At 67.6% G+C, this 54,835-nt stretch carries 53 protein-coding genes, 1 tRNA gene and 2 pseudogenes (1 of these 56 only partly in view); 24 read left to right on the top strand and 32 right to left on the bottom strand.

All coding sequences use genetic code 11. The features are described from left to right. Positions 1–674: the 3' portion of a DNA-processing protein DprA gene (gene dprA, locus EIK80_RS22905; protein ID WP_125159325.1), read on the top strand. It extends 424 nt beyond the left edge of the window; the window shows 674 of its 1,098 coding nt (coding positions 425–1,098); its start codon lies off the left edge, out of view; the stop codon is at positions 672–674. A gap of 61 nt (positions 675–735) precedes the next feature. Beyond that, positions 736–1,929: a class I SAM-dependent methyltransferase gene (locus tag EIK80_RS22910; protein ID WP_125159326.1), complete on the top strand. Its 1,194-nt coding sequence runs from the start codon at positions 736–738 to the stop codon at positions 1,927–1,929. A gap of 8 nt (positions 1,930–1,937) precedes the next feature. On the opposite strand, the gene EIK80_RS22915 is transcribed toward EIK80_RS22910, so the two are convergent. After that, entirely contained in the window at positions 1,938–2,732 is a 795-nt protein-coding gene (locus tag EIK80_RS22915) for a hypothetical protein (RefSeq protein ID WP_125159327.1), read from the bottom strand. Between the two features lie 100 nt (positions 2,733–2,832). Continuing rightward, a complete protein-coding gene (locus EIK80_RS22920; RefSeq protein ID WP_125159373.1) occupies positions 2,833–3,003 on the bottom strand; it encodes a hypothetical protein in 171 nt (56 codons plus the stop codon). A 179-nt stretch (positions 3,004–3,182) separates the two neighbouring features. Here EIK80_RS22920 and topA point away from each other — a divergent pair, with 179 nt between their 5' ends. The 3 genes from topA (at position 3,183) to rnr (ending at position 8,646) form a co-directional block, all read left to right on the top strand. Then, complete coding sequence (gene topA / locus EIK80_RS22925) at positions 3,183–5,876, top strand: type I DNA topoisomerase (protein ID WP_125159328.1); 2,694 nt, start codon at positions 3,183–3,185, stop codon at positions 5,874–5,876. Between the two features lie 37 nt (positions 5,877–5,913). Beyond that, on the top strand, positions 5,914–6,285 hold the full coding sequence (locus tag EIK80_RS22930; protein ID WP_125159329.1) for a hypothetical protein: 372 nt from the start codon (positions 5,914–5,916) through the stop codon (positions 6,283–6,285). Between the two features lie 78 nt (positions 6,286–6,363). Further along, complete coding sequence (rnr, locus tag EIK80_RS22935; RefSeq protein WP_125159330.1) at positions 6,364–8,646, top strand: ribonuclease R; 2,283 nt, start codon at positions 6,364–6,366, stop codon at positions 8,644–8,646. Here the strand turns inward: rnr and EIK80_RS22940 are convergent. After that, positions 8,643–9,674: an SGNH/GDSL hydrolase family protein gene (locus tag EIK80_RS22940; protein WP_125159331.1), complete on the bottom strand. Its 1,032-nt coding sequence runs from the start codon at positions 9,672–9,674 to the stop codon at positions 8,643–8,645. The two genes, rnr and EIK80_RS22940, sit on opposite strands and share 4 nt — an antisense overlap. 53 nt (positions 9,675–9,727) lie before the next feature. Between EIK80_RS22940 and EIK80_RS22945 the strand changes: the two genes are divergently transcribed. Continuing rightward, positions 9,728–10,888: a pyridoxal phosphate-dependent aminotransferase gene (locus EIK80_RS22945; RefSeq protein WP_125159332.1), complete on the top strand. Its 1,161-nt coding sequence runs from the start codon at positions 9,728–9,730 to the stop codon at positions 10,886–10,888. Here the strand turns inward: EIK80_RS22945 and EIK80_RS22950 are convergent. Next, positions 10,821–11,279: an ion channel gene (locus EIK80_RS22950; protein WP_125159333.1), complete on the bottom strand. Its 459-nt coding sequence runs from the start codon at positions 11,277–11,279 to the stop codon at positions 10,821–10,823. The genes EIK80_RS22945 and EIK80_RS22950 overlap by 68 nt on opposite strands. 102 nt (positions 11,280–11,381) lie before the next feature. After that, entirely contained in the window at positions 11,382–12,680 is a 1,299-nt protein-coding gene (locus tag EIK80_RS22955; protein WP_125159334.1) for an amidohydrolase, read from the bottom strand. Between the two features lie 122 nt (positions 12,681–12,802). Here EIK80_RS22955 and EIK80_RS22960 point away from each other — a divergent pair, with 122 nt between their 5' ends. The 3 genes from EIK80_RS22960 to rpmG all read left to right on the top strand — a co-directional run bounded on the left by EIK80_RS22960 (position 12,803) and on the right by rpmG (position 14,269). Then, on the top strand, positions 12,803–13,531 hold the full coding sequence (locus EIK80_RS22960; protein WP_125159335.1) for an NUDIX hydrolase: 729 nt from the start codon (positions 12,803–12,805) through the stop codon (positions 13,529–13,531). A 21-nt stretch (positions 13,532–13,552) separates the two neighbouring features. Next, positions 13,553–14,020, top strand: coding sequence for a DUF6265 family protein (locus tag EIK80_RS22965; RefSeq protein ID WP_125159336.1), 468 nt, complete (start codon positions 13,553–13,555; stop codon positions 14,018–14,020). An 81-nt stretch (positions 14,021–14,101) separates the two neighbouring features. Further along, positions 14,102–14,269, top strand: coding sequence for a 50S ribosomal protein L33 (rpmG, locus tag EIK80_RS22970; protein WP_010920317.1), 168 nt, complete (start codon positions 14,102–14,104; stop codon positions 14,267–14,269). 94 nt (positions 14,270–14,363) lie between these two features. Here rpmG and EIK80_RS22975 read toward each other — a convergent pair whose 3' ends face one another. The 4 genes from EIK80_RS22975 to divK form a co-directional block, all read right to left on the bottom strand. Beyond that, positions 14,364–14,606: a hypothetical protein gene (locus EIK80_RS22975; RefSeq protein ID WP_125159337.1), complete on the bottom strand. Its 243-nt coding sequence runs from the start codon at positions 14,604–14,606 to the stop codon at positions 14,364–14,366. A gap of 152 nt (positions 14,607–14,758) precedes the next feature. After that, positions 14,759–16,144 (bottom strand): glycoside hydrolase family 28 protein, encoded by a 1,386-nt coding sequence (locus tag EIK80_RS22980; protein ID WP_125159338.1) that lies wholly within the window; start codon positions 16,142–16,144, stop codon positions 14,759–14,761. A 105-nt stretch (positions 16,145–16,249) separates the two neighbouring features. Then, on the bottom strand, positions 16,250–17,614 hold the full coding sequence (locus tag EIK80_RS22985) for a PleD family two-component system response regulator (protein WP_125159339.1): 1,365 nt from the start codon (positions 17,612–17,614) through the stop codon (positions 16,250–16,252). Continuing rightward, positions 17,611–17,991 (bottom strand): cell-cycle response regulator DivK, encoded by a 381-nt coding sequence (gene divK / locus EIK80_RS22990; RefSeq protein ID WP_125159340.1) that lies wholly within the window; start codon positions 17,989–17,991, stop codon positions 17,611–17,613. Before divK ends, EIK80_RS22985 begins: the two co-directional genes overlap by 4 nt. 115 nt (positions 17,992–18,106) lie before the next feature. Between divK and EIK80_RS22995 the strand changes: the two genes are divergently transcribed. The 6 genes and pseudogenes from EIK80_RS22995 to clpA all read left to right on the top strand — a co-directional run bounded on the left by EIK80_RS22995 (position 18,107) and on the right by clpA (position 23,907). After that, complete coding sequence (locus EIK80_RS22995) at positions 18,107–18,754, top strand: hypothetical protein (RefSeq protein WP_125159341.1); 648 nt, start codon at positions 18,107–18,109, stop codon at positions 18,752–18,754. Next, positions 18,751–19,641 (top strand): ROK family protein, encoded by an 891-nt coding sequence (locus EIK80_RS23000; protein ID WP_125159342.1) that lies wholly within the window; start codon positions 18,751–18,753, stop codon positions 19,639–19,641. Before EIK80_RS22995 ends, EIK80_RS23000 begins: the two co-directional genes overlap by 4 nt. A gap of 10 nt (positions 19,642–19,651) precedes the next feature. Then, the gene (locus tag EIK80_RS23005) at positions 19,652–20,908 is read left to right on the top strand and encodes a DNA polymerase IV (RefSeq protein ID WP_125159343.1); all 1,257 of its coding nucleotides are present in this window, start codon (positions 19,652–19,654) and stop codon (positions 20,906–20,908) included. 164 nt (positions 20,909–21,072) lie between these two features. Beyond that, positions 21,073–21,210 (top strand): annotated as a pseudogene (locus EIK80_RS23010) (hypothetical protein); the annotation flags it as partial. Positions 21,211–21,236: 26 nt separating this feature from the next. Beyond that, complete coding sequence (gene clpS, locus EIK80_RS23015) at positions 21,237–21,566, top strand: ATP-dependent Clp protease adapter ClpS (RefSeq protein WP_013079900.1); 330 nt, start codon at positions 21,237–21,239, stop codon at positions 21,564–21,566. A gap of 10 nt (positions 21,567–21,576) precedes the next feature. Further along, positions 21,577–23,907 carry an ATP-dependent Clp protease ATP-binding subunit ClpA gene (clpA, locus tag EIK80_RS23020; protein ID WP_125159344.1) on the top strand — a complete coding sequence of 777 codons (2,331 nt, stop codon included), beginning with the start codon at positions 21,577–21,579 and terminating at the stop codon, positions 23,905–23,907. Between the two features lie 90 nt (positions 23,908–23,997). Here clpA and EIK80_RS23025 read toward each other — a convergent pair whose 3' ends face one another. Both EIK80_RS23025 and EIK80_RS23030 read right to left on the bottom strand, forming a co-directional pair. After that, positions 23,998–24,441: a BLUF domain-containing protein gene (locus EIK80_RS23025; RefSeq protein ID WP_125159345.1), complete on the bottom strand. Its 444-nt coding sequence runs from the start codon at positions 24,439–24,441 to the stop codon at positions 23,998–24,000. 90 nt (positions 24,442–24,531) lie between these two features. Continuing rightward, on the bottom strand, positions 24,532–24,966 hold the full coding sequence (locus EIK80_RS23030) for an HIT family protein (RefSeq protein WP_125159346.1): 435 nt from the start codon (positions 24,964–24,966) through the stop codon (positions 24,532–24,534). A gap of 54 nt (positions 24,967–25,020) precedes the next feature. Between EIK80_RS23030 and EIK80_RS23035 the strand changes: the two genes are divergently transcribed. Together EIK80_RS23035 and EIK80_RS23040 are read left to right on the top strand one after the other, a co-directional pair. Then, complete coding sequence (locus EIK80_RS23035) at positions 25,021–25,602, top strand: DUF4287 domain-containing protein (protein ID WP_125159347.1); 582 nt, start codon at positions 25,021–25,023, stop codon at positions 25,600–25,602. A 62-nt stretch (positions 25,603–25,664) separates the two neighbouring features. Then, positions 25,665–26,153 carry a pyridoxamine 5'-phosphate oxidase family protein gene (locus EIK80_RS23040; protein WP_125159348.1) on the top strand — a complete coding sequence of 163 codons (489 nt, stop codon included), beginning with the start codon at positions 25,665–25,667 and terminating at the stop codon, positions 26,151–26,153. Positions 26,154–26,226: 73 nt separating this feature from the next. On the opposite strand, the gene EIK80_RS23045 is transcribed toward EIK80_RS23040, so the two are convergent. The 4 genes from EIK80_RS23045 to EIK80_RS23060 all read right to left on the bottom strand — a co-directional run bounded on the left by EIK80_RS23045 (position 26,227) and on the right by EIK80_RS23060 (position 29,194). Next, positions 26,227–27,399 (bottom strand): GNAT family N-acetyltransferase, encoded by a 1,173-nt coding sequence (locus EIK80_RS23045; RefSeq protein WP_125159349.1) that lies wholly within the window; start codon positions 27,397–27,399, stop codon positions 26,227–26,229. After that, on the bottom strand, positions 27,396–28,169 hold the full coding sequence (locus tag EIK80_RS23050; RefSeq protein WP_125159350.1) for a glycerophosphodiester phosphodiesterase: 774 nt from the start codon (positions 28,167–28,169) through the stop codon (positions 27,396–27,398). Before EIK80_RS23050 ends, EIK80_RS23045 begins: the two co-directional genes overlap by 4 nt. After that, positions 28,169–28,630, bottom strand: a complete 462-nt coding sequence (locus EIK80_RS23055; RefSeq protein WP_125159351.1) for a RidA family protein — start codon at positions 28,628–28,630, stop codon at positions 28,169–28,171. The genes EIK80_RS23050 and EIK80_RS23055 overlap by 1 nt, the downstream gene beginning before the upstream one ends. A gap of 129 nt (positions 28,631–28,759) precedes the next feature. Further along, positions 28,760–29,194, bottom strand: a complete 435-nt coding sequence (locus EIK80_RS23060; protein ID WP_125159352.1) for a phasin family protein — start codon at positions 29,192–29,194, stop codon at positions 28,760–28,762. 321 nt (positions 29,195–29,515) lie between these two features. Between EIK80_RS23060 and EIK80_RS23065 the strand changes: the two genes are divergently transcribed. Beyond that, entirely contained in the window at positions 29,516–30,832 is a 1,317-nt protein-coding gene (locus EIK80_RS23065) for a D-alanyl-D-alanine carboxypeptidase family protein (RefSeq protein ID WP_125159353.1), read from the top strand. Between the two features lie 59 nt (positions 30,833–30,891). Here EIK80_RS23065 and EIK80_RS23070 read toward each other — a convergent pair whose 3' ends face one another. From EIK80_RS23070 to EIK80_RS23080, 3 genes are all read right to left on the bottom strand, one after another. Next, positions 30,892–32,121, bottom strand: a complete 1,230-nt coding sequence (locus tag EIK80_RS23070) for a PLP-dependent aminotransferase family protein (RefSeq protein ID WP_125159354.1) — start codon at positions 32,119–32,121, stop codon at positions 30,892–30,894. Positions 32,122–32,291: 170 nt separating this feature from the next. After that, a complete protein-coding gene (locus EIK80_RS23075; protein WP_125159355.1) occupies positions 32,292–32,726 on the bottom strand; it encodes a DnaJ domain-containing protein in 435 nt (144 codons plus the stop codon). Positions 32,727–32,882: 156 nt separating this feature from the next. Then, positions 32,883–33,719 carry a division plane positioning ATPase MipZ gene (locus EIK80_RS23080; RefSeq protein ID WP_125159356.1) on the bottom strand — a complete coding sequence of 279 codons (837 nt, stop codon included), beginning with the start codon at positions 33,717–33,719 and terminating at the stop codon, positions 32,883–32,885. 195 nt (positions 33,720–33,914) lie between these two features. On the opposite strand from EIK80_RS23080, the gene panC reads away from it, so the two are divergent. After that, a complete protein-coding gene (gene panC, locus EIK80_RS23085; protein ID WP_125159357.1) occupies positions 33,915–34,766 on the top strand; it encodes a pantoate--beta-alanine ligase in 852 nt (283 codons plus the stop codon). A gap of 10 nt (positions 34,767–34,776) precedes the next feature. Here the strand turns inward: panC and EIK80_RS23090 are convergent, their stop codons facing one another. Both EIK80_RS23090 and EIK80_RS23095 read right to left on the bottom strand, forming a co-directional pair. After that, positions 34,777–34,863, bottom strand: a complete 87-nt coding sequence (locus EIK80_RS23090) for a hypothetical protein (protein WP_125159375.1) — start codon at positions 34,861–34,863, stop codon at positions 34,777–34,779. Between the two features lie 91 nt (positions 34,864–34,954). Continuing rightward, the gene (locus tag EIK80_RS23095) at positions 34,955–35,356 is read right to left on the bottom strand and encodes a DUF1489 family protein (RefSeq protein WP_125159358.1); all 402 of its coding nucleotides are present in this window, start codon (positions 35,354–35,356) and stop codon (positions 34,955–34,957) included. A gap of 548 nt (positions 35,357–35,904) precedes the next feature. Between EIK80_RS23095 and EIK80_RS23100 the strand changes: the two genes are divergently transcribed. Further along, complete coding sequence (locus EIK80_RS23100) at positions 35,905–36,840, top strand: TraB/GumN family protein (RefSeq protein ID WP_158624750.1); 936 nt, start codon at positions 35,905–35,907, stop codon at positions 36,838–36,840. 492 nt (positions 36,841–37,332) lie between these two features. Here the strand turns inward: EIK80_RS23100 and EIK80_RS23105 are convergent, their stop codons facing one another. The 5 genes from EIK80_RS23105 to EIK80_RS23125 form a co-directional block, all read right to left on the bottom strand. Continuing rightward, positions 37,333–38,631, bottom strand: a complete 1,299-nt coding sequence (locus tag EIK80_RS23105) for a DUF418 domain-containing protein (RefSeq protein ID WP_125159360.1) — start codon at positions 38,629–38,631, stop codon at positions 37,333–37,335. A 782-nt stretch (positions 38,632–39,413) separates the two neighbouring features. Continuing rightward, positions 39,414–41,378 carry an acetyl/propionyl/methylcrotonyl-CoA carboxylase subunit alpha gene (locus EIK80_RS23110; protein ID WP_125159361.1) on the bottom strand — a complete coding sequence of 655 codons (1,965 nt, stop codon included), beginning with the start codon at positions 41,376–41,378 and terminating at the stop codon, positions 39,414–39,416. A gap of 9 nt (positions 41,379–41,387) precedes the next feature. Beyond that, the gene (locus tag EIK80_RS23115; RefSeq protein WP_233586920.1) at positions 41,388–42,674 is read right to left on the bottom strand and encodes a DUF3667 domain-containing protein; all 1,287 of its coding nucleotides are present in this window, start codon (positions 42,672–42,674) and stop codon (positions 41,388–41,390) included. Between the two features lie 36 nt (positions 42,675–42,710). Further along, the gene (locus EIK80_RS23120; RefSeq protein WP_125159362.1) at positions 42,711–43,550 is read right to left on the bottom strand and encodes an enoyl-CoA hydratase-related protein; all 840 of its coding nucleotides are present in this window, start codon (positions 43,548–43,550) and stop codon (positions 42,711–42,713) included. Positions 43,551–43,572: 22 nt separating this feature from the next. Further along, on the bottom strand, positions 43,573–45,165 hold the full coding sequence (locus EIK80_RS23125) for a carboxyl transferase domain-containing protein (RefSeq protein WP_125159363.1): 1,593 nt from the start codon (positions 45,163–45,165) through the stop codon (positions 43,573–43,575). Positions 45,166–45,335: 170 nt separating this feature from the next. On the opposite strand from EIK80_RS23125, the gene EIK80_RS23130 reads away from it, so the two are divergent. Further along, positions 45,336–47,111, top strand: a complete 1,776-nt coding sequence (locus EIK80_RS23130) for a patatin-like phospholipase family protein (protein ID WP_199743598.1) — start codon at positions 45,336–45,338, stop codon at positions 47,109–47,111. Here the strand turns inward: EIK80_RS23130 and EIK80_RS23135 are convergent. Continuing rightward, positions 47,089–47,862: a methyltransferase domain-containing protein gene (locus tag EIK80_RS23135; protein ID WP_125159365.1), complete on the bottom strand. Its 774-nt coding sequence runs from the start codon at positions 47,860–47,862 to the stop codon at positions 47,089–47,091. The two genes, EIK80_RS23130 and EIK80_RS23135, sit on opposite strands and share 23 nt — an antisense overlap. Positions 47,863–48,005: 143 nt before the next feature. On the opposite strand from EIK80_RS23135, the gene EIK80_RS26180 reads away from it, so the two are divergent. Together EIK80_RS26180 and EIK80_RS23140 are read left to right on the top strand one after the other, a co-directional pair. Beyond that, positions 48,006–48,155, top strand: coding sequence for a hypothetical protein (locus EIK80_RS26180; protein ID WP_158624751.1), 150 nt, complete (start codon positions 48,006–48,008; stop codon positions 48,153–48,155). An 88-nt stretch (positions 48,156–48,243) separates the two neighbouring features. Then, positions 48,244–48,329: pseudogene (locus EIK80_RS23140) on the top strand (hypothetical protein). Positions 48,330–48,427: 98 nt separating this feature from the next. Here the strand turns inward: EIK80_RS23140 and EIK80_RS23145 are convergent. The 6 genes from EIK80_RS23145 to EIK80_RS23170 all read right to left on the bottom strand — a co-directional run bounded on the left by EIK80_RS23145 (position 48,428) and on the right by EIK80_RS23170 (position 53,869). After that, complete coding sequence (locus tag EIK80_RS23145) at positions 48,428–49,588, bottom strand: isovaleryl-CoA dehydrogenase (protein ID WP_125159366.1); 1,161 nt, start codon at positions 49,586–49,588, stop codon at positions 48,428–48,430. A gap of 189 nt (positions 49,589–49,777) precedes the next feature. Then, the gene (spmX, locus tag EIK80_RS23150) at positions 49,778–51,103 is read right to left on the bottom strand and encodes a lysozyme-family localization factor SpmX (RefSeq protein ID WP_125159367.1); all 1,326 of its coding nucleotides are present in this window, start codon (positions 51,101–51,103) and stop codon (positions 49,778–49,780) included. 95 nt (positions 51,104–51,198) lie between these two features. Beyond that, positions 51,199–52,668, bottom strand: coding sequence for a magnesium transporter (mgtE, locus tag EIK80_RS23155; RefSeq protein WP_125159368.1), 1,470 nt, complete (start codon positions 52,666–52,668; stop codon positions 51,199–51,201). 237 nt (positions 52,669–52,905) lie between these two features. Further along, a tRNA-Leu gene (locus EIK80_RS23160) sits at positions 52,906–52,990 on the bottom strand. Between the two features lie 89 nt (positions 52,991–53,079). Then, positions 53,080–53,502 carry a hypothetical protein gene (locus EIK80_RS23165; protein WP_125159369.1) on the bottom strand — a complete coding sequence of 141 codons (423 nt, stop codon included), beginning with the start codon at positions 53,500–53,502 and terminating at the stop codon, positions 53,080–53,082. 55 nt (positions 53,503–53,557) lie between these two features. Further along, complete coding sequence (locus EIK80_RS23170; RefSeq protein WP_125159378.1) at positions 53,558–53,869, bottom strand: FliM/FliN family flagellar motor switch protein; 312 nt, start codon at positions 53,867–53,869, stop codon at positions 53,558–53,560. Between the two features lie 12 nt (positions 53,870–53,881). On the opposite strand from EIK80_RS23170, the gene lipB reads away from it, so the two are divergent. Further along, the gene (lipB, locus tag EIK80_RS23175; protein WP_125159370.1) at positions 53,882–54,607 is read left to right on the top strand and encodes a lipoyl(octanoyl) transferase LipB; all 726 of its coding nucleotides are present in this window, start codon (positions 53,882–53,884) and stop codon (positions 54,605–54,607) included. Positions 54,608–54,835 lie beyond the last annotated feature (228 nt).

The raw sequence follows: 54,835 nt of genomic DNA on the forward strand, positions 1-54,835 counted from the left end.
CCGGCTATGTCGTCGTCTCGGGCATGGCGCGCGGCATCGACGGCGCGGCGCACGAGGGCTCGCTGGCCACCGGCGCCGTGGCCGTGCTGGGCGGCGGGGTCGGCGATGTCTATCCGCCCGAGCACGACAAGCTGCACGCGCGCCTGGCCGCCGAGGGCTGCATCGTCTCCGAGAGCGCGCCCGACCGCCGCGCCCAGGCCAAGGACTTCCCGCGCCGCAACCGGATCATTTCTGGCCTGTCCCTGGGGGTCGTTGTGGTCGAGGCCGAGCTGAAGTCCGGTTCGCTGATCACCGCCCGCTTGGCCGCCGAACAGGGCCGCGATGTCTTCGCGGTGCCAGGTTCGCCGCTGGACCCGCGCTCGAAGGGCACGAACGACCTGATCCGTCAGGGCGCGATCCTGTGCGAAGGCGCAGAGGACGTGCTGCGCTCGCTGTCGGGCCAGACCCATCTGCGCGAGCGCGAGCGCGGCTACGAGGCCCAGCCGGACCTGGAGATCGACCACGACGCCTTGCGCGAGCGCGTCGCCGCCCTGCTCTCGCCCACGCCGATCTCGCGCGACGATCTGGTTCGCGCCGCGGCCGCGCCCGCCTCGGCGGTGATGGCGGCATTGGTGGAATTGAGTCTGGCCGGCCGGGCCGAGCTGCTGGACGGCGGACTGGTGGCTGGTGTGTAACCTTCGTCGACCATCGCGCGAACTCGTCCGAGTCGCGCGCACGCGACGATCAGGAACACCGATGGACATCCAGGCTGTTGACCACATGTTCGCCATGGCCGTCGCGGCCAGCGGCGAGGGCCGGCTGGACGACGCCGAGGCGGCCTTTCGCGCCGTCCTCGTGATGAGCCCCGGCCACGACGAGGCCCTGTTCGGCCTGGGCCTGAACCTGATGATCGCCAGGCGCTTCCCGGAGGCCGTCGAGCCGCTGGCGCTGGCGGCCCAGGCGCCGGACGCTGAACCGGTCCGCCTTCAGTGCCTGGCCCACGCCCTGTTCCTGACCGGGGCCTTCACCCGCGCCGCCGAGACCTTCGCCGCTGCCGAGGCGATCGAGGCCCTGCCGGAGGGCCCGCGCCTGACCTGGGCCCGCGCCGCCGCCTATGCCGCCCTCGACCAATCGCCGGCCGAAACGGCCCTGGACCTCTACGCCCGGATCGCGGGTCCGCTGGCGGAAGATCTGGGGACTGTCGCGCGGGAGGGCTTCGGCGTCCTGGTGGCCTTCGACCGCCTCGACGCGGCCCGGGCGCTCGGCGCCTGGCTGGAGGCGCGCGATCCGGACGACAAGATCCGCGCCCACGAGCTTCGCGTCCTGGTCGACCCCAGCATCGACCGGGCGCCGCCGGCCTATGTCGAGGCGCTGTTCGACGACTTCGCCGAGCGGTTCGACCGCCAGTTGGTCGAGATGCTGGACTACCGCGCGCCGGCGCTGCTGGCCGACCTCATCGCGAGCCGGCGCGCGCGGTTCGAGCGGATCCTCGACCTGGGCTGCGGCACGGGCCTGGCCGCGCCGTCTCTCGAACGCTTCGGCGCCGAGCTGACCGGGGTCGACCTCTCGTCCGCCATGCTGGCCAAGGCCGCCGAGCGCGGCGGCTACGATCATCTGGTCCAGGAAGAAGCCGTCGCATTTCTCGAGCGCCATCCCGGCGGCTTCGACCTGATCGTCGCCGCAGACGTCGTGATCTATTTCGGCGATTTGGTTCCGCTGTTCACCGCCGCCGCCAAGGCCCTCGCCCCCGGCGGCCTGCTGGCCATCAGCACCGAACGGGGCGAGACCGGGTGGAGCCTCCTGCCCACGGCGCGCTACGCCCACGGCGACGACTATGTCCAAGCCGCCAGCGCCCCCGGCTTCCGGATCGTCGAGCGCCAGGAAATACCGCTGCGCCGGGAGACGACGGCCGTCACCGTGGGCTGCCTCTACCTGCTCGAGCGGCTGTAGTCGCTCCCTTATCCGCCTCTGCGCGCGCCCTTGGCGAACAGCAGGTCCGACCATCGCCAGTGGCCGCCGCCCAGAGCGAACCGGGCGCCGCCCGGGCCGTCGTTCAGGGAGATCAGGACGAGGCCCCGCATCGGTTCGGCCCGGCAGGCCGCGGGGGCGAAGGCGACCTCCATCATGATCATCTCGCGCAGGCCGGCCAGGCCATCGCCCTCCTCGCCGGAGACTCGCGCCCAGTCGCCGTTCCACACCAGCGGCGCGCGTCCCGCCCCGACCGTCGCGCCATGGGCCCGCATCAGCGAGGCGCGGGCCCGGGGATTCTTGCGCAGGCCCTCCTGCAGCAGCCGGACCATGTCGCATCCCGCGCCGCCGCCGCCTCCGCCGCTGCCCGAACCGGCCGTCGCCGCGCCCATCAGCTCGGATTCGCCAAGGCCCATCACCGGGCTCGGACCGGGGTTGCGGCTGGCGGGAAGCGGCGTCACGGCCTTGGGCGGCGGAAGCTTGGACACCCGCAAGGGTGAGCGTGGCGCGGCCTTGGGCGCCGCCTTGGCCTTTTCCGGCGAGGGCGGCTTGGCCGGCGCCTTCACCGGCGACTTTGGCGCCTCGTGCGGCGCTGGCGGCGGCGGAGGGGGTGGCGGCGGCGGAGGCGGAGGCAGCGGATCGACCAGCGTCACCATCACCGACGGCGGCTCAGGCAGCGGCGGCGTGATGTGCGTGGCGAACAGGACCGCCAGGGCCCCGACGTGCGCGCCTATGCTCACGACCAGGGCGACGCCCTTGCCCCCCCGTCGTCTCCAGTGCGCCATCCAGTCCGCCGAGCCACGGGCCGAAGCGCCGGCCCAGACCTCCGGAAAAATCACGTCCCCGCGTCAGGAACGTGGCGATTGGTCAAGCTTGGAGGGCGGTTCAGACCGACAGGTCGACCAGCAGCCCCGTCCCGGCGGCCGGGGCGGCGCGCACGGCTTCCTTCAGCCGATCGGCGATCTCCGCGCGTTCGGCGTTCGAGGTCACGGGCTTGATCGGACGGATCGGCGAGACGTAGGCCTCGGTGGCGATCCGATTGACGGTCATGTCCATCGGGCTCAATGCAGTCGTGAAACTAGCCATCGCATTCTCGTGCAATGGCCTTAACAAGCGCCTACCAGACGCCCAAGCCTCACTGTTTCTGGGTCCTTCCGTTGACAGACCCAGGGTGAAGCCCCCACTTTCCCGGCGCTCGCCTTCCGGGCGATCCCCTTTCCTGAACAAGAGTCAGAATGAACGTCGTCGTCGTCGAGAGCCCGGCCAAGGCCAAGACCATCAACAAGTACCTCGGGTCCGACTACACGGTTCTCGCTTCCTACGGTCACATCCGCGACCTGCCATCGAAGGACGGTTCGGTCGAGCCGGACAACGACTTCGCCATGAGCTGGGAGGTCGACGCCAAGGCCTCCAAGCGGGTCAGCGACATCGTCGACGCCCTGAAGAAGGCCGACCGCCTGATTCTGGCCACCGACCCTGATCGCGAAGGGGAAGCGATCAGCTGGCACGTCCTGGAAGTGCTGAACAAGAAGAAGGCGCTGAAGGACAAGTCCGTCCAGCGCGTCACCTTCAACGCCATCACCAAGACGTCCGTGCTGGAGGCCATGGCCAATCCGCGCGACGTCGACATGGAGCTGGTCGAGGCCTATCTGGCCCGCCGCGCCCTGGACTACCTGGTCGGCTTCACCCTCTCGCCGGTGCTGTGGCGAAAGCTCCCCGGTTCGCGCTCGGCCGGCCGCGTACAGTCGGTCTGCCTGCGCCTGATCGTCGACCGCGAGCTGGAGATCGAGCGCTTCAAGACCCAGGAATACTGGACCGTCGACGCCGACGTCTCGGCCGGCGCCGATCCGTTCCTGGCCCGCCTGGTCAAGCACGAGGGCAAGAAGCTCACCAAGTTCGACCTGGGCAATGAGACCTCGGCCCTTGCCGCCAAGGCCGCCGTCCAGGCCGCGACGTTCAAGGTCGCCGCCGTCGAGAAGAAGCCCGGCAAGCGCTCGCCCGCCCCGCCCTTCACCACCTCGACCCTGCAGCAGGAAGCCGCCCGCAAGCTGGGCTTTTCCGCTCAGCGCACCATGCAGGCCGCCCAGAAGCTGTATGAAGGCATCGACATCGGCGGCGAGACCGTAGGCCTCATCACCTACATGCGGACCGACGGGGTGTCGGTCGAACCGGAAGGCATCGCCGAGGCGCGCAGCGTGATCGGCAACGTCTATGGCGACAAGTACGTCCCGGAGACTCCGCGCTACTACAAGGCCAAGGCCAAGAACGCGCAGGAGGCCCACGAAGCCATCCGACCGACCAGCCTGAACCGCAACCCGGGCTCGCTGCGCCTGGAGCCTGACCTGGGCCGCCTCTACGAGCTGATCTGGAAGCGGATGATCGCTTCTCAGATGGAAAGCGCCCGTATCGAGCGCACCACGGTCGACCTGGAAAGCGCCGATGGCCAGACCGGCCTGCGCGCCACCGGTCAGGTCGTGCTCTTCCCCGGCTACCTGGCCGTCTACGAGGAAGGCCGCGACGACGAGGGCGACGAAGACTCCGCCCGCCTGCCGATGATCGAGGAAGGCGCCAGCGCCAAGGTCATCGAGGCCCGCGCCGACCAGCACTTCACCGAACCGCCGCCGCGCTATTCGGAAGCCAGCCTGGTCAAGAAGATGGAAGAGCTGGGGATCGGCCGTCCGTCGACCTACGCCTCGGTCCTGACCGTGCTGCGCGACCGCGAATACGTGAAGATGGACAAGCAGCGCTTCGTCCCCGAGGACAAGGGCCGCCTGGTCACGGCGTTCCTGGAGCAGTTCTTCAAGCGCTACGTGGAATACGACTTCACCGCCGCGCTCGAAGAGCAGCTCGATCTGGTGTCGGACGGCAAGCTGGACTGGAAGCAGTTCCTCCGCGACTTCTGGAAGGACTTCCACGCCGCCGTCGGCGAGATCGCCGAGCTGCGCACGACCAATGTGCTCGATGCGCTGAACGAGGCCCTGGGCCCGCACATCTTCCCGGACAAGGGCGATGGTTCCAACCCGCGCCTGTGCCCGACCTGCAATGTCGGCCAGCTGTCCCTGAAGACCGGCAAGTTCGGGGCCTTCATTGGCTGCTCCAACTATCCGGAGTGCCGCTACACCCGCCAGCTGGGCGTGTCGGAAGGCGAAGGCGAGGCCGAGAGCGCCGACAAGGAACTGGGCCTCAATCCCGCGACCGGCCTGGCCGTGTGGCTGAAGAACGGCCGCTTTGGTCCCTATGTCGAGGAACTGGCCGCCGCCGACAGCGGCGAAAAGCCCAAGCGCTCGTCCCTGCCCAAGGGCTGGATCGCCTCGGCCATGGACCTGGAGAAGGCCCTGCGTCTGCTCTCCCTGCCGCGCGAGGTGGGCAAGCACCCGGATGACGGCAAGGTCATCACGGCGGGCCTGGGGCGCTTCGGGCCGTTCGTGCTGCACGACGGCACCTACGCCAATCTGGAGAACCCCGAAGAGGTGTTCGACGTCGGCCTGAACCGCGCCGTCGCCATCCTGGCCGACAAGCGCGCCGGCGGCGGACGTCCGCAGCGCGGCGCCGCCACCGCCCTGGCCGAGATCGGCAACCACCCCGAGGACGGCAAGCCGGTCCGGGTGCTGTCCGGCCGCTTCGGTCCCTACATCAAGCACGGCGACACCAACGCCAACGTGCCCAAGGGCAAGGATCCGGCGTCCATCACCATGGACGAGGCCGTGGCCCTGATCGCCGAGCGCGCCGCCAAGGGCGGCGGCAAGAAGCCGGCGAAGAAGGCGGCCCCGAAGAAGGCCGCCGCGAAGGCGGAAGGCGACGCTCCGGCCAAGAAGACCGCCGCGAAGAAGCCGGCGGCCAAGAAGCCGGCGGCGAAAAAGGCCGCGCCGAAAGCCAAGGCCGCGGCGACCACCGAGGACGGCGCCGCCCCCTGGGACGACGAAGCCTAGTCTGTTCAGAGGATCGGGAGGGGAGTAGGTTTCGAGCATGACGACGCTGGAACGTCCCCTGCCGCTGCATGTCGTGGTGTCCGCGCTGATCCTGTGCTGCGTGGGCGGCTTCGCCATGGGCCTGACCAACGCCATGAAAATCGACCGCGGCGGACCGGAGACCTCCAAGCAGCCGCTGGCCGAGGTCTCGGGCGTGCCCGTCAAGGACGCCGCCCCCGCCCTCGCCTACGAGCCGCCGCCGGTCGAGAAGCCCAAGCCCAAGGCCGTCGAGGTCCAGACCGTGGAGCAGGAAGCCCCGCCCGTGATCGAGACTCCGCCCGCGCCGGCGGCGACGCCCGCCGCGACGGCCCCCGCCGCGCCCAAGCCGGTCGAGCCCGCGCCGCCGAAGTCGATCGAGGATCTGTACTAGGGTTCGCCTCTCCTCCCCCTTCATGGGGGAGGAGAAGAAAATCTCGCCCGCCGCCCCTCGAACGGGTTAAGGCAAGACATGGCCAAACTTCGCCCGACCAAGACCTTCAAGCCCAAGCCGCCCGCCGGTCTGCCGGACCGCGAGACGCTGCTGGCGTTCCTGCGCGACGCCGGTGAGACCGGCAAGGCCGACATCGCCCGCCACTTCGGCCTCAAGGGCGCCGACCGCCGAGCCCTGCGCGAGATGATCCGCGAGCTGGAAGCCCAGGGCGCGCTGGCCAAGCGCGGCCGCAAGGGCTTCGCCGAAGCCGGCTCCCTGCCCCCCGTGGGCGTGGCCGACGTGGTCGAGCGCGACGGCGACGGCGAGCTGTATGTGAAGCTGACCAAGTCCGACGACGACGTGCCCAATGTCCGTCTGGCGCCGACCAAGGGCGAGGCCGCGGCCGGCGCGCCGGGGCTGGGCGACCGCCTGCTAGTCCGTTTCGAACGGCTGGAGACCGGCGAATTCGAGGCCAAGCTGATCAAGAAGCTGGGCCAGAGCGCTCACAAGATTCTCGGCGTCATCCGCAAGCACCGCAAGGAGATCCGCGTCGAGCCGGTCGATCGCAAGTCCAAGGAAAGCCTGATCCTGGATCCCAGCGTCGCCCACGACCTGAAGGACGGCGATCTGGTGATCGCCCAGGTCGGCACGCATGGCGGCCGCTACGGCCCCAAGCCCGGCAAGGTGCTGGAGGTGGTCGGGACCGAGAACGATCCCCGCGCCGCCTCGCTGATCGCCATCCACAGCCACGGCATCCCGACCGGCTTCTCCGAGGAGGCCGAACGCGAGGCCAAGGCCGCCGTCGAGCCGACCCTGGCCGGCCGCGAGGACCTGCGGAAGCTGCCGTTCGTGACCATCGACCCGGTGGACGCCCGCGATCACGACGACGCCGTCTACGCCCATCCCGACGAGGACGAGACCAACAAGGGCGGCTGGGTCGTCTGGGTGGCCATCGCCGATGTCGCCGCTTACGTGCGTCCTGGCTCGGCCCTGGACCGCGACGCCCGCGAGAAAGGCAACAGCGTCTACTTCCCCGACCGGGTCGAGCCGATGCTGCCCGAGACCCTGTCGAACGGCCTCTGCTCCCTGCGCGAGGGCGAGAACCGCGCGACCCTGGCCGTGCGGATGGTGTTCGACAAGTCGGGTCGCAAGAAGGGCCACAAGTTCGTGCGCGGCCTGATGCGGTCGGCCGCCAAGCTCAGCTACGAGCAGGCTCAGGCGGCCATCGACGGCCAGACGGACGACAAGACCGGCCCGCTGCTGGAGCCGATCCTCCAGCCCCTTTGGGAAGCCTACCGGACGATGAAGATCGGCCGCGACGCCCGCTCGCCTCTGGCCATCGAGAGCGACGAGCGCCGGATCATCATCCGCGAGGGCGAGATCACCTCGATCACCAAGCGCGCCAGCCTGGAAGCCCACAAGCTGATCGAGGAGATGATGGTGCAGGCCAATGTCTGCGCCGCCGAGAGCCTGGAGGCCAAGCGCTCGCCGCTGATCTATCGGGTGCACGACACGCCCAGCCTGGAGAAGGTGCAGAACCTCGCCGACTTCCTGCAAACGCTGGAGATCCGCTGGGACAAGGGCCAGGCGCCGCAGACCTCACGGTTTAACAAGCTGCTGGAGGAGACCCGCGAGAGCCCCAACGCGGCGATCATCAACGAAGTGGTCCTGCGCACCCAGATGCAGGCCCACTACAGCGCCGACAATATCGGCCACTTCGGCCTGAACCTGGCCAAGTACGCACACTTCACCAGCCCGATCCGCCGCTATGCCGACCTGATCGTCCACCGGGGGCTGATCCGGGCCCTGGGCCTGGGCGACGATGGCCTCACGGACCAGGACATCGCCCAGATCAAGGACACGGCCGAGGTCATCACCCACGCCGAGCGGCGCGCCATGGCCGCCGAGCGCGACGCCACCGACCGCTACATCGCCGCCTTCCTGGCCGACCGGGTCGGCGCGACGTTCGAGGGGCGGATCACCGGCGTCACGCGCTTTGGCCTGTTCATCAAGCTGGCCGACACCGGGGCCGACGGCCTCGTGCCCGTCTCGACCCTGGGCGCGGAGTTCTTCGTCCACGACGACAGGATGCACGCCCTGGTCGGCGAGCGGACCGGCAAGCGCTGGCCGCTGGGCATGGGCGTCGAGGTCAAGCTGGTCGAGGCCACGCCGGTGACGGGCGGGCTGCTGTTCGAAATGATCAGCGAGCCGCTGGCCCCCGATCCGAAGGCGCCGCGTCCGCGGTTGGGCGCCCGGCGCCAGGCGGCGGTCAAGCCGCGCGGCGGACTGCCGAAGGGCGTGCGACGGGGAAAGCGGCGCTAGTTGGCGCGGATCGCCGCCTCCAGCCGATCCGCCATCATCTTCTGATCCGCGACCGACGGGTGACCGTGGCACGCCCCGCGGTCCATGCCGGTGATCCGCACCGCCTTGGCGCCGGTGCGGTCGGCCACCTCGGCGACGTCCTCGACGAAGGTGTCGCCGGCGATCAGGAACACCCGCGCGGCGGGCCGGCTGGCTTTCAGGCCCTGGACGAAGGTCACGTAGGTCTCGCGATAGTCTTTGCGTAGCGCCGCCTCGTCGGCCCAGGCTTCGCCCGGATGCAGCGATGTCGAGAAGTCGTTCGTGCCCAGGCCGATGACCAGGATGTCCGGCGTCCACGGATCGTCCGCCGCCACATGCGGTTCGGCCTGCCCGGGGATCACGCGCGGCAGGAGCACGGTCAGCGGCTGGCCGGGCGCTAAACCATTGTAGTTACGCACCACGCCACGCCCCGAGAAGGCTTCGATCCGGTAGTCGGCGTCCAGCCGTCCCGCGAGGATCGGCCCGAAGGCCAGGCTGGTGTCGGTCAGGTCGTGGACCTGGCTCTCGGTGCAGTCGCGGCTGGCCGAGCGAACGCCGTAGCCGACCGTGTAGGAGTCGCCGATGAACTCGATCCGACGCGGACGCGTCGGCGCGGGCAGCGCCGCTTCCTTCGGCCCGACGAAGAAGCCCTCGAACCGCGCCGAACCCGTCTGGCTTTCGGTCAGCTTGTCGAGGCGCACGACATGCTCGCCGGGCCCCAGACGGTCGAGCAGCAGGTGAAGTTCGCCGGCCTTGGTCAGCTCGGCCTTGCGCGCGCCGTCGATGCTGACGGCCAGATGCTCGGCGCCGGTGTCGACCACCACCTCGACGGACGGACCGTTGAACCGTCCCTCGAAATAGACCCCCGGCCAGCCGAAGTCGTAGGCCCCGCCCGCCGCCGGCGCGACGCGGCCGCCGATATTCAGCGGGAGCGCGGTCTGGGCCCAGGCCTTTTGAGAAAGGACGGGGATGGCCAGACACAGGATGGCGGCGAGAGTCAGCAAGCGCATGACCCCCTTCTCAAGCGGGATGCGCGCCGCGTCAAACCCCGCTAAGCAGAGCCATGCGCGCGCAGATCGAACCCTTCCACGCCATCGCCATCAGCCGCCTGGCTCACCAGTTGAAGACCGAGGGCGCCTCGATCATCCACATGGAGTTCGGCCAGCCCTCGACGGGCGCGCCGAGCAAGGCGATCGCCAAGGCCCACGACATTCTCGACGCCGAGGCCATGGGCTATTGGGAAAGCCCCCTGCTGCGCCAGCGGATCGCCGAGCGCTACCAGACCCTCTATGGCGTCCACGTCGAGCCCGAGCGGATCGTGCTGACCTGCGGGGCCTCGCCGGCCCTGGTGCTGGCGCTGTCCAGCGTGTTCGAGCCCGGCGACCGCATCGCCCTGGCCCGCCCCGGCTATGTCGCCTATCGCAACAGCCTCAAGGCCCTGCACCTCACGCCCATCGAGATCGCCTGCGGGCCGGAGGATCGCTTCCAGCTGACGGCCAAGCACCTGGCGGAACTGGACCCCGCCCCGGCCGGCGTCATCGTCGCCAGCCCGGCCAACCCGACCGGCACGATCATTGCGCCCGAGGAGCTGGAAGCCATCGCCAAGGTCTGCGCCGAGCGCGGCATCCGCATCATCAGCGACGAGATCTATCACGGCCTCAGCTACACCGGCCGCACGCCCTCGATGCTGGAGTTCGCCCCCGACGCCCTGATCGTCAACAGCTTCAGCAAGTATTTCAGCATGGCCGGCTGGCGGCTGGGCTGGCTGCTGACGCCGAAGGGCCAGGACCTGGAGCGCGCCCGCGCCTATGTCGGCAACCTGTTCCTGACCGCGCCGTCGCTGAGCCAGCACGCGGGCCTGGCCGCCATGGACTGCATCGACGAGCTGGAAGCCCATATCGACGTCTATCGGCGGAACCGCCAGCTGATGCTGGACGCCCTTCCCGCCTTTGGCCTGCGCAAGATCGCCCCGCCGGACGGCGCCTTCTACATCTGGGCCGACATCGGCCACCTGACCGACGACTCCTTGGGCTTCTGCCAACAGTTGCTGCGCGACACCGGCGTGGCGACGGCGCCGGGCGTCGACTTCGATCCGGTCGAGGGCAATCGCTTCATTCGCTTCAGCTTCGCGGTCTCCACGGCCGAGGTCGAGGAGGCTATTGCTCGGATGGCTCCTTGGTTCGCTGCCCGAGACGCCAGTCCAGGCCCATCGCCAGGAAGGTGAAGGAGCCCGACCAGCCGATCAGGATCAGGCCGGCCAGGGGCTCCAGGCTGGCGACCAGCCGCAGCGCGCCGACGGGATAGACGTCGCCGACCCCCTGGGTGGTGAAGGTCTCGATCGAGAAGAAGAACAGCTGGCTGGCGGTCATCGCCGAAACGCCCACGAACGCGCCCAAGTCCAGGACGTGATCGCCGACCCAGTAGCCGCCCGCGAACAATCCCGCCTCCAGAACATGGGCGATGATCAGGCCGAAGATCACCAGCAGGATCTTCAGCTGGCGCGACAGCCGCGGCGAGGCCTGACCGACGGACAGCAAGCGCAGCGCCTGATAGTGGATCATGACCGCGGCGAAGATCAACGCCAGGGACAGCGCGAAGGCGTAGAGCTCGGCCATGGTCTTTCCCTCGAGGGCCAGGAAGTCGGGAAATACTTCTGACCGCGTCAATCCGGCTCAAATTTGCTGTCGATCGGGCGCCGATGGGGCGCCGACGTCAGGCTATTTCCGCTCCAGATAGTCCAGCGCCATGAAGACCTCGGCCTTCACGCCGGTCTCGAACACCGCCTCGTCGACGTCGAAATAGGGCGAGTGGTTGGCCGGCGCGGTCGCCGCCGGCACGTCGGCCTTGCGTCCGCCCAGTTGCACGAACACCGCCGGGACCTTCTCGGCGTACATCGAGAAGTCCTCGGCGCCCGTCACCAAGGCGGCCTTGTCGTCGACCTTGCCGGGCGAGGCCTTCTCCAGGCTGGCCTTGACCCAGGCCGAAAGCGCCGGATCGTTGTAGGTCACCGGATAGGGCTGGCTGAACACCGCCTCGGCCTTGGCGCCATAGCGGTCGCCGATGGCGGCGACGGCCTTCTGCATCTTGGCGACCAGGTCGTCGTGGCGGGCGGTGGAGAAGGTCCGCATGGTCCCCTCCATCTTCAGGTCCTCGGGAATGATGTTCTGGCGCATGCCCATGTTGATGACGGCGATCGTCACCACCGAGGGCGAGGCGCCGACATCGACCTGACGGGCGGCGATCTGGTTCGTCGCCTGAATGATGTCGGCCGCGACGCTGGCCATGTCGACGCCCGCCCAGGGCCGCGCGCCGTGGGTCTGCTTGCCCTTGACCGTGATCGTCAGGCGGTCGGACGAGGCGTAGAAACCCTCGGGGCGATAGTTCAGCTGGCTGGCGTCCCCCGGACCGATATGGACGCCGAAGATCGCGTCGACCTTGGGCTTGTCCAGCGCCCCGTCGCGGATCATGAGCTTGGCGCCGCCCTCCTCGCCGGCCTGCGGGCCTTCCTCGGCGGGCTGGAAGATCAGGACCACCGTGCCCTTGATGTCGGCCTTCATGCCGGCCAGCACCGTGGCGGTCCCCAGCAGCATGGCCACGTGGGTGTCGTGGCCGCAGGCGTGCATGACCGGCACGGTCCTGCCCTCCCAGGTCGCCGTGGCCTTGGAGGCGAACGCCAGACCGGTCTTCTCCTCGACCGGCAGGGCGTCCATGTCGGCGCGCAGGGCCACGACCTTGCCGGGCTTGCCGCCCTTCAGGATGCCGACCACGCCGGTCTTGCCGACGTTCTCGCGAACCTCGAAGCCCAGGGCCTTCAGCTCCTTGGCGATCAGGGCCGAGGTGCGGACCTCCTGGTTACCCAGCTCCGGATGCTCATGGATGTCGCGCCGCCAGGCGATGACCTTGGGCTGGACCGCCTTGGCCGCCGCCTCGATCTTGGCGGTGGACGGCGCCGCCATCGCCGGCGCGCCGAAAGCCATGCCCGCGACCAGCGCCAGCGCAGAAACCCGTCCGAACATCACAAGACCCCTTCCCGAAAAGCGGCGCGAGCTTGGGACGCGTCGCGGCGCGGGGTCAAGCGCCCGCGGGCTTGACGTCGGGGCGCTCTATGCAGCCGCGCGGATCGGACTAACTTGAGCGCATGAGCCTGCCGCCGATCGACGCGAAATTCGACACGATCCACGACGGCGCCGTGCGCGAGACCGGCGCGGCGCTGACGCCCAAGCACGCGGCCACCGTGATCATCGTCCGCACCGACGGTCCGCAACCGCGCCTGCTGATGGGCCGGCGCAACGGCGGCCACGCCTTCATGCCCGACAAGTGGGTGTTCCCCGGCGGCCGGGTCGACCGGACCGACTACGACGCCCCCAGCGCCAGCGAGCTCGCGCCCGAGGTCGCCGCGCGTCTGGAGCAGGAACCCCGTCACCCCAGGCCCGCCCGCCTGGCCCGCGCCCTGGCCCTGGCGGCGGTGCGGGAGACGTTCGAGGAGACAGGCCTGCTGCTGGCCCGCCAAGCCCCTGTACGGCCCGGCGCGGGGCCCTGGCGGCCGTTCCTGGCCCAGGGCGCCCTGCCCGACCTGGCGCCGCTGTCCTTTGTCGCGCGCGCCATCACCCCGCCCTATCGCCCGCGCCGTTTCGACGCCCGTTTCTTCATGGCCCCGGCCGAGGCGCTGCTCAGCCTCGACCGCCGCCCCGACTGCGGCGAGCTGGACGAGATCGCCTGGGTCGACTTCCAGGAGGCGATGGCGCTGGACCTGCCCAATATCACCCGCTTCGTGGTCCACGAGATCGGCCAGCGTCTCGCCGACACTGGACGGCCGGCCCCGTTCATGCGCTTTCTGAACGGTAAGCGTCACCTGACGCACCTCTAGCGGACTTCCTGGAGGAAGCGCATGCTCGCCACACTGTTCGCCATGGCCCTGGCCGCCACGCCGCCGGCCCCGCCTCCGGGCGAGATCGACAAGCTCGGCTTCATCGCCGGTTGCTGGACCCTGACCCGGCCCAATGGCACGAAGATCGAGGAACAGTGGCTGGCCCCCGCGGGCGGCGCGATGATCGGCATGAGCCGCAGCGTTCGCGATGGCAAGCTGCGCGAATTCGAGTTTATGCGCATCCTGCCCGCCGCCGACGGCAAGCTGCAGTACGTGGCGATTCCCTCCGGCCAGGCCGAGGCGGCGTTTCCGATGCGGGAGATCGGCGAGAACGCCGTCACCTTCGAGGCGCCGGAGCACGACTTTCCGCAGCGGATTCTCTATCGCCTGGTTGACAAGGACACCCTGGTGGCCCGGATCGAGGGTTCCGTCGGCGGTCAGGCGCGATCGGCGGACTTTCCCTACACGCGCTGCGCCGCCGGCAATTGACTTTGAGTCACCGATGAGTATGTTCCGCGCCTCCTATTTCCAACGCGCGGGAACCTGCGCGACCACCGCAGGGATTCGACCATGGCCAAACCGGCTTCCATCAAGATCCGCCTGAACTCGACGGCGGACACCGGCTTCTTCTACGTCACCAAGAAGAACGCCCGCACCAAGACCGAAAAGATGGTGCTGAAGAAGTACGACCCGGTCATCCGCAAGCACGTCGAATTCCGCGAAGGCAAGATCAAGTAGGATCGCCTTACGCGCTACGACATCAAGACGCCCGGCTAGCGATGGCCGGGCGTTTTTGATTCTGGGTGCCTCGCATCCTGGAGAGGACCCAGGCTCAGCGCCCGATCCAGAGCCAGCGGAAGAACGCGAAGCTTCCCCAGACCACCGTCACGGCCAGCAGCACCGGCCCGACGCAGATGGCGACGAACGCGCCCAGCATCGCGGCGGTGGATAGTCCGCCCGACAGATGATCGCTGGCCTGGGCGCCCATCCGGAACAGGGCCACGCAGGTCAGCAGACCCAGGACCAGCCAGGCGCCCGGGAATGGGCGCCTGCTCGCACGCGCTCTAGACTTCATCGCCACGCCTCCCGCATAGGATGTATGGCGAGGGTGCGTGACAGTCCTATCCAGAGCCCTAAAAAAGCGCCCTAACCGCCGTTAGCCAAGACGCCTGGAAAGTGGGCCTTCCTCGGGACATGGAAGTCGTCGCGCCCATGCCCTTCAGAGCGCTAGTTCGGCTTGCCGCTGGTCATGCCCAGCCGGTATGGCGGCTCGGCGGCCATGACATCCGCCGGGCGCGCGGTCGGGCTCAGCGGCGCGGCGCCCTCCAGGCCGCGACCGATGACACTGTTGATCGCCAGCTTCGGACCTTCGGCGATCGCGACATCGACGCCCTTCAGGGTGACGTTCTTCATGTTGACCAGGGCGATCCCCCGGCCCGCCGAGCCCGTGATGTCCTTCAGCGTAAAGCCGTCCAGGGGCTTGTCGGGATGGATGTTCACCGCCTCCACCAGCACCGGGACGTCGGCGACCTTGATCCGCTCGAAGGTGATGTCGCGCACCGTCGGAATGCCGTCGAAGCCCGCGACCGGGAACGGATCCTGCTTGCCGCTGTCCAGGAAGTTTAGCCGCAGGAAGCCGTCGCGGGCGCCGGAGACCTCGAGGTCGCGCATGACGATGTCCTCGATGAACGCCCCGCGCCCCGGCCGGCTCTTGATGTAGACGGCGAAGGTGTAGGCCGAGAGCATCCTGCAGCGCTCGACCCGCACGCGCCGGATGCCCCCGGAGGTCTCGCTGCCAATGCCGATGCAGGCCCAGCGATGGTCCTTGAACGTGCAGTCGGTGATGACGACGTCCTCGGTCGGGCGGGCGATCAGACTGCCCTCCATGCCCCGGCCGGACTTCAGCGATATGCAGTCGTCGACCGTGTCGAAGTCGCAGCGGTCGATCACCACGCGGCGGCAGGAGTCGACGTCGATGCCATCGGCGCGGCCATTCACCACCAAGTTGTGGAAGACGACATCGTCGCAATAGACCGGGTGAATGGACCACATGTCGTTCTGCTGCGTCTTGAGATCGGCCACGACCAGACCCTGGACATCGACGAATTCCAGCAAGGCGGGATGACGCAGGCCAGTCTCCTTCTGAACGCGTCCCTTGATCGCCTCGGCCGCGACGATCGCGCCCTTGCCGGTGATGACGATGTTCCGCGCCCCCTGCGCCCAGACAAGACCGATATAGCCGGGAACCCAGCGCCCCTCCCAACGCACCTGGACGATCGGATAGTCCGCCAGGTCCGGCGACCCCAGCAGGGTCGCCCCCTCCTCGATCCGCAGGATGGTGTTGGCGCCGATACGGATGGCGCCCGTCAGGAAGGTCCCTCCCGCGAGCACCACCTCGCCGCCGCCGAACACGGCGCAGCGGTCGAGGGCCAGCTGGATGGCGTGGGTGTCCTTGGCGAGGCCGTCGCCGGCCGCGCCGAGCTCGCGCGGGTCGATCCGCAGGGTGGGCTTAACGGGGAGCGAGCTTTTGGCCGCGCCCGCGCCCGCGGGGGTCGCGGCGACCAGGGTCGAAAGGCCAGCGAGCGCCAGCACGGCGCGGCGATTTGCGGACATGGATGGGCGCTCCCCGAGATCGGCTTATGACACCGGTTTCTTTGGGGCAGGATGCGACGAGCGCCCCGCGCCCGCCAATCCATAAATGTCGTGACGTGAAAAGGCCTATGCGGCCTTGCCGACCACGGCGTTCCGGCCCGAGGCCTTGGCCTGGTAGACGCCCTGGTCGGCCCGCTTCAGCAGAGCCTCGGGGGTGTCGTCGGCGCCGAGCGTGGCCGAGACGCCGACCGAGATGGTCACCGTCAGCTGCTCCTTGGTCGGTCCCACCTTGAAGGGCGAGCCGGCCACATGGTTGCGGATCCGCTCGGCGATGCGCAGCGCGTCGGCGAGCTGGGTGTCGGGCATGACCACCACGAACTCCTCGCCGCCGAAGCGGCACGGCAGGTCGATGGCGCGAACGTTCGAGGCCAGGCGCAGGGCGAACTCGCGCAGCACCTCGTCGCCGATGTCATGGCCGAAGGTGTCGTTGATCTTCTTGAAGAAATCGATGTCGATCAGCAGGGCCGAGACCGGCTCGCCGCCCATCGCCGCGCGCCTGACCAGCGAGTCGAGCTGGCCGGTCATGTAGCGGCGATTGTGCAGGCCCGTCAGTTGGTCGGTGACGGCCAGCTCCAGCGAGTGGTCGAGATTGTTGCGCAGATAGTCCGTGTAGCGCTTGCGCTGGATCTGCGTCTTGACGCGGGCCGACAGCTCCTGCGGATCCACGGGGCGCGGCAGGATGTCGTTGACGCCGATTTCCAGCGCCTTGACCATGCGGTTGCGGTCGTCGGGATCGACCATGGCCAGGACGGGCAGTTGGCGCGAACGGTCTTCCGACCGCAGGGCGGCGGTGAAGCGCAGGCCGTCGAAGCTCCTGGCCGCGGCGTTGACGATCACCAGATCGACAGGGCCGCCGGCGCTGATCTTGGCCTTTTCGGGATCGCTCTCGATCACCGGGCGGTGCTCGACGCCCAGTTCGGCGGCGATGCGGGCGGCCTGGCGTTCGTTGTCGTCGACGATCAGCACCCGGCCGCCCAGACCATCCAGGCGCGCGGCGGCGCCGGCGATCACGCCCATGCGGCGGCCCGAGGCCTCGCGCTGGCGCAGTTCGTCGATCACCATCTTGAAACGGGTCAGGCTGCGCACGCGGGCGAACAGCATGACGTCGTCTATGGGCTTGGTGAGGAAGTCCGAGGCGCCCGATTCCAGGCCCTGGATGCGATCGGCCCGGCCGTCGAGAGCCGTGATCAGCACCACCGGAATGTGGCGGGTGGCGAGGTCTTCCTTGAGTTTGCGGCAGACAGTGAAACCGTCCATGCCGGGCATCATCACGTCCAGCAGGATGATGTCGGGCAGGTCGCGGGCGGCCATGGTCAAGGCCGTCGGCCCGTCCATCGCGGTCGAGACCTCGTAGTATTCCGCCGTCAGTTTGGCCTCGAGCAGACGGACATTGGCTTCGATGTCGTCGACGACGAGGATCCGGGCCGTCATGCGACGGGGACCTTGTCCAGCAGCCGCTTGATGGTGTCCAGGAAATGGACCACCGAGATCGGCTTGGAGATATAGGCCTCGCAGCCGCCCTCGCGGATGCGCTCTTCGTCGCCCTTCATGGCGAAGGCCGTGACGGCCACGACCGGGATATGCGCCAGTTCGTCGTCTTCCTTAAGCCACTTGGTGACTTCCAGGCCAGAGATCTCTGGCAGCTGGATGTCCATCAGAATCAGGTCTGGCTTGTTGTCGCGGGCAATGGAAAGCGCCGACAGACCCTCGCGGGTCTGCAGGGTCTCGTAACCCTGGGCTTCGAGCAGATCATGAAAGAGCTTCATGTTCAGCTCGTTATCCTCCACGATGAGGACCTTCTTCGTCATCCTTACCCCGACCAAACGGTCACGTGGCGACGCCTAGGGATTCGCGCCGTCTTCCAGAACCAGTTGCCACGAATATCCTTAAGCCCGCGCTAATCGCGTTAAGACCCACAAGCTCATGGAACAACGTCACTCCGACCTCCAGGCCTGCGCCATCACGCCGACCGCGCCGCTTGTCATCGTCGATGTCGACGAGGTGCTCGCGCAGTTCATGCGCGGCTTCGGCGATTTCATCGCGCGCCATGGCTTCGAACTGCGTGTCGATCGTTTCGCCCTGTTCCAGAACATTTACCGCCCTGGCGAGACGGAACACCTCGATCTGATCGCGGGCAAGGCCCTGTTCGATGATTTCTTCCGCGACGGGGCCGACGACCTGCCCCCCGCGATCGGCGCGGCGGACGCGCTGGCCGATCTATCGACCCGCGCCGAGGTGGTGATCCTGACCAACGCGCCCGAGCACGGCCGGATGACGCGAGCCAAGTGGCTGAAAACGCACGGCTTCGACTACCCCCTGATCATCAACAGCGGCCCCAAGGGTCCGGCGGCCGCCGATCTGGCCGGGCGCACCTCGGGCCGCTCCGTCTTCATCGACGACCTTTTGCCGCAGCTGGAATCGGTGGCGGAGAGAGCGCCCGACGTCGGGCGGTTCCAGATGGTCAGCGACGAGCGCCTGCGCCCGTTCGCCCCGTCCGCGCCCGACCGTCACGTCCGCATTGACGAGTGGCCGCGCCTGAAGGCCGCCATCGAGGAGCGCCTGTTCGCATGATCCGGTTCGGAGTCGATTTCGGCGGCACCAAGATCGAGGTCGCCGCCCTCAGCGAGGTCGGCGAGTTCGTCGCGCGCGTGCGAAAACCCAATCCCGGCGACTACGCGGCAGCCCTGGAAGTGGTGGCCGGGCTGCTGGCCGACGCCGAATGCATGGCGGGCGCGACCTGCGCGCGCCTGGGCCTGGGCATCCCCGGCTCGATCTCGCCGCGCACCGGCCTGATCCGCAACGCCAACAGCGTCTATCTGAACGGCCGCCCGTTCGGCGAAGACCTCGAGCAGCGCCTGGCGCGTCCGGTGCGCCTGGCCAACGACGCCAACTGCCTGGCGCTCTCCGAGGCCGCCGACGGCGCGGGAGCCGGGGCGCGCGTGGTGTTCGCGGCGATCCTGGGCACCGGCTGCGGCGGCGGCGTGGTCGTCGACGGCAAGATCATCGAGGGCCACAACGGCATTGGCGGCGAATGGGGTCACATGCCCCTGCCCTGGCCCAGGCCGGAAGAATATCCCGGTCCCGAGTGCTGGTGCGGCCGCAACGGATGTATGGAGAAATGGGTCGCGGGTCCGGCGTTCTCGCGCGACGCGGGCTTCCCCACGGGCCAGGAGACCATGGACGCCATTGAATCCGGCGACGCCTCTGCCGCCGCGGCGCTGGACCGCTATGTCGACCGCCTGGGCCGAGGCCTGGCCGCGATCTGCGACATCATCGATCCGGACGTCATCGTGCTGGGCGGCGGCATGTCGAACGTCGACGCGCTCTATGAGCGCCTGCCGGCCGCCATCGCCCCCCGCGTCTTCTCCGACGTCTTCGAGACGCCGGTGAAGAAGGCCGAGCATGGCGACAGCTCGGGCGTGCGCGGCGCGGTCTGGCTGTGGCCGCTGGAGGCCTAGGGACGCTCCCATGAAGTCCCTGTGCCGCGACTGCGGGTGGACCGGCGAGGCCAAGGCCGCGCGTTGTCCGTCGTGCCACTCGCCGCGGACGATCTTCCACGAGGAGCTGGGGACGCTCTCGATCGCCCACCTGGACTGCGACGCCTTCTACGCCTCGGTGGAAAAGCGCGATGATCCGTCCCTGCGCGACAAGCCGGTGATCGTCGGCGGGGGCAAGCGGGGGGTGGTGACCACCGCCTGCTATATCGCCCGCATGAGCGGCGCGCGCTCGGCGATGCCGATGTTCAAGGCGCTGAAGCTGTGCCCCGACGCCGTGGTCATCAAGCCGGACTTCGCCAAGTACAAGGAAGCCAGCCGCCGCATCCACGAGAAGCTGGATCGGCTGACGCCGCTGATCCAGCCCCTGTCCCTGGACGAGGCCTGGATCGACCTGACGGGCACCGAGCGCCTGCATGGCGCGACGCCGGCGGCGATGCTCGCGCGGCTGCAGGCCGAGATCGAACGTGACATCGGCCTGACCGTCTCGATCGGCCTGGCCCCCAACAAGTTCCTGGCCAAGATCGCGTCGGAACTGGACAAGCCGCGCGGTTTCTCGGCGATCGGGGCGGCCGAGGCGCAAGCGTTCCTGGCCGGCAAGCCCGTGGGCATCCTGCCCGGCGTCGGGCCGGCCACGGTCTCCAGCCTCGCCGAGATCGGCCTGAAGACCGTCGGCGACATCGCCGCCGCCGACCTGAAGCTGCTGGCCAATCGGCTGGGCTCGGGCGGCCTGCGCCTGCACCGCCTGGCCCACGGCCAGGACAGCCGCATGGTCGATCCCGACCAGTCACGCAAGACGATCAGCGCCGAGACCACGTTCAACGACGACCTGCACAAGCGCGACGCGCTGGAAGACGAGCTCTGGCCGCTGTGCGAGAAGGTCGCCAAGCAGGCCCGCAAGGAAGGCGTGGCCGGCCGCGTGGCGACGCTGAAGCTGCGCACCCCCGACTTCAAGATCCACACCCGCCGCCGCACCCTTGCCGTGCCGACCCAGACGGCCCGCACCCTGTTCCAGGTGGCGCGAGAACTGCTGGCGGCCGAAAAGCCCGGCCTCTCCTATCGCCTGATCGGCGCGGGCCTGACCGAGTTCGTCGACGCCGAGACCGCCGGCTCGGACATGTTCGCCGAAGACGAGCGTCGCACCTTGAGGAACGAAACCGCCATCGACGCCCTGCGCGGCAAGTTCGGCGCCGCGGCCGTGGTCAGCGGACGGGCGCTGAAGAGTCGCTGAGCGAGTTGTCCCGAGTCGCGTCGTCGCCCCTCTTGCGCGACAGCTTGTCGCTAACCATTTGGGCCTCTCCCCCGAGCCTTTTGCCTGCAGAAGGCTCTAACCCCTAAACAATCAAAGCTTGGCAGGCGCCGAAACCGCTCGCACTTTCGGCCGCCACGCTTTGGGAACCGTTCGCTGGCGGCCTTCGCTCTCCCAATCGTGAAGCCGTTTTCCGAGGCGCCCCTGTGTTAAAGCGGCGCAGACGCGTCTCGGGCTCTTCCAAAGCCGTCGCGTTTCCATATCTAATTCAGACAGGCGGGTGATTTGCCCGCCGGGAGAGAACAAGTCGATGGCCGAGCGGAAGCAAGGCGGACAAAGCAACGGCGCTGGGTCGTCGGTCGTCACGGAAGTGAAGCCGAAGACGCAGAAGCCTTCGCTATATCGAGTTCTGATTCTCAACGACGACTACACTCCCATGGAGTTCGTCGTTTACGTGCTCGAACGGTTCTTCAACAAGTCGCGTGAAGACGCCACGCGCATCATGCTCCACGTCCATCAGAACGGCGTGGGGGTGTGCGGCGTCTACACTTACGAAGTCGCAGAGACCAAGGTCGCGCAAGTCATCGACTCGGCGCGACGTCATCAGCACCCCCTGCAGTGCACCATGGAAAAGGACTGAGGAGCCCCCATTGCCCTCTTTTTCGCGCCCCCTGGAAGAGTCCCTGCATCGCGCCGTCGCCTACGCCAACCAGCGTAAGCACGAGTACGCGACGCTGGAGCATCTTCTGCTCTCCCTGACCGACGACGAGGACGCCGCCGGAGTCATGCGTGCGTGCGATGTCGATCTCACCGCGCTGAAGAAGAGCCTCTCGAACTATCTCGACGTCGAACTGGCCTCGCTGGTCGTCGACGACGACGAGGACGCCAAGCCGACCGCCGGCTTCCAGCGCGTGATCCAGCGCGCGGTGATCCACGTCCAGTCGTCGGGCCGCGAAGAAGTGACGGGCGCCAACGTCCTGGTCGCCATCTTCTCCGAACGCGAAAGCCACGCCGCCTACTTCCTGCAGGAGCAGGACATGACGCGGTACGACGCGGTCAACTTCATCGCCCATGGCATCGCCAAGAAGGCCGGCGCCTCGGAGCCCAAGAACGTCAAGGGCGCCAACGCCGGCTCGAACGCGACCGAGGACGACGGTGAGAAGCCGAACGCCAAGACGGGCGGCGAGGCCCTGGAAGCCTATTGCGTCGACCTCAACGAAAAGGCCCGCCAGGGCAAGGTCGACCCGCTGATCGGCCGCGCGAACGAAGTGGAACGCGCGATCCAGATCCTGTGCCGTCGCACCAAGAACAACCCGCTGCTGGTCGGAGATCCCGGCGTCGGTAAGACCGCCATCGCCGAAGGTCTGGCCCGGAAGATCATCACCAACCAGGTCCCCGAAGTCCTGGCCGGCGCCACCATCTACTCGCTCGACATGGGCGCGCTGCTGGCCGGCACCCGCTATCGCGGCGACTTCGAGGAACGCGTCAAGCAGGTGGTCAAGGAACTGGAGAACCACCCGAACGCGGTGCTGTTCATCGACGAGATCCACACCGTGATCGGCGCCGGCGCGACCAGCGGCGGGGCGATGGACGCCTCCAACCTGCTGAAGCCGGCCCTGGCCTCGGGCAGCCTGCGCTGCATGGGCTCGACCACCTACAAGGAGTTCCGCCAGCACTTCGAGAAGGATCGGGCCCTGGTCCGTCGCTTCCAGAAGATCGACGTGAACGAGCCGTCGGTGGACGACACCGTCAAGATCCTCAAGGGGCTGAAGAGCTACTACGAGGACTTCCACAAGCTGAAGTACACGAACGACGCCATCAAGGTGGCCGTCGAGCTGTCGGCCAAGTACATCACCGACCGCAAGCTGCCCGACAAGGCGATCGACGTGATCGACGAGGCGGGCGCTGGCCAGATGCTGTTGCCGGAAGGCCGCCGCAAGAAGGTCCTGGGCGTCAAGGAGATCGAAGCCGTCGTGGCCAAGATCGCCCGTATCCCGCCCAAGTCGGTCAGCAAGTCGGACACCGAGGCGCTGAAGGAGCTGGAAACGGACCTGAAGCGCGCCGTGTTCGGTCAGGACGACGCGATCCTGCAGCTGTCCTCGGCCATGAAGCTGGCGCGCGCCGGTCTTCGCGACGCGGACAAGCCGATCGGCTCGTTCCTGTTCAGCGGCCCCACCGGCGTCGGCAAGACCGAAGCCGCCAAGCAGCTGGCCCAGACCCTGGGCATCGAGATGATCCGCTTCGACATGTCGGAGTACATGGAACGCCATACCGTGAGCCGCCTGATCGGCGCCCCTCCCGGCTATGTCGGCTATGACCAGGGCGGCCAGCTGACCGACGCCGTCGATCAGCACCCGCACGCGGTCGTGCTGCTCGACGAAATCGAGAAGGCTCACCAGGACGTCTACAACATCCTGCTGCAGGTCATGGACCACGGGGTTCTGACCGACTCCAACGGCAAGAAGGTCGATTTCCGCAACGTGGTCCTGATCATGACCACCAATGCGGGCGCCTCGGACGCCCAACGCCAGTCCATCGGCTTTGGTCGCGACAAGGTGGTCGGCGAGGAAGAGGCCGCCCTCAAGCGCCTGTTCACGCCGGAATTCCGCAACCGCCTCGACGCGGTCGTGGCCTTCAAGCCGCTGACGCCGGAGATCATCCGCCAGGTCGTGCAGAAGTTCGTCATGCAGATGGAGGCCCAGCTGGCCGACCGGAACGTGACGATCTCGCTGAGCGACGACGCGGCCGACTGGCTGGCCAAGAACGGCTTCGACGAGCTCTACGGCGCCCGGCCGCTGGGTCGCGTCATCCAGGAGCACATCAAGAAGCCCCTGGCCGACGACATCCTGTTCGGACGCCTGGTCCGCGGCGGCCACGTCAGGGTGGTCCTCGAGAACGGCAAGATCGCCTTCGAAATCGAAGGCGCGCCCGACCCGAAGGCCAGCAAGACCGACGAAGCCGAGCCGGCTCTGGTCGAATAGGCTTAAGTCGAAAGGCCTAGCGAAGGGCCCGGAGCGATCCGGGCCCTTTTTCGTTTAGAATGCCTCCATCAAGCCGGTCCTTAGACGCGCTCAGCGCCGGTGGCGGCCGCCGGCGGCGATCAACAGCGTCTCGGCGGCTTGAGCGTCAAGAGCCGAAGGATTGAACCCATTCAGGCCGACCTCGGCCAGCAACGCGTGATCGGCCGCGCCCAACCGGTGCTGACCCATGTTCCAGTCACGGAACAGACGGCGTTCGGCGGGGCCGCCATAGATCCGGACTAGATCCGCGTGGCGCGGATCCGCGGCGATCCGGTCATAGATCGCCTCCACCCGTTTCGCGGGGCCTTCGAGCAGTTGCAGGAAACGCCCCTCGCCCGCCATCAGCAGGCCGGTGACGTCATCCAGACGGTTGCTTTGGATCGACTTGGCGATGATCGCCCGCAGGACCTCGTCAAAGCCCTGCGCTGGTCCGGTGAACCGGCTCGCGTAGATCAACCGGTGCAGGCCGCCGCGATCATTCTCGTCCGAGGTCATGGCGCGCTCCGCGAATATCCAGTTCAAGGCGCCCGTACGAAATTCGTTGCGCGCCCTTCGGCTGATACCCGACCCAGGATTTGAAACCGCCTAAAGCGCCGCGGAAATCTTCGCCGCCAGGGCCTTCAGGTCCTCGACATTGGCCATGCCGCCCTCGCCGTGGCGGCCCAGCGCCTCGCCCTCGTAGCGGGGAATGACGTGGAAATGCAGGTGGAAGATCGTCTGTCCGGCCGGGGCGCCGTTGAACTGGGTGACGACAACGCCGTCCGGCTTCAGGGCCGAGACCACGGCGCGCACCAGCTTCTGGGTGGCGGCGGCGAGGTCGCTGAGCACCTCGGGTTCGACCTCGAGGATATTGCGCGCCTGGCTGATCTTGGAGATCACCAGGGCGTGGCCGCGCGACTGCGGGAAGACGTCCATGAAGGCCAGGACCTTTTCGTCCTCGAACAGCTTCACGCTGGGGATCTCGCCGCGGATGATCTTGGCGAAGATGTTGTCGGCGTCGTAGCGTCCGTCGAGGCTCATGACCGTCTCCTGTTTGGATGACTGGTCGTAGCAAACCGGGGGACGCGCGCAACCATGGACACCCAGCCGAGGGGCCTGACGGAGCAGCAATGGAAGTGGTTCGCCTCGGTCAAGGCCAACCTGGAGCGCGAGACCGGCAAGACCCTGGACGCGTGGGTCGAGATCGTTCGCCGCGAGTGTCAGGAGACCAGGCCCCGCGCCCGCGCCGATTGGCTCAAGGCGACCTATGGCGTCGGTCAGAACCGCGCGGCCGCCATCTTCTCGGTCGCCTTTCCGTCCGAAATGGGCTGGGACGACGCCGACGGCCTGCGCGCGGCGCTGTGGACCGATCCGGCCTCGACGGCGATCCTGGAGGCGGTCGAGACCGCCGTCGCCGACTTTCAGGACCTCGTCATGGGGCAGCGCAAGGGCTTCACGGCCTGGTCGCGCAAGGCGCAGTTCGCGGCCCTGAAGCCGGTGAAGGGCGGCGCGGCGATGCTGGGCCTGGCCGTGGCGCCCGACGACGCCCCAGGCCCTCTTGAGCCCAGGAACGAAGGCTGGTCCGAACGCCTGAAAACCAAGCTTCCGCTGGCCTCGCCCGCCGAGGTCGATGACGCGGTCAAGGCGCTGCTGAAGGCCGCCTGGGAGCGGTCCTGAACCTTCACCCTGGGAACGGCGTCTCGACCTCGCCGTTGGTCTTCGCGAACAAGGAGACCACAATGTCCAACGACGCTGATCTGGCCGAAAAATTCTGGAAGGCGCTGAAGTCCGACCGCACCGTGATGCTGGGCCTGCCCGACGTCGAAGGCGGTCGCGCCCAGCCGATGACCGCGATCATCGAAGGCGACCATTCGGGCCCGATCTGGATCTTCAGCGCGGTCGACGTCGATCTCGTCCAGGCTGTCGAGGGCCAGACACGCGACGCGCTGCTGCACTTCGCCTCCAAGGGACACGAGGTCTTCGCCACCGTCGACGGGTCATTGCGGATCGACAACGACCGCACCACCATCGAGCGCCTGTGGAACCCCTTCGTCGCGGCCTGGTACGAGGGCAAGGACGATCCGAAGCTGCGCCTGCTGCGCTTCGAACCGGGCGACGCCCAGATCTGGCTGAACGAACACAGCCTGTTCGCGGGCGTGAAGATGCTGCTCGGGGTCGACCCGAAGACGGACTACAAGGACAAGGTCGGTGAAGTGCGGCTGAGTTAGGCCGCATCCCAACAGCTCTCGTCATTCCGGAAGCCTCGCGGAGGCTGTCCGGGATGGCGGGCCGCGGGACGCGCTATCGCTCTTCCCGGAACGGCGAATACTCTTCCGTCAGCATGGCGATGTCGCTCTCGACCGCCTCGCGCTCGCGCTCGAGGTAGCGCGCCACCGGCTCGCGCAGGGCCGGGTCGGCGATCCAGTGGGCCGAATAGACCGCGCTGGGCAGATACCCGCGGGCGATCTTGTGCTGGCCCTGCGCCCCGGCCTCGACGCGCGGCAGGCCCAGCCGGATCGCGTGTTCGATGGCCTGATAGTAGCAGAGCTCGAAATGCAGGAACGGCACGTCCTCGGTGCAGCCCCAGTGGCGGCCGTAGAGACAGTCGCGGCCCAGCAGGTTCAGCGCCCCCGCGATCCACGGTCCGCCCGGCCGCCGGGCCAGGATCAGCAGCACCTTATCGGCCATCCGCGCGTGCAGCATCGAGAAGAAGCGGCGGTTGAGATACGGCCTTCCCCACTTCCTCGATCCCGTGTCCATGTAGAAGCCATAGAAGGCGTCCCAGTGATCCTCGGTCAGGTCGTCGCCGGTCAGGGCCACGATCTCCAAGCCATCCTGGGCGTCGCGGCGTTCGCGGCGGATGGTCTTGCGGCGATTGGCCGACAGGGCCGCCAGGAAGTCGTCGAAGGTCGCGTAGCCCCGGTTTTCCCAATGGTACTGCTGGTCCTGACGCAACAGCATGCCGCGCTCGCCCATCCAGGCCCACTCGTCCTCCACAGGGAAGGTCACGTGCAGCGACGAGGCGCCCATCCGCTCGCACAGGGTCAGGGCTCCGCCCAGCAGGGCCGAGCGCCCTTCATCGACATCGACCCCTGGCCGCACGACGAGCCGCGAGCCGGTGACCGGCGAGAACGGCGAAGAGCACTGGAGCTTTGGGTAGTACCGGCCGCCTGCCCGCTCGTACGCGTCGGCCCAGGCGTGGTCGAAAACATATTCGCCCTGACTGTGGGACTTCAGATAGAGCGGCATGACGCCAGCGACGACGTCGTTCTCGTCCAGAACCGAGAGGTGTTGCGGCGCCCAGCCGGCGCGCGCGCCGACGCAGCCGCTTTCCTCCAGGATCGACAGGAAGTCGTAGCTGATGAACGGATCACCGGTGGGGTTCGCGCAGGCGTCCCAGGCGTCCTTGCCGATCTCGGCGATCTCGCGATGGACGCGAACCGCCGACTGGACGCCCACCGGGCCCGAACTCACGCCGTGAAGCCCTCGAAGATCAGGTTGTCGCAATGGTCGCGCACGCCTTCCCACTGGTCGGGCGAGCGGACCGTCCAGGCGACGATCGGCATGCCCTTGGCGCGATATAGGTCGGCGCGCGGGCTGGGCAACATGTCCAGGCCCAGGGCCAGGAAATCGGGCCGCGCCAGCTCCACCTGCTCCAGGGCCGCCAGCGACTTGCGCATTTCCGGGGCCAGCTTGCGGGCGCTGTCGTCGTTCCAGCCATAGCTGTCCAGGCCGCGCAGAATCTGCGGGTGGTGGTCGGCGAACCAGGCGTGGGAGTACGGATTGAAGCCGATCACGGCGGTCGGGCCGTTGTGGTCGACCAGCACGTCGGTAACCCGCTTCTCCAGCGGCCCGACCTCGCCGAAGGGCGTCTTCAGCTCGATGAACACCATGGCGCGGTGGCCGATCATGGTCAGCGTATCGGCCAGGGTCGGGATGGTCTCGTCCGTGCCGTTCAAGGCCATGGCGCCGAGCTCGGCCGCGGTATGGTCGCGCAGACGGCCTTCGTGGCCGGTCATGCGTTCCAGGCGCTCGTCGTGGAAGACCACGGCCTCGCCATCGGCGGTCAGCTGGACGTCCAGCTCGATGCCGTAGCCGCCCGCGCAGGCGGCCTGGAAGGCGGCCAGGGAGTTCTCCGGCGCCCCGTCTGGGGTCCACAGGCCGCGATGGGCCACCGGCGGATCGAAAAGGCGCTCCCAGGCCTCGCCGAAGACATCGGTCGACGGACGTTCGCGCGAGCGCATCAGGCGATCTCCACCACCGCGTCGACCTCGACCGCGAAGCCGAGGGGCAGACGATAGACGCCCACCGCCGAGCGGGCGTGGCGGCCCGCGTCGCCCAGCGCCTCGACCATCAGGTCCGAGCAGCCGTTGATGACCTTGGGGATGTCGATGAAGTCCGGACCGGCCTGGACGAAGCCGCCCAGCTTGACGACGCGGACAACGCGGTCCAGGTCGCCATCGCAGGCGGCCTTCATCTGGGCCAGCAGGTTGATCCCGCAGATGCGAGCCGCCTTCTGGGCGGTCTCCAGGTCGACGTCGACCCCGACCGTGCCTTTCACCCCGCCGTCGGCGTCCAGCGAGATCTGGCCGGAGATGTGAACGAGGTTTCCGGTCCGGACGAAGGTCACGTAGTTGGCCACCGGCGCCACGGGCTGAGGCAGCTCGATCCCAATCGCCTTCAGGCGTTCCTCGACCTTCGACATGCACGCGCTCCAATGAACTGTTGGGGCATGCTTAACGCGCCGTGTGAGCGCGCAAAAGGAAAAAGGGCCCGGACCTTCCGGTCCGAGCCCTTCAACGCGGTGCTTTCGCCAGCGTTCTGAAAGCTGCTCTTAGCGAGCGGCTTGGAACTTCTCGACGGCGGCGGTCATGCGCTCGTTCAGCGGCTTGACCGAGTCCTTGATCGAGGCCGAGACGATCTCCGAGGCCTTGCTGACCTGGGCGATGTAGGCTTCCAGAGCCGACTTGGCCCAGGCGGTCTGCAGCTCGACGGCTTCCTGCACGCTCTTGGCGGCGGCCAGCGACTTGGCGGCGGCGACCTGGTCCTCGGCGGCCTTCTTGCCGTAGGCGAAGGTCTGGGCGCCCAGGGCTTCGGCGCCCTTGGTGGCGGCGGTCACCGAGGCGACGACGGCTTCCAGGTTCTTCTTCGAGTGAGTGTTGGCTTCGGCCAGGGCGGCCAGCGACTTCTCGACGCCGTCCTTGAACGCTTGGTTCGAGGCGGTGCTGAATTGTTCGACGGTGTTCTTGACGGTTTCGGCGGCGGCCATGGGAATTCTCCTGGGGAGGGAACTGAGGCGAGAAGATCGGGCGGGGCGAATGAACGAGCTGCAACTCGCCCATCTGCGCTTGGAACACCGCGGTTCTCTCATGTTGCAGTGCAGCAGTCAATGATTTTGTGCAGCGCACCATGACGTAGCGTCATGGACGACCAAGCTGCAGCATTGGCGCCGCGCGCCTGATATTTTCGCGCATGCGGCAAGATCGCTCACCAGTTGTTTACTTTAGCGAAAGGCGGCTTCCGTCATGCTACTGGTCACGCGTGTGGCGGTGCGAAACCGCCTCCCAGTTCAAATGACGGACGTCGCTTCATGTTCGCCAAGCTTACCGCCGCCCGTTCACTGTTCGCCGTCGCCGGCCTGGCGCTCTCGTGCCTGTTCGGCGCGGTCGCCCCGACCCCGGCCTCGGCGGCCATACCCTATCTGCAGCTGAACGCTCAGGAGCCGAAGTACGCGGCGATCGTGATCGACGCGAATTCGGGCGAAGTCCTTTACGACAAAAGGGCCGACAGCCCTCGCTACCCCGCCTCGGTCACCAAGGTGATGACCCTGTACCTGACCTTCGAGGCGCTGAGCGAAGGCCGCCTGAAGCTGACGGACCGGGTCGTCATGTCGCCCCGCGCGGCCGCCCAGGCTCCGACCAAGATCGGCCTTTCGCCGGGCGACAGCCTTTCGGTCGACGAGGCCATCAAGGCCATGACCGTCAAGTCGGCCAACGACGTCGCCGTGGCCATGGCCGAACGACTCGCCGGCAGCGAGTCGCGATTCGCCGCCCTGATGACCCTGCGCGGTCAGGAACTGGGCATGCGCAACAGCCGCTTCGTCAACGCGTCGGGCCTGCCCGACAGCCGTCAGATCTCGACCGCTCGCGACCTGGCCATCCTGTCCCGCGCCACCATGCGCGACTTCCCGCAGTACTACAGCTACTTCTCGGTGAAGGGCTTCTACTTCCGGGGCAACTACATCAAGGGCCACAACCGGCTGCTGGACAGCATGGACGGCTTCGACGGCCTGAAGACCGGCTACACCAACGCCTCGGGCTTCAACCTCGCCGGCTCGGCCGTGCGCGACGGCCGCCGCCTGATCGCCGTGGTCCTGGGCGGCCCCTCGACCGCCTGGCGCGACAACAACATGGAAGACCTGCTGCTGACCGGCTTCGACGTCATGAAGCGCCGGTCGCGCGGCGAACGCACCAGCATCGCCGCCAACATCTACGAGGAAGAGCCCTCGGGCCCGATCGAGCGTCCGTCGACCGAACAGGGTGACGGCGACCAGGCCGGGCTGCGGATCGTCCTGACCGAGAACCCGCGCAACCCGGGCCCGGTGAAGGTCTCCCCCACCCTGCGCGGCGCCCAGGAGGCCGCCAAGCCGAAAGCCGCCAAGAAGCCGAAAGGCGAATGGGGCGTGCAGGTCGGCGCCTTCAAGTCCAAGTCGCTGGCCAACGACCAGCTGAAGCTGGTCCGCGGCCGCTTCGCCAAGATGGTCGCCGACGCCGAGGGCGCCGTCGAGGGCGCGGCCGGCGGCGCGTTCCGCGCCCAGTTCCAGGGCCTGACCTCGGACGCCGCCCGCGAGGTCTGCTCGGCCCTGAAGGCCAAGCGGATGCCCTGCATGGTGCTGTCGCCGCGCTGAGCAGACCTCCACCGCTGAAACAACAAACCCCGGAGGGCGACCTCCGGGGTTTTCCTTTTCTAGGCCTCGGCCATCACTCTTGAGATCAGTCGCGCCAGCCGTCCCACGCCTTCCTCGATCTGGGCGTCGGTCGGCAGCGAATAGCTGAGGCGGATGGCGTTGGCGGTCTTCACCTCGGCGAAGAACGGCGCGCCGGGCACGAAGGCCACGCGCTCCTCCGCGATGGCCCGCGCCAGCAGGGCCGCGCCGTCGATCCCTTCCGGCAGGTTGATCCACACGAACATGCCGCCTTCCGGATGCGACCAGGTCACGCCCTTGGGCATGGTCCGTTCCAGGGCGGCCAGCATCACGCGCCCCTTGGCGCCATAGGCGCCGCGCAGGCGATGCAGGTGCTGGTCATAGCCTTCCGAGACCGCGCGATGGGCGACCATCTGGTTGATCGTCGAGACGTGCAGGTCCGCGCCCTGCTTCAGCAGAACCAGCTTCTCGATGACCGGCTTGGGCCCGCAGACCCAGCCGATGCGCAGAGCCGGCGACAGGGTCTTGGACAGGGTGCCCAGGAACAGGGTGCGCGCATTGTCGATTCCGCCAGAGCGGGCGATATCGAGCGACAGGAGCGTCGGGGTCGGCTCGCCGGCGAAGCGCAGTTCGCGATAGGCCGCGTCCTCGATCAGGGTCATGTCCAGCGACCGGGCCAGATCCAGCAGGGTCTCGCGCTCGGCCAGGGTCAGGCTGACGCCGGTCGGGTTGGCGAAGTCGGGGACGAAATAGCCCAGCGCGCCGCGCGGCAGGTCGGTCTCCTCGCCTCTCAACGCCGCCTCCGGCAGGTCGCGATAGGTCGGCTGGTAGCCGTTGAAGGCCTGCAGCGCGCCCAGATAGGTCGGCCGGGCCACCACCACCGTGTCACCGGGGCTGATGAACAGCTTGCCGATCAGGTCCAGCGCCTGCTGCGAGCCGGCGGTCAGCATGATGTTATGCGGCGCGCAGGGCATGCCGTCGCGCGTCATGCGTTCGGCGATCCACTCGCGCAGCGGCAGATAGCCCTCGCTGACGGAGTACTGCAGCGCCTGGCTGGACAGGACCGGATCGGCCAGCACGGCTTCGTACTCGGCCTGGATCCGCTCGGCGGGGAACAGGCTGGGATCGGGGATGCCGCCGGCGAACGACAGGATGTCGGGCTGGTCCAGCAGCTTGAGAAGCTCGCGGATCTCGCTGGCGTGGACGCGGTCCATGCGCGCGCTGAAACGCCCGGCCCAATCGATGGCCGAAGGGGAGGTTTGGATAGTCATGGGAGGATCAAGGTCCGAAACTGAAATGACGCTTTTTAGCCGCGCGCGGCGGCCTGCTCTGAATGAAGGTCAGAGCGTCATACCGAGCAGGTCTGGCCGCCCTTCTTGCAGTAGAAGAGTGGGCGACGGCGCCAGAAGCGTTCGCGATTGATCATGGGGAAAGTCGTAGCCTAGCTTCGCCGCCTGATCAAACGATCCCGAGCGGCGTTGAGCTGGGCGGCGAGCCCCTCTGTGCCGCCCTTGTCGGGGTGAGCCATCTGGATGAGACGCATATAGGCGGCCTTGACCTCGTCCAGGGTCGCCTCGGGGCCGACGCCAAGGATGGCCCGGGCTTCGGACAGGCTGAGCTCGGCCTTGGGCGGGTGGACGATCTCGCGGCGGATGACCGGCCGGCGGCGGGCCTCGGTGACGCTCCACAGGCCGATGACGCCCAGCACGATCCCCGTGCCCCAGGACCCGCGGATCGACGCATAGGCCGCCCCGGCGAAGGCGGCGATCGAGGCCGCGCCCGCGCCGACCCGCCAGCCGTCGCCATTCAGGAACGCGCGTCCCTTTGGCCACAGCAGGAAGACGAGGATGGCCGCGCCCAGCAGCAGGTACAGCATCGGAACTCCAGATACGAAAACGGGCGGCAGGTTACCCCTAAAGCCTGCCTGAGCAGGCTTTAGAACTAAGCATGGGAGCGCGTTCGCCGGGCGAAACCGCGCACACTTTCGCCCAACGCGCTCTCCCGCCCGCTCGTCAACTATGTAGCCCCAGGGCTACTGCGCCGCCAGCAGGGTCTCGCCGGAATGGGCCGACAGGCCCAGGCTGTGCATCAGGGCGCGCAGTTCCTGACGGGCGGCCAGGTGCTGCAGCGACACCGGCACCGGACGCACCTGGGGCGACAGATCGGCGATGGTCAGGCCGAACGGGAACAGCTCGCGATAGATCACGCGGTCGCGCAGGCCGGGGCCGATGCGGAAGCCGACGCGCTTGGCGAGCGCCGTGAGGCGGTCCTCCAGGCGCTTGCGGTTGCGGGCCTCGGTGGTGGCCAGGCGGTTGCGCAGCACCACCCAGTCCATGGCCTGGCGCTGGCCCGACAGGGCCCGCTGCTTGCGACCTTCCCAGACGGTCAGCGAATAGAGGCTGGGCTTGATCAGATCCAAGGTCACCGGGTCGACCGTGCCCAGCATGTCGAAATCGACGAAGCTGTCGTTCATCGGCGTGACGACCAGATCCGCGCGGCCGTGGGCCAGGCGCGTGATGGCGCTGTCGCCGCCGGGGGTGTCGATCAGGATGAAGTCGCACGCCTCGGCCGCCTTGGCGAAGGCGGCCTCGAAGCCGGCGACCTGCTCCGCCTCGCCCTTTTCGGCCAGGGCGATGTCGTTGTCGCTGAGGTCCAGCGCCAGCGGCATGGGCAGATCGAGCTTCTTGTTGGCGGCCCAGGCCCGGCGGTTCTCGAAGAACCGGCCCGAGGTGCGCTGGCGAAGGTCCAGGTCCAGCACGGCGACCTTGGCGCCGCCGTACAGCAGCGCGGTGACAAGGTGGACGGCGATGGTGGACTTGCCCGCACCACCCTTTTCGTTGCCGACGACGATGACGCGCGTTTCGGCCATGGCTCGATCCTCGATGCGTCGCGACTCGCGCGACCTTGGACTGAAGGTTAACACGATGTTACCGACGCCCTAGCGGGTCAACCGGCTCAATCCACAAGCATAATTGTCGCACCCCCGGCGCGGGCTGGCGCAACGGACGGTGGACCTGCGGAAGCCACGAGGCCATAAGCGCGGCCTGTCCGCGTGGAGCCCGCCATGACCCAGATCGTCCGCACCGTCGCCGAAATGCGCGAGCATGTCCGCGCGTGGAAGGCCGCCGGCCAGCGCGTGGCCCTGGTCCCGACCATGGGGGCCCTGCACGAGGGCCACCTGACCCTGATCCGCCTGGCCCAGCGGAACGCCGACCGGGTGATCGCCACCGTCTTCGTCAATCCCAAGCAGTTCGCCCCGCACGAGGACTTCGACGCCTATCCGCGCGGCGAAGCGATGGACGCCGAGAAGCTGGCCTCGGTCGGCTGCGACCTGATGTTCGCGCCCAACGGCGCGGAGATGTACGCCCCCGGCTTCGCCACGGCGATCACCGTCTCGGGCGTCTCCGAACCCCTCGAAGGCGCGGCGCGCCCGCAATTCTTCGGCGGCGTCGCCACCGTGGTCGCCAAGCTGTTCATCCAGAGCCAGGCCGACGTCGCGGTGTTCGGCGAGAAGGACTATCAGCAGCTTCAGGTGGTCAAGCGGATGACCCGCGACCTGGACATCCCCATCGAGATCATCGGCGCCCCGACGGCGCGGGCCGAGGACGGTCTCGCCCTCTCCTCCCGCAACGCCTATCTGTCGGCCGAAGAGCGCGCCGCCGCCGTGGCCCTGCCGACGGCGATCAAGGCCGCGGCCGCCGCGGTCGCCGCGGGCGGTCGGATCGACGAGGCCGAGCAAGCAGCGACGGCCGCCCTGAAGGCGGCCGGCTTTGGCCAGGTCGACTATATGGAAGTGCGCGAAGCCAGCGATCTGTCGCGCCTGGGCCCCGGCCCGATCGGTCAGGCCGACGGCCGCATCCTGGTCGCCGCGTGGCTGGGCAGGACGCGGCTGATCGACAACATGGCCGTGATCTGAGGAGTCAGGCCTAGATCGGCTTCAGCGCGATCAGCAGCCCGGCGATCAAGCCCACGAACAGCATCCCAACGCCCAAGGCGGCGAAACCGGCCTTCATCGTCATCTCTCCCTTGTCCCCTGCGACAAGATGACACCCGCCATGATTGCCATTTAGATAACGCAACACCTGAAAGTTATCCAGACGAACGTCACCACGCGCCCAGTTCGCGCAGCTGACGGGCGAGATCCGGCGGCAGGTCGGCGGCCTCGCCTTCGGTCAGGTCCGGCGGCGCGTCCTCGGGCTTGAGATAGCGCCAGCCCTGGAAGGCCCGACGCGGCTGGGGCGCCACGCGGATGATCGGCGGATCGACCGTGACCTCGCAGCGCGAGGCCGCGCCCTCCCCGACCGTATCGATGGCCAGGATCCTTTGGCGGCACAGGATCTGACCCTTGAACACCCGATACAGCGAGCCGCCGTCCAGCACCTCGTCGATCCGCTTGGGCGTCATGCGGGTGTGCATGATCCAGGGCTGGCTCTCGTCCCTGTGCCAGGCCAGGAGATCGTCGATGGTCTCGCAGCCGACGACCAGCTTGATGATGTGCAACGCCATGGGCGCTAGATAGCGCTTCACCGGGGCAAGGCAACCGACCTGTTCGCCCCCCCTTCTCGCTCGGTGGGCGAAACCGATCGACGGTCGAGATGACAGCGTTATCCCTTACGTATCGCGTTCATGTGGGGGCGTGATCCGAGCCCGGAGGGCTCCATGCCGCCGTTTCGGACGCCTTGTGGGAGGCCGTCCGCAGCGGCGGTCTTCGTTGGGAGCTGGAGCCTTGAAGGTCGCGAGAGGTGGCCCCCGGCCTCGACCCGCCCCAGATAGCAGGAATGAGTGGCTGCCAGGGGTCGGGTGCGGAAACGGGGCCACGCCGGGAACCGGACCTTGAGCCGATTCCGAAAAGCGGACCGGACGGGGGGATGTTCGGGGTGGACTGCCGACCTTCAGGCTGGCCTTTCCGAGCGACCGCCCGGCGCCAGGAGCCGCCATTGGCGTGGCGGCAGGAGGCGACGTTCGGTCGCCTTCGACATGAACTAAACTTAAGGTGATGAGAAGACCGACGCATGCGAAAGCCAGTCTTAGACTGGAACGGGAGTACTGACGGCATGAAGGAACCGAGCGCGCCGTTGGCCAAGCTTGCCTTCCCGACAAGTGTCGATGCCCAGTTGCCGGACATCCAGCGCACCCGCCGCCAGTTCCTCGGCTATGGGCTCCCCGCGGCTTGCGTTGCTCTAGCGCCAAGATCGGTGCTTGCCGCCCCTAAGGCGCCGCTCTGGACTGTCAAGAAGGGCGGCAAGCGCATCTATGTTCTGGGCGAAACCCTGCCCCGCCCCGTTGATTGGCGCGCACCTGAGATCGTGGCGTTGCTGGAGCGTTGCGGCCGTCTGTGGACCGAGACGAACCAGATCTACCGGCGTCCCGGTGGAGAGCTCATCAAGCAGTTTGGCATGTCGACGTCGCCTTCGTCTCTGGAGCTGCTGTCGCCGGAGCAGTTGGCCCGCTTGAAGACCGCAATGGCTCTGACCGCCGTATCCATGAACGATCTGGCTGGCGCGCGGCCTTGGCTGATCGGCGCGACGATCGAGGACGCTGGTTACCGAGCCGCAGGTCTGACCGGGAAATCAGCCAACGCCGTTCTCAGCGCACGGGCCACCGAAATCGGGGTTCCAGTCTCGAGCGAGTTCGAGGTGAAGGACGACGTCTTTGCCTGGTTCGCCGGCATGACCCCGAAACAGGAGGCGCAGTTCCTTTGCTACGCCGTCGATGGCGCGTTGCTGGGCCGCGAAGGGTCCGAACGCATATCGACAGAATGGCTCGCGGGCCGACAGACGGCGGCGGCGGATTTTGTCGATCACGAACGTCGCGATTATCCGGAGCTTTACGCCAAGCTCACGGTCGAACGGAACCGCGCCTGGGTTCCGCGCTTCGAGACGATGCTCAACGCGCCGAAGCCGACGCTGGTCGTTGTTGGCCTCTATCACCTCGTCGGCCCGGAAAGCATGCTGGTCCAGTTACGGCGCGCCGGATTTGAGGTGATCTGAGGGCCAATCGTGCGCGGGCTCATGGGCTCGCGCGATCTGCTCTCCGCCCGTCCAGAGTTTGAGGACTCCGCTCACCAGGCCTGCGGGAAACTCCGGGAAGGTCCGTGAACGCCTGGGAAACGGCGCTCGGACGGACGACGCTGAAAACTACGAGGGGGCGCTGGTGATCTAAGGCGCAAGCCGGGCGCCATCGACGATCATCCGTGTCGACCAAAAGGAAAGCCCTCGAACCGGCCGGCGGCTATTGTCCGCAACGGGTCGTTCATCGCCGGGAGCATCGCGCCAACATTCGGACATTCGGCGGCGTGGCCACAAGCGGCCCTTCCCCAGTTCGGTTTGGATGGGGAGCGGACGTGTCAGCGAGCGTGGTCAGGGGCGGAGGCTCGGGCAGGGCGAAGGTTTCTCCAGTCGAGCGGGGTCCTCGCTGTCCGATCCGGCGTTTCAGCCCGGGAGCCGTGACGTCGATGACGACGCCTCCGCAAGGTGGAGGCGTCACGAGGCCTTTATCTTCGATCGGCCATAGGAGAGCGCGCGGATCAGCCATTCGGCTGGCCCCATGGAAAACCTCTGAAGCCAAAGCAGGGCGACGGCGCCAGAGACAACCCAGATGGCGACCGAGGTCGCCATCAGTCTCGTGAAGCTCATAGCGCCAACAAGCCCGCAACCGTAGAACAGCAGGGAGGTAAGCAGCGACTGAAGGGTATAGGTCGTAAGGGACGTTCGCCCCAGCGCCCGCAACACCTTCGCGCCACCCAAGGCCCCAGACTTGAACAGCAATGTGATGATGGCGAGGTGTCCCATGGTCACGCCAAGCCGCGCAGGCTCGTATAGAAATGACCGCAGGACTGATATGGCGGGCGCCAGCCGGTTGGGGTCGAGCTCAAACCCTGTTCGCGCCATCCAAGCCAGATTTGCCACGCGCACGGATAGGCCAAAGCCGTAGCCAATCACCGCGACAAGCACATAGGTCTTGGTGGCCGCCGCTCCGGTGAGCAGTCCGGTGCGATAGAGCGCAATCCCGATGAGCATGAAGCTCAGGCACTCGACGACGCCCGGCCAACTCCACGTCGATAAGTGCCGCCAAACCCAGCCATTGGCGCTCCAGGCGATCAAACTTCTCAGATGCGTGCGTTGCTCAATCTGTTCGGCGGTATTGGAGGGGTTGGGGTAGAGCGCTTCATGAGCAGATTGAACGGCCTTGAGCGCGGCCTCTTGCGCTTCTGAAAGCGGTCGCCCCTCGGCCTTCGCGGCCGCGGCAGCCGGAGCGCTTGCATACACCTGGACCGTCTTGTTGGTGTCGTAGGCTCGCAGCCCGGAAAGACCCAGAAGCAATACCGCCGCAGCGACGCATAGCGTGCGTGGCCGGCACGGCCGAAAGGCGAGCAGGAAAAGTCCCGCAATCCCATATGTCCAGAGGATCTCCCCCGGCCACATGAAGACGGCGAACTGTGTCACGCCCATCCCAAGAAGCACGACGCAGCGCCGCGCCCAGGCGTCAATCACCCCGATCTGAGGCTGATCGCCTTCGGCGCTCTTGAGCATGAGCGCCATTCCCGCGCCGAAGAGTAACGTGAACAGGCCACGAGCCGGCCCCTCGAAGAGGAGCTGCTCCACACACCAAAGGATGCGGTCCAAGTTCCAGCGGGAGGGATACAGCAGGCCTTCGCGGTCATCGACCGTGCCCATGACGACAATATTGACCGGCAGGATCGCGCATACGGCGATCCCCCGTAGAACGTCGAGGTTGGGGAACCGCCCGTCAGCGCCTCTTGGCGCGTAGACCCCGCTCATGAACACCCCAGCCCCACGTTTGCTCTACGCCTAGGTCTAGTTGGGATGCTCAGACTGCGGAAGCGTCATGGCGACACCTTGGGTGGCAAGCCTGTAAGGCGGCTGCGGGGCGCCCCGTCTCGGGCGCCGCATGCATGGCGCCAGACGGCGACGCCGCGCATCAAGGCGCAGACGGATATATCGTCCGCCAACGGGTCGGGGGCCGAAATCAGCTCCACACCCGGAAGCCGCCCCCGCCGAGCGGCGTCCGGAAGAGCATTCAGGGCGCTCCATCCCCGGCATTCGCGATCTCGGATCCAGCGAAATCAGACACTTGTCGATTTTACACGCCCCTGAACGATCGGCGTTCAGCCCGGCGCCATAATGCTTGCACCTCGTCGCGAGGAAAGGGCGCATGGCCAGCGACCGTTGCGGCGGCGGGGAGCGATCGAGCGGGCGTGCTCGTCGGCGCGGGGGAAGCTCCGCAACTGCATCCCTCTGGCGGCGGTCGGCCCTGGAACACAGAAACGACGTGGGATGTCGGGCCGACGAGGCGACAGGTTCGGGGAAACCCGGACATCCGGGACCAGGCTTCGCGGCCTGGCCCGCCCGTCGGAGGCTTCAAGGGCGAACAGGCGCGAACAGCGTCGGGGCGCCACGCTTCCGGATAACGACCGCGCGGAGCGCTGGGCTTCGTCGAAACGGTATTTCTCTACTCACACCCCGGGCGTCGCCCGGCGCTCCGCGTCCCTTTCCACGAACTTCAGCGGCTGGCCGCGTGAAGAGGCGGAGGCGCGTCCGCCTCAGCCGACCGCCGCCTCAAGCCGCGCCAGCACCACGCCCTCGCTGACCTGGCCGCCGGCGACGGCCGCGAGCTCGGCGACCACGCCGTCGAACGGCGCGGCCAAAGCGTGCTCCATCTTCATCGCTTCCAGGGTCAGCAGCGTCTGGCCCTTGCTCACCGTCTGGCCGGCCTGGACGGCGACCGAGACGATCTTGCCCGGCATTGGCGACAGGATCTTCCCGTCGGAGGCCGCCCCCTCGCCCGCGCCACCGACCTTGGCCTCGAAATCGAAGGTCTGGACGTCGCCGCCCTCGAACACCTGGATCGGCCCCTTGCCGTAGGTCGTCGGCAGACGGGTGACCTCGTCGAAGGTCGCGCCATCGGCGTGGCGGATGTCCCAGGACCAGTCCTCGGAGCCGCCGCCGATCAGGGCGACCTGCAGCGGCATGGCCTTGCCGTCGGCCGACATCGGCAGATGCATCGGGGCGCGGGGGGCGTTCATGCGGAAGCCCAGCAGCTTGGACGGCGCGCTTTCCCACGGATCGCGGCGGGCCTCGGCCTCCAGGAAGCTGTCCAGCCGCCAGCCGATTGCGGCCATGGCCGGCTCGTCGCTGAACGACCGCTCGACCAGTTCGTCCAGGCGGGCCTCGATGAAGCCGGTGTCGACGGCGCCGTCGACGAAGTCCGGGTGGCTGGCGCACTTGGCCAGGAAGGCGGCGTTGGTCTTGACCGGCCAGACCTCGACCAGGGCGCAGGCCTCGGCCAGGCGCTGGGCGGCGTCCTCGCGGTCGGCGCCATGGGCGATCAGCTTGGCGATCATCGGATCGTAGAAGGGCGTCACCTCGCCGCCCTCCTCCACCGCGCTGTCGACGCGGACGTCGCCTTCGGGCAGGCGGAAGTGCTTCAGCTTGCCGGTCGAGGGCAGGAAGCCGGTGGCCGGGTTCTCGGCATAGAGGCGGGCCTCCATGGCCCAGCCGTCCAGCGTGATCTCGTCCTGGTCCAGCGGCAGCGGCTCGCCCGAGGCGACCAAGAGCTGCCACTCGACCAGGTCCTGGCCGGTGACCATCTCGGTGACCGGATGCTCGACCTGCAGACGGGTGTTCATCTCCATGAACCAGATGCGGTCGGCCCGCAGGCCTTCGCTGGCGTCGGCGATGAACTCGACCGTGCCGGCCCCGACATAGCCCACCGCCTGGGCGGCCTTGACCGCGGCGGCGCAGACGGCCTCTCGCGTGGCCTCGTCCATGCCCGGGGCCGGAGCCTCCTCGATGACCTTCTGGTGGCGACGCTGCAGCGAGCAGTCGCGCTCGAACAGGTGGACGACGTTGCCGTGCTGGTCGCCGAACACCTGCACCTCGATGTGACGCGGCCGGGTGACGTATTTCTCCAGCAGCACCCGGTCGTCGCCGAAGCTGGCGGCGGCCTCGCGGCGGCACGAGCCGAGGGCGGCCTCGAAGTCGTCCGCCTTGTCGACCTTGCGCATGCCCTTGCCGCCGCCGCCGGCCACGGCCTTGATCAGCACGGGATAGCCGATCTTGCCGGCTTCGGCCGTGAGCCGTTCGACTGACTGGTCCTCGCCCATATAGCCCGGCGTGGTCGGCACGCCGGCCTCGATCATCACTTTCTTGGCGGCGTCCTTCAGGCCCATGGCCCGGATCGCCGAGGGCGGCGGACCGATCCAGACCAGGCCCGCCTCGATCACGCTCTGCGCGAACTCGGCGTTCTCGGAGAGAAAGCCGTAGCCGGGGTGGATGGCCTCGGCCCCCATCTGACGGGCCGCGGCCAGGATCTTCCGCGGATCCAGATAGCTCTCCTTGGCCGGCGCCGGGCCGATCAGGATCGCGGCGTCGGCCTCCATCACGAAGGGCGCATGGGCGTCCGCTTCGGAATAGACGGCGATCGTCCGCACGCCCAGCTCACGAGCGGTGCGGATGATGCGACGGGCGATCTCGCCTCGGTTGGCGATCAGGACGGAGGAGATCAAGGCGGAGACCTACATCTGGGAAAGGGTGAAGACCATCAGGCTCAGCAGCAGAAGGCCGAAGGACGTGACGCCGATGGTCCAGACGATCCATGTCTTCAGCAGGGCGCCGAAGATGCTGGAGCCGTAGCCGCCCCGCATCGTCTGGAAGAGGTTGATCGGGCCCCACAGGCCGGCGATCGCGAAGGCGGTCGGCCAAGCCGACATCGGCAGAACCATGCACAGGGCGTAGATCAGGAACGAGAACGACAGCAGGTTCGTGGCCACCAGCAGGTGGTCGTAGATGAAGTACTGGCGCTTGTTCAGATAGACCAGCGCCAGGGACAGGCCGGTGATCGGCAGCAGCAGCACCGCCAGGCGGTGGGCCCAGCCGAACAGGACCAGCAGGTAGTAGTCCGGATTCTCGATGGCCTTGGCCAGGTTCTCCTTCAGCCAGCCCTTGGAGGCGTCCTTGGCGAAGTTCTTGTGGCCCTTCACGTCGCCGGGAACGGTGACGTTGACCTGCACGCCGTCGATCGTGGTCCCGGTCAGCTTCTGCTGGCCGTTCGGCAGAACCTCGGCCTCGTCCAGCTTGAGGTCGCGGACCTGCTGGGCGGCGCTGGACATCTTCCGCTTGCTCTCGGCCAAGGCTTCGGCGGCGGCGTTCGGGTTGTTCTCCAGCGCCAGGGCCTGCGCCATCTTGTCGGCGTAGCGCGCCTCGTACCGCTTGATCCGTTCGGCGTAGGTCGTGGCGATCCTGGCCTTGTCGGCGCCCTCTTCCTTGAGGGCGGCGTCGCGCTCCTCGGCGGCGCCTTTCAGGCGATCGGCGCGTTCGGACGTCGCCTCCTTGCGGATCTCGTCGGCCTTGGCCTTGCGGCCCGCCGGCGTGGCCAGCTGGGCGGCCTCGCGCTCTTCCTTCAGCTCCATCTCGTGACGGATGCCGTGAATGGCGTGCTCGGCGGCGAAGATGAACAGCAGCAGAGCGACCAGGAAGGTGCGGAACGGCGGCACGTGCCGCACGATCCGGCCTTCCATGTAGTCCTTGGCCAGCTTGCCCGGCTTGAAGAACATCAACGGCAGGGTGTTGGCCAGACGACCATCGAGGTGGAACATCCCCTCGATGGCCTCCCAGATCAGGTGCAGGATCGACCGATGATGGGTGTCGGCGTTCTGGCCGCACGAATAACAGTACCAGCCCTCCAGGGGCGTGCCGCAATTCTTGCAAGGCTCGCCCTTGTGGTCGAACGGCTTTCTCTTCGGCCGGACATAGCCGCCCGCCGAGTCGGCCGCCGCCGCTTCCAGTTCAGCTCCCGTGATCACGCCCTACGCCCCCCAAAACGTCGCTGAAGTTGAGTCTTATTCAGCCCAGGAGGGTTTACGACGGGCGAGGAAGGCGCGCACCCCTTCTTGGCCTTCCTCCGAAACGCGATGGCGGGCGATGCGCTTGGCGCTCTCTTCGATCAGCCCCTTGTCGATTTTCTGGCCAGCGAAGTCGTTGACCAGGGCCTTGGCGTCGCCGATCGCGCCGGGAGCGCAGGGGGCCATCTCCTCGATCAGGGCGTCGCGGGCGGCTTCCAGGCTGGCCACGTCCTCGTACACCTCGTCGACCAGGCCAAAACCCCAGGCGTCGTCGGCGTCGAACACACGACCGGTGGCGAACAGCAGCTTGGTCGTGCGCGGCCCCAGAGCCTGGATCACGTACGGGCTGATGGTCGCCGGCGTCAGGCCCAGCTTGACCTCGGAGAACGAGAACTGGGCGTCGACCAGGGCCAGGGCATGGTCGCAGGCGGCCACCAGACCGGCGCCGCCGCCAAAGGCCGGACCTTCGACCAGGGCCACGGTCAGGGCCGGAATGTCGTGCAGCGCCTTGAGCATATGGGCTAGTTCCAGCGCGTCGGCGCGATTGTCATCCTCGTCCTGTTCGATGGACCCGGCCATCCAGTCGAGGTCGGCGCCGGCGCTGAACATGCCGCTGACGCCGCGCAGGAAGACGATCCGCACGCCCTCGGCGCCGTGCAGGGTCTCGAAGGCCTGGCGCAGGCCAGAAATGGTCTCGGCGTCGAAGGCGTTTTTCCTTTCGGGCCGGTTGATCCAGACCGTCACCGCCCCCGCGAGGGTGCTTTCAATATGGACGAGCGGGGTCATGGTCTCGGTATCGTTCACCTCGACGATGGGATCGGCGATCGGGTTGGTCATGGAGCTCGTTCCTTTTTAAACGCTACATCCTGAAGACGCCGAAGGTCGTCTCCGGGATGGGCGCATTGAGACTGGCCGAGATTGCGAGGCCCAGCACGTCACGAGTTTGCGCCGGATCAATGATGCCGTCGTCCCAGAGCCGGGCCGTGGCGTGATACGGATTGCCCTCATCCTCATAGCGCTGGCGGATGGGGGCCTTGAAGGCTTCCGCCTCCTCCGGCGTCCACTTGGCGGCGTCGCGGTGGACGGTGGCCAGCACGCTGGCGGCCTGCTCGCCGCCCATCACCGAGATACGGCTGTTGGGCCAGGTGAACAGGAAGCGCGGGCTGTAGGCCCGGCCGCACATGCCGTAGTTGCCGGCGCCGAAGCTGCCGCCGATCAGGACGGTGAACTTGGGCACCTCGGCCGAGGCGACAGCCGTGACCAGCTTGGCGCCGTCCTTGGCGATGCCGCCGGCCTCGTACTTGCCGCCGACCATGAAGCCCGAGATGTTCTGCAGGAACACCAGCGGGATCTTGCGCTTGCAGGCCAGCTCGATGAAGTGCGCGCCCTTCACGGCGCTCTCGCTGAACAGCACGCCGTTGTTGGCCAGGATCGCCACCGGCTGGCCCCAGATGCGGGCGAAACCGCAGACCAGGGTCGTGCCGTATAACGCCTTGAATTCGTCGAACTGGCTGCCGTCGACGATGCGGGCGATCACCTCGCGGACGTCATAGGGCGCCCGGACGTCGGTCGGGACGATACCGTAGATCTCCTCGGGATCGTACAGCGGCGGCTCGGCCTCGGTGATGACCAGTTGGTCGGGCTTGGTCGTGTTGAGGTTGGCGACGATCCCGCGGACGATCTCCAAGGCGTGCTCATCGTTCTCGGCCACGTGGTCGACGACGCCCGAGCGGCGGCCGTGGGTGTCGGCCCCGCCCAGCTCTTCGGCGCTGATGACCTCGCCCGTGGCGGCCTTCACCAGCGGCGGGCCGGCCAGGAAGATGGTGCCCTGGTTGCGCACGATCACCGTCTCGTCGCTCATCGCCGGGACATAGGCGCCGCCGGCGGTGCACGAGCCCATGACGCAGGCGATCTGCGGGATGCCCGCGGCGCTCATCCGCGCCTGGTTGAAGAAGATGCGGCCGAAGTGGTCGCGGTCGGGGAAGACCTCGGCCTGGTGCGGCAGGTTCGCGCCGCCGCTGTCGACCAGATAGACGCACGGCAGGCGGTTCTGGGCGGCGATCTCCTGGGCGCGGAGGTGCTTCTTCACCGTCATCGGGAAGTAGGCCCCGCCCTTCACCGTGGCGTCGTTGGCGACGATCATCACCTCGCGGCCCGAGACACGGCCGACCCCGCAGATGACGCCCGCGCCGGGCGCTTCGCCGCCATAGAGGTCGCAGGCGGCCAGCTGGCCGATCTCCAGGAAAGGCGAGCCCGGGTCCAGCAGACGCTCCACACGCTGGCGCGGCAGCAGCTTGCCGCGCGAGGCGTGGCGCTCACGCGAGCTTTCGGGACCACCCAAGGCGGCTTCCGCGACTTTTGCCCGCAGTTCCTCGGCCAAGGCGCGGTTATGGGCCGCGTTGCGGGTGAAAGCGTCACCGGACGCGTCGACAACGGAGTTCAACTTCGGCATGACCGACGCTTAGCCTCTTCCACCCCATCCAGAAAGTCGTAGTTTTTTGGACCCCGAACAGAAAGATTCCGAGCCAAATCCGCTCTCGGACATTTCATGTACGGGATCAACAGTTGCGCCTGATCGCGCCCCCGTGGTCAAGCCTGCCGCTCTGGGCTAGCGTCCGCGCCGTGGAAACGCCCTTGCCCGACGACTCGGCCCTGGCCCGCCTGTTCGCCCGAGAGCGGCGGACCGGGGCGGCCGCGTGGTTTTCGCTGCCAGGCGGAGCGACCCTCTTTCGGCCCGGCGAGGACGCCGACCAGCTCTATTTCCTGAAGACCGGACGCCTGGGCGCCTTCCGCCGCGAAGAGGGTCAGGAGCCGCAGTTCCTCGGCGTCATCCGCCCTGGGGAGCCAGCCGGTGAGATGGCTCTGGTCGGCGGCAGCGCGCACTCGGCCTACATGGTGGCCCTGCGTGACAGCGAGGTCGTGTCCCTGCCCCGCGACGACTTTTTCGAGGCGGCCGAGGCGGACCCGCACGTGATGCTGGAACTGTCGCGGCTGATGATCCGCCGGTCCCGCCAGGCCCAGACGCAAGCGGCGATCGGCGATCCGTCGGTATTCGGCTTTATCGCCATCGAGCCTGGCCTGGCCATTCGGCCGGTCGTCGACCGCCTCGGCCGCTGCATGGAGGCCCTGGGCTATTCGGTCACCGTCGAAGGCGGCGAGTCGTTGCTGGCCCCGACCGAGTGGTTCAGCAATGTCGAGCGCGAGCACGACTTCGTCCTCTATGTCGCCGAGGCCGACGAGACCGCCTGGAAGCACGTGGTCGGCCGTCAGGTGGATCGCCTGTTCCGGGTCGGACGCGGTGACCGCACGCCGCCGGCCGAGATCCCCTCCTACGCCTCGGGCCCGCTGCAGGCCCAGCGGCTGGTGGACCTGATCCTGCTGCAATCGGCCAGCCTGGCCAGGCCCAGCGGCTCGGCCGCCTGGATGGCGGCGACCCAGGCCGCACGGCTGTTCCACCTGCGTGAAAACGGCGTGGCCGACATGCAGCGCCTGGCGCGGGTGCTGACCGGCCAATCGGTGGGCCTCGTGCTCTCCGGCGGTGGCGCGCGGGCCTACGCCCACATCGGCGCGATCCAGGCGATGCGCGAGCGGGGCGTGCCGATCGACTTCGTCGGCGGCGCCTCGATGGGCGCCATCGTGGCGGCCGGCATCGCCATGGGCTGGGACGACGGAGAACTGGAGCACCGCATCCGAAAGGCTTTCGTCGACACCAGTCCCCTGGACGATATCGCCTTCCCCCTGATCGCCATGACCCGCGGCGAGAAGGTCGAGGCGCGGCTGGACGAGCATTTCGGCACGGTCGATATCAGCGACCTGTGGCTGCCGTTCTTCTGCGTGTCGTCGAACCTGACCTCGGGCGCCTACCAGCTACACCGCACCGGCGACCTGCAATCGGCGCTGCGGGCCTCGATCTCGCTGCCGGGCGTGCTGCCGCCGGCCACCGACAAGGGGCAGGTGCTGGTCGACGGGGCCGTGATGAAGAATTTCCCGGCCGACGTCATGCGGTCTTTCCAGTTGGGCCCAATCGTTGGGGTCGACGTCACCCGCGGCCGAAGCATCACCGCCGACGACATCGTCGCGCCGCCCTCGCTCTGGAGCTGGATCCTCTCGGGCGAATGGCGCAAGGGCCCGCCGATCGTGGCCCTGCTGATGCGCGCGGCGACGGTGACGACGGGTCGCGACCTGGCCGCCGCCCGCGAGGCCACCGACGTGCTGATCACGCCGAAACTGGAAGGCGTCGACATCCGCGACTGGCGCGCCTTCGAGCCGGCGGTGAAAGCCGGCTACATCGCCGCCAGCCAGGCGCTGGACGCCTTGAACCGGTCCGTCGACGAACTGCGCCGCCGGCCCAGCCTGGCCGAGAAGCGCGCGGGCGTCACGCCTTCCGGGCGACGATGAACAGCCGCTTGAACGGGAACAGCGTCACGCCGTCAGCGCGGCGCGGATAGTCGCGCGCCAGCCGTGCCCGCCAAGCGTCAAGGAAGGGCTTTTTCTCGCCATCCGGCAAGGCGTCCAGATAGGGCCGCAGGGTCGTTCCCATGGTCCAGTCGACGATCGGATCCTGGCCATGCAGGGCGTGCAGATAGGTGGTGGTCCAGATGTCGACCTCGGGACAGGCCGGAGCCAGCCAGGCGTAGTAGTCCTCGGGCTGATTGGCGCGACGCACGCCCTCGACGCCGGTGAAACGCGCCGCCCAAGGCCCGTCGGCGGCGATCTCGGTCAAGGCGCCGCGCCAGCCCAACCCGTCAGCCACCGGCATCTGCGCGGCCAGCACGCCGCCGGGGGCAAGGTTGGCGACCAGGCGCGGGATCAGGTTCGCGTGGTCGTCCACCCACTGCAGCGCGGCGTTGCTGAAGATCAGATCGGCCGGAACCTCGGGCGCGAAGCTCGCGATGTCGCCCAACACCCACTCGACCCGCGCCGGCAAGGCCTTGGCCCGCGCCAGCATCTCGGGGCTGGAGTCCATGCCCCGCACCCGCGCGCCCGGATGCCGCGCGGCCAGCAGCGCCGCCTGTTCGCCCAGGCCGCAGCCCAGGTCCCAGATCTCGCGCGGCTCCAGGTCGTGGGGGATCGCGGTCAGCAGATCCAGCGCCGGTCGCTCGCGATAGCGGCGATAGAGCGCGTAAACGTCCGGATCCCAGCTAGCCATCAGCGCTCCCATCTTAGCCTGCGACAATTTGTCGGTCGTGCAACCGAAGGCTTTTGTGAAGAATTCTTCTCACAGGCGAGGATTTACCATACGGTCCGAGTCAGAGCCCCGACAGAGGGATCAAAGGGAAGGATTCACGCGGCATGCTTACGCCCATCAATCTCACGCAGAACGGCCATGGGGCTCGAGCGCCCGGGGTTCGTCGCCTCAGCTTCAATCGCGCCCTGACCATCGGCGCGGCGTTCGCGCTGTGGGCCGCCATTCTGGTTGGCTTCAAGCTGCTGGCGATCTGAGCACGGACGGCGCGACGTCCCGTCGCGGCCGCTTCCCTCTTTTCATCCGCGAAATCGGGTCCATATTCTCCTTGTGTTGTTCAACCAACTGAAAGGAGGTGACCAGTGTCTCATTGTCTCCAACCGCGGTCGCAAGTCGTGACCTGGAGCCTTGCAAGTGAGGTCTCCGCCTAGGCGTTGAGCGCCCAAGGTTTTAAGTCACGCGCTGCGAAAGCGGCCACGACGATGGAGGGCCGTCCCGAGCAATCGGGGCGGCCCTTTTTCATGGCGTCCTAGGCCCCGATCAGTTCGCGGCCGATCAGGAAGCGGCGGATCTCGTTGGTGCCGGCGCCGATGTCATAGAGCTTGGCGTCGCGCAGCAGACGCTCGACCGGCCACTCCTTGGTATAGCCCGCCCCGCCCAGGGCCTGGATGGCCTCCAGCGACACCTTCACCGCGTTCTCGGACGCCATCAGAATCGCGCCGGCCGCGTCGAAGCGCGTGGTCTTCCCAGCGTCGCAGGCGCGGGCTACGGCGTAGACATAGGCCCGGGCCGAGTTCAGGGCCACGTACATGTCGGCGATCTTGCCCTGCATCAGCTGGAACGAACCTATCGGCGATCCGAATTGCTTGCGGTCGCGGACATAGGGCAGGACGATGTCCAGGCAGGCCTGCATGATGCCCAGCGGACCGGCGCTGAGCACGGCGCGTTCGTAGTCGAGGCCGCTCATCAGCACCCCGACGCCGCCGCCGACTGGACCCATGACATTCTCTTCCGGGATTTCGCAGTCCTCGAACACCAGCTCGGCGGTGTCGCTGCCGCGCATGCCCATCTTGTCCAGCTTCTTGGAGACGCTGAACCCCTTCATGCCCTTCTCGACGATGAAGGCGGTGATGCCGCGGCTGCCCTCGCCCGTCTTGGCGTAGACCACCAGGGTGTCGGCGTGCGGGGCGTTGGTGATCCAGAACTTCGTGCCGTTCAGCACGTAGCGGTCGCCAACTTGCTCGGCCCGCAACCTCATCGAGACGACGTCCGAGCCCGAACCGGCCTCGCTCATGGCCAGTGAGCCGACGTGCTCGCCGCTGATCAACTTGGGCAGATAGCGCTGCTTCTGGTCGGGCGTGGCCCAGCGGCGGATCTGGTTGACGCAGAGGTTGGAGTGCGCGCCGTAGCTCAGCCCCACCGAGGCCGAGGCGCGGGACACCTCCTCCATGGCCACCACGTGCTCCAGATAGCCGAGACCCAGGCCGCCGAACTCTTCCTCGACCGTGACGCCATGCAAACCGAGATCGCCCATCGGGACCCACAGGCCACGCGGGAATTCGTTGGTCTCGTCGATCTGGACCGCCAGCGGCGCGATCCTGTCGGCGGCGAAGCGCGCGGTCGTCTCTCGGATCGCGTCGGCGGTCTCACCCAGCGCGAAATCCATCGAGGGTGCGAAATTGGTGTTCATACGTCCTCCCATAGCACGAACGCCCGCAAGGCGCTGAACCTTGCGGGCGTTCTTGCTCAGTTTCCCGTAGCGCGCTAGCCGAAAGTGGTTGCCGGTTTCGGCGGTTAGCGCGCTACCACGAAAAGAGAGAGCCTGTTTTTCAGGTCAGATCGCGATCTGACCTGACAGGCTCTCGGGAAGCAAAGAAAACTATTCGTCGTCGTTCGCATCGGGGCCGGCGAGGCGGCGGAGCAGAAGATAGGCCGAAACCACGAAGCAGATCGCGCCAATCATGCTGGCGCCGTAGCCGAACATCTTCACGCCGCTGTCCGAGCCCGCGGCCACGGTCAGGATCCACAAAACGCCGCCGCCGAACAGGGCCAGGCCCAGGATGCCCAGGCTGACCAGCAGGCTGGTATTGCCAAAACGCGGGGCCTCGGCCGGGACCATGGAGACATCCATCGGCCGCAGGTCGACCTCTTCGCTGGTCGAGAAGCCGCCGAGGTTGAACACCGACGAATTGACGGCCGGGCCGCCGAACAGGGTCGGCTCGCTCGGGACCGGCTGCGAGGCCGGGGCGAAGCTTTCGACCGGCGTCGGCTTTTCGACTTCCTCGACCGGCTGCGGCGTCAGACGGAACGGCGTGAACTCGACCGGAGCGGCCACAGGGGACTCAGTGTGAGCCGGTTCGATCGGGGCCGTGGTCGTCTCGTCCTGGAACAGGACCGGCGCGGGCTCGGCGACCGTGGGCTGGGCCGGCGCCGGGGGTTCCGGCAGCCCCAGGTCGTCCTGGCGCACGACCGGGGTGGGCGCGGTCGTGGTCGAGGCGGCCAGAGGCGTCTCCGGCAGGATGGCCTCCAGGCGCGCGGCGACCGCGGCGGCCGACTGTTCGGTGGCCGTCGGGCCGTCCTCTTCCGGGGCCACCACGCTCAGCGGCAGGCCCTCCTCGCGCTCGGCGACGACGCGGTCGCCCTCGGTGCGAGCATTGACGGCGACCGGAGTCTGTTTCGGCACGGCGCAGCTGGCGTCGTAATCGACCTTTGGGCGCAGCACGGAGCTGGGCGCGGGCACCCATTCGCCGTTGGCCGGGGTCAGAAACAGCGTCTTCTCGGCGGACCGGCGGCGGACCAGGGCGTCGATGACGATCCGCTCGCCCTCGAAGTCGGCCTTGCGCCACATCTCCATCGCGCACGCGGCTTGCAGGAGCGAGCCCTCGTTGATCCGGCGCAGCACGCCCGAGCGGAGGAAGTTGTCGAGACCGATATTGAAGGCGAAACAGACCAGCGCATCGAACTGGTTCTGGTTCAGCGGCGCGTAGGTGTGTTCGTTGACCGAGTGGGCGACCGAGATCAGGTCATAGAGCAACAGGGCCTCGGCGTCCTTTTCCGAGACGGAGGCGCCCTCGCGAGCGGTCAGGGTGTGGCCATAGCCGACCGTCCAGCGCCCGTCGGGGAGCTGCGCGGCCTTCTGACGGTAGCCCTCGAATCTCTTGATGAGATCGACGGCCGTCCGGGTGACCTGATGGCGCGGTTTCATCGCGGAGTTTGACCCAGTTTGAGACAGACGCGGATGCGTTCGCCTGTCTCAGCGCAAGGTCGGCGCCAGTTTTCCCTAGGGGCGCGAGAAAGCCGTCAGTGCAGCAGCAGGGCGGCGATCAACAGCACGGCGAAGAAACCGGTGAAGTCGGTCAGGAAGGTCACGAAGATCGACGAGGACACCGCCGGATCGCGCCCCATCTTCTCCAGCGCCAAGGGCATCAGGATGCCGCCCAGGGCGGCGGTGAAGATGTTGGCGATCAGGGCCGAGCCGACGATGATCGCCAGCTTGCCGTGATGGTCCTGGGGTCCGAAGAAGAGATAGGTCGCTGCGCCCATGACCAGGGCCAGGCACACGCCGTTCACCAGGCCGACCAGCAGCTCCCGCAACACGATCCGGCGGGCGTTGGCCGTGGTCAGCTCCTTGCTGGCGAGAGCGCGCACGGCGACGGCCAGGGTCTGGGTGCCGGCGTTGCCGCCCAGGGACGAGACGATCGGCATCAGGATGGCCAGGGCCACCAGTTGGGCGATCTCGGCCTGGAAGATGGCCACGCCGCTGACCGCCAGGGTGGCGGTGGCCAGGTTCAGCATCAGCCACGGCAGGCGCGACTTGACGATCTCGATCACCGAGGCGTCACGGCCGGCGTCGGACACGCCGGCCAGGGCCAGGATGTCCTCCTGGGCTTCGTCCCGGATGACCTCGACGATATCGTCGACGGTGATCTGACCCACCAGCCGTCCGCCCGGATCGATGACCGGGGCGCTGATCAGGTGGTACTTGTCGAAGATGTAGGCGACCTCTTCCTGGTCCATGCCGACATCGATTTCGGTCGCCGCTTCCATCAGCTCGGCCAGCGGCGTGTCGCGACGGCTGCGCAGCAGGATGCTGATCGGGATCGCGCCGACCGGCTTGTAGGTCGGATCGACCACATAGACGTCGAAGAACAGCTCGGGCAGCTGATCCCCAGCGTCGCGGACGTGGTCGATGGTCTGGCCGACGGTCCAGAATTCCGGCGCGGCCAGGAATTCCCGCTGCATCAGGCGGCCGGCGGTCTCATCCTCGTAGGACAGGGTCGTCTCGATGGCGGCGCGGTCGGTCTCGCCCATGGCGGCCAGCACCTGGAAGCGCTTGGTGTCGTCCAGGTCGTCGATGACGTCGGCGGCGTCGTCGGTGTCCAGTTCCTCCAGCGCCCGGGCCAGGGTCACGGACGGGGTGGCCTCCAGGACCTCCTCGCGGATGTTGTCCTCCAGCTCCGAGATGATCTCGCCCAGCGCCTCGGGGTCGAGCAGCGGAATCACCTGCTCGCGATAGTCGGCGGTCAGGAAGCCCATCAGGTCCGCGACGTCGGCCGGATCCAGGGCGCCCACCAGCTCGCGCAGACGCTTGGTGTCGCCGCTGTCGGCGGCGTCGATCACCATCTCGACATAGTCGGGATTGAGGGCGTAGTCGTCGCCGAGGGCGAGATCTTCCAGCTCCTCGGGGGTCTCGGACTTGGCCAGCGGAATCTGGTCCAGCGGGATGTCATCCAGCACGTCGTCGGTCAGTTCGGCGGTGTCCCGGGTCATGGGGGCCTCCTGAGCTCTAAGAGCGCGTGGGTTCGTGGGCAAGCCTGTTACGAGTAACAGGCTCTCCTTTTAAGTCAGCGCGCGACGGGCGCCGAAACCGGCTTCCACTTTCGGCTGTCGCGCTTGTTGGGTCCGATGAAGCGACCCTGAGGCGAAATCAGGGCCAGAAACGATTAGAGCGCCCCTAGCGAGTCGGAAACCGATTTCGCCGGGAGCGCTCTATTCTGCGTTCAACACTGGTGCGGTCGAGAAGACTCGAACTTCCACATCTTGCGATACAGCGACCTCAACGCTGCGCGTCTACCAATTCCGCCACGACCGCATCGTGGTGAGGGGCGGCTGGTAGCAAACTGAATCAGCTTTGGGAAGAGCCGAGTTGATATGTCGCGGAAGTCGCCGCGCGATCTTCCCTCACGGCTGGCGCTTGCGACGCGGGATCAATGCGTAGGCGTTCTTGTCGTCGTCCGGAGAGTCGAGGAAATCCATCTTCAGAAGCAGACCCCGCGAAACGAAGCGACCCTCGACCTTGGCGCGGGTCTCGCCGGCCTTGGCGCCCTTCAAGTCGAATAAAGGCTCCACGTAGAGGAAGCTGATCCGGTCGCCTTTGATCTTGGCTGGAAACCGGATCGGGTCGTGGCAGGCGCCTTCGCACAGCGAGACATCCACGGTCGGCGACGGGCCGTCATTGACCTGGATTTGGATGCCGCCCTCGTCGCCCGTTTCCGCCGAAACGCGGACGGAATCGAAGTAGCCGCTGCGCGAAGGACTCGCCGCCCCGGCGCTGGTGGCCAGCACGCAGCCGGCCAGGATCAGGATCGCGCGTCGATGTCGCATGAGGCCTCCGTTGGGAGGCTATGTTGGCATGCCCAACCTTGAGCGCAACCGAAGGTTACGCGCCGCCGGCCATGTAGTCGTAGACGTCGGCCGCGCGGGTCACCTGGATGGCGATACGATCGTCGCTGATCTGGATTTCGCCGCGAGCGATCGGGTGGTTGTTGGCCAGGATCCAGACCTCGTCATTGGTCTTGGCGTCCAGCGGGATCACCGCGCCGCGGCCCATGCGCAGCAGTTGCTGCATGGGAAGGATCGACCGGCCGAGCAGGACGGAGATCTCGACATTGACGGCGTTGACCTGGCTCACGAAGTAAGACCCTTGAACTGACACACGCGACCGACCGGGTCGCCGCCGTCTCGATCGCAAGATTAGGGCCACATGCTTGCTCTCCCGTTAAGCGCTGAAAATACTGGGCTTCCGACAATGGGGCGCGAGGACGCGGCAAGCGTTGGGTGGGCGGTTTCGACCGACTACGTCCCCTACCCGGCAGCCGTTGCCGCCATGGAGGCCCGCGCCGCCGCCATCGCCGACGGAACGGCGGGCGAATTGATCTGGCTGCTGGAACATCCGCCGCTCTACACGGCCGGGGTTTCCGCCAAGCCGGGCGACCTGATCGAGCCCGACCGCTTCCCGGTGTTCGAGAGCGGCCGCGGCGGCCAGTTCACCTATCACGGCCCCGGCCAGCGCGTGGCCTACGTGATGCTGGACCTGACCAAGCGCGGCCGCGACGTGCGCGCCTTCGTCGCGGCGCTGGAGGCCTGGATCATCGACGCCCTGGCGGCCTTCAACGTCACCGGCGAGCTGCGCGACGGACGGGTCGGCGTCTGGGTCGAGCGCAAGGGCGCGGGCTGGAGCCGCGAGGACAAGATCGCCGCCATCGGCGTCAAGCTGCGCAAGTGGGTCAGCTTCCACGGAATCAGCCTGAACGTGGAGCCGGACCTTTCCCACTTCTCCGGCATCGTGCCCTGCGGCCAGACCGAGCACGGCGTGACCAGCCTGGTCGACCTGGGCCTGCCGGTGACCCTGGACGAGGCCGACGCGGCCCTGAAGGCCAGCTTCCAGAAGATCTTCGGGCCGGTCGAGGACGCGGACGCACCGATCTAGGGTCATGCGTTTTCATCCTCACGCGGCGCGGCCGCTGAAGGCGTGTGGGGAGGCGACGGAGCGGCCGGGCGAACCCGGAGACCGTGAGGTTTGTTTTTGTTTCGGCTCGCTTGACCGCTCCGCCAGGCTGTTCTTGCCCGTGAGGTCGGGAGGCGTGAGCGTTGTCTGCTCGGGTCCCCGTTTACCCCCGGACGGGCGCGGACCAAGTCGATCGGCTACATCCGTCTC

It is taken from the genome of Caulobacter sp. 602-1 (assembly GCF_003931565.1).
Classification (GTDB): domain Bacteria; phylum Pseudomonadota; class Alphaproteobacteria; order Caulobacterales; family Caulobacteraceae; genus Caulobacter.

Coding starts and splice junctions, on each gene's coding strand:
- EIK80_RS22910 (WP_125159326.1), top strand. CDS start 736: ATGGACATCCAGGCTGTTGACCACATGTTCGCCATGGCCGTCGCGGCC.
- EIK80_RS22915 (WP_125159327.1), bottom strand. CDS start 2,732: ATGGCGCACTGGAGACGACGGGGGGGCAAGGGCGTCGCCCTGGTCGTG.
- EIK80_RS22920 (WP_125159373.1), bottom strand. CDS start 3,003: ATGGACATGACCGTCAATCGGATCGCCACCGAGGCCTACGTCTCGCCG.
- topA (WP_125159328.1), top strand. CDS start 3,183: ATGAACGTCGTCGTCGTCGAGAGCCCGGCCAAGGCCAAGACCATCAAC.
- EIK80_RS22930 (WP_125159329.1), top strand. CDS start 5,914: ATGACGACGCTGGAACGTCCCCTGCCGCTGCATGTCGTGGTGTCCGCG.
- rnr (WP_125159330.1), top strand. CDS start 6,364: ATGGCCAAACTTCGCCCGACCAAGACCTTCAAGCCCAAGCCGCCCGCC.
- EIK80_RS22940 (WP_125159331.1), bottom strand. CDS start 9,674: ATGCGCTTGCTGACTCTCGCCGCCATCCTGTGTCTGGCCATCCCCGTC.
- EIK80_RS22945 (WP_125159332.1), top strand. CDS start 9,728: ATGCGCGCGCAGATCGAACCCTTCCACGCCATCGCCATCAGCCGCCTG.
- EIK80_RS22950 (WP_125159333.1), bottom strand. CDS start 11,279: ATGGCCGAGCTCTACGCCTTCGCGCTGTCCCTGGCGTTGATCTTCGCC.
- EIK80_RS22955 (WP_125159334.1), bottom strand. CDS start 12,680: ATGTTCGGACGGGTTTCTGCGCTGGCGCTGGTCGCGGGCATGGCTTTC.
- EIK80_RS22960 (WP_125159335.1), top strand. CDS start 12,803: ATGAGCCTGCCGCCGATCGACGCGAAATTCGACACGATCCACGACGGC.
- EIK80_RS22965 (WP_125159336.1), top strand. CDS start 13,553: ATGCTCGCCACACTGTTCGCCATGGCCCTGGCCGCCACGCCGCCGGCC.
- rpmG (WP_010920317.1), top strand. CDS start 14,102: ATGGCCAAACCGGCTTCCATCAAGATCCGCCTGAACTCGACGGCGGAC.
- EIK80_RS22975 (WP_125159337.1), bottom strand. CDS start 14,606: ATGAAGTCTAGAGCGCGTGCGAGCAGGCGCCCATTCCCGGGCGCCTGG.
- EIK80_RS22980 (WP_125159338.1), bottom strand. CDS start 16,144: ATGTCCGCAAATCGCCGCGCCGTGCTGGCGCTCGCTGGCCTTTCGACC.
- EIK80_RS22985 (WP_125159339.1), bottom strand. CDS start 17,614: ATGACGGCCCGGATCCTCGTCGTCGACGACATCGAAGCCAATGTCCGT.
- divK (WP_125159340.1), bottom strand. CDS start 17,991: ATGACGAAGAAGGTCCTCATCGTGGAGGATAACGAGCTGAACATGAAG.
- EIK80_RS22995 (WP_125159341.1), top strand. CDS start 18,107: ATGGAACAACGTCACTCCGACCTCCAGGCCTGCGCCATCACGCCGACC.
- EIK80_RS23000 (WP_125159342.1), top strand. CDS start 18,751: ATGATCCGGTTCGGAGTCGATTTCGGCGGCACCAAGATCGAGGTCGCC.
- EIK80_RS23005 (WP_125159343.1), top strand. CDS start 19,652: ATGAAGTCCCTGTGCCGCGACTGCGGGTGGACCGGCGAGGCCAAGGCC.
- clpS (WP_013079900.1), top strand. CDS start 21,237: ATGGCCGAGCGGAAGCAAGGCGGACAAAGCAACGGCGCTGGGTCGTCG.
- EIK80_RS23025 (WP_125159345.1), bottom strand. CDS start 24,441: ATGACCTCGGACGAGAATGATCGCGGCGGCCTGCACCGGTTGATCTAC.
- EIK80_RS23030 (WP_125159346.1), bottom strand. CDS start 24,966: ATGAGCCTCGACGGACGCTACGACGCCGACAACATCTTCGCCAAGATC.
- EIK80_RS23035 (WP_125159347.1), top strand. CDS start 25,021: ATGGACACCCAGCCGAGGGGCCTGACGGAGCAGCAATGGAAGTGGTTC.
- EIK80_RS23040 (WP_125159348.1), top strand. CDS start 25,665: ATGTCCAACGACGCTGATCTGGCCGAAAAATTCTGGAAGGCGCTGAAG.
- EIK80_RS23050 (WP_125159350.1), bottom strand. CDS start 28,169: ATGCGCTCGCGCGAACGTCCGTCGACCGATGTCTTCGGCGAGGCCTGG.
- EIK80_RS23055 (WP_125159351.1), bottom strand. CDS start 28,630: ATGTCGAAGGTCGAGGAACGCCTGAAGGCGATTGGGATCGAGCTGCCT.
- EIK80_RS23060 (WP_125159352.1), bottom strand. CDS start 29,194: ATGGCCGCCGCCGAAACCGTCAAGAACACCGTCGAACAATTCAGCACC.
- EIK80_RS23065 (WP_125159353.1), top strand. CDS start 29,516: ATGTTCGCCAAGCTTACCGCCGCCCGTTCACTGTTCGCCGTCGCCGGC.
- EIK80_RS23070 (WP_125159354.1), bottom strand. CDS start 32,121: ATGACTATCCAAACCTCCCCTTCGGCCATCGATTGGGCCGGGCGTTTC.
- EIK80_RS23075 (WP_125159355.1), bottom strand. CDS start 32,726: ATGCTGTACCTGCTGCTGGGCGCGGCCATCCTCGTCTTCCTGCTGTGG.
- EIK80_RS23080 (WP_125159356.1), bottom strand. CDS start 33,719: ATGGCCGAAACGCGCGTCATCGTCGTCGGCAACGAAAAGGGTGGTGCG.
- panC (WP_125159357.1), top strand. CDS start 33,915: ATGACCCAGATCGTCCGCACCGTCGCCGAAATGCGCGAGCATGTCCGC.
- EIK80_RS23090 (WP_125159375.1), bottom strand. CDS start 34,863: ATGAAGGCCGGTTTCGCCGCCTTGGGCGTTGGGATGCTGTTCGTGGGC.
- EIK80_RS23095 (WP_125159358.1), bottom strand. CDS start 35,356: ATGGCGTTGCACATCATCAAGCTGGTCGTCGGCTGCGAGACCATCGAC.
- EIK80_RS23100 (WP_158624750.1), top strand. CDS start 35,905: ATGAAGGAACCGAGCGCGCCGTTGGCCAAGCTTGCCTTCCCGACAAGT.
- EIK80_RS23105 (WP_125159360.1), bottom strand. CDS start 38,631: ATGAGCGGGGTCTACGCGCCAAGAGGCGCTGACGGGCGGTTCCCCAAC.
- EIK80_RS23120 (WP_125159362.1), bottom strand. CDS start 43,550: ATGACCAACCCGATCGCCGATCCCATCGTCGAGGTGAACGATACCGAG.
- EIK80_RS23125 (WP_125159363.1), bottom strand. CDS start 45,165: ATGCCGAAGTTGAACTCCGTTGTCGACGCGTCCGGTGACGCTTTCACC.
- EIK80_RS23135 (WP_125159365.1), bottom strand. CDS start 47,862: ATGGCTAGCTGGGATCCGGACGTTTACGCGCTCTATCGCCGCTATCGC.
- EIK80_RS26180 (WP_158624751.1), top strand. CDS start 48,006: ATGCTTACGCCCATCAATCTCACGCAGAACGGCCATGGGGCTCGAGCG.
- EIK80_RS23145 (WP_125159366.1), bottom strand. CDS start 49,588: ATGAACACCAATTTCGCACCCTCGATGGATTTCGCGCTGGGTGAGACC.
- spmX (WP_125159367.1), bottom strand. CDS start 51,103: ATGAAACCGCGCCATCAGGTCACCCGGACGGCCGTCGATCTCATCAAG.
- mgtE (WP_125159368.1), bottom strand. CDS start 52,668: ATGACCCGGGACACCGCCGAACTGACCGACGACGTGCTGGATGACATC.
- EIK80_RS23165 (WP_125159369.1), bottom strand. CDS start 53,502: ATGCGACATCGACGCGCGATCCTGATCCTGGCCGGCTGCGTGCTGGCC.
- lipB (WP_125159370.1), top strand. CDS start 53,882: ATGCTTGCTCTCCCGTTAAGCGCTGAAAATACTGGGCTTCCGACAATG.